Origin of the sequence: Paenibacillus sp. CECT 9249 (assembly GCF_918697855.1) — a bacterium.
GTDB lineage: Bacteria > Bacillota > Bacilli > Paenibacillales > Paenibacillaceae > MSJ-34.
In genome coordinates this window covers 1-57,511 of sequence record NZ_CAKKLI010000024.1, presented here as the reverse complement: position 1 = coordinate 57,511, position 57,511 = coordinate 1, and the positions used below count along the sequence as shown (strand labels likewise).

The 57,511-nt window shown below is 51.7% G+C and carries 57 protein-coding genes and 2 pseudogenes (1 of these 59 cut by a window edge); 19 read left to right on the top strand and 40 right to left on the bottom strand.

Going from position 1 to position 57,511, the window contains the following annotated elements; all coding sequences use genetic code 11:
* Positions 1 to 870: the 5' portion of a tyrosine-type recombinase/integrase gene (locus LQ229_RS16925; protein WP_230192348.1), read on the bottom strand. 84 nt of this gene lie to the left of the window's left edge; the window shows 870 of its 954 coding nt (coding positions 1-870); the start codon lies at positions 868 to 870; its stop codon lies beyond the left edge, outside the window.
* 371 nt (positions 871 to 1,241) lie between these two features.
* Between LQ229_RS16925 and LQ229_RS16920 the strand changes: the two genes are divergently transcribed.
* Together LQ229_RS16920 and LQ229_RS16915 are read left to right on the top strand one after the other, a co-directional pair.
* Positions 1,242 to 1,466, top strand: a complete 225-nt coding sequence (locus LQ229_RS16920) for a PspC domain-containing protein (protein WP_216537078.1) — start codon at positions 1,242 to 1,244, stop codon at positions 1,464 to 1,466.
* Positions 1,467 to 1,512: 46 nt separating this feature from the next.
* Positions 1,513 to 2,208: a PspA/IM30 family protein gene (locus tag LQ229_RS16915; protein WP_216537077.1), complete on the top strand. Its 696-nt coding sequence runs from the start codon at positions 1,513 to 1,515 to the stop codon at positions 2,206 to 2,208.
* A 73-nt stretch (positions 2,209 to 2,281) separates the two neighbouring features.
* On the opposite strand, the gene LQ229_RS16910 is transcribed toward LQ229_RS16915, so the two are convergent.
* From LQ229_RS16910 to LQ229_RS16880, 7 genes are all read right to left on the bottom strand, one after another.
* Positions 2,282 to 2,461, bottom strand: a complete 180-nt coding sequence (locus LQ229_RS16910; RefSeq protein ID WP_216537076.1) for a hypothetical protein — start codon at positions 2,459 to 2,461, stop codon at positions 2,282 to 2,284.
* Positions 2,462 to 2,467: 6 nt separating this feature from the next.
* Entirely contained in the window at positions 2,468 to 3,694 is a 1,227-nt protein-coding gene (locus LQ229_RS16905; RefSeq protein WP_216537075.1) for a cation:proton antiporter, read from the bottom strand.
* A 2-nt stretch (positions 3,695 to 3,696) separates the two neighbouring features.
* Positions 3,697 to 4,194 (bottom strand): cation:proton antiporter regulatory subunit, encoded by a 498-nt coding sequence (locus LQ229_RS16900; protein WP_253297949.1) that lies wholly within the window; start codon positions 4,192 to 4,194, stop codon positions 3,697 to 3,699.
* A gap of 309 nt (positions 4,195 to 4,503) precedes the next feature.
* Complete coding sequence (locus tag LQ229_RS16895; protein WP_216537074.1) at positions 4,504 to 4,863, bottom strand: hypothetical protein; 360 nt, start codon at positions 4,861 to 4,863, stop codon at positions 4,504 to 4,506.
* 102 nt (positions 4,864 to 4,965) lie between these two features.
* Entirely contained in the window at positions 4,966 to 5,241 is a 276-nt protein-coding gene (locus LQ229_RS16890) for a hypothetical protein (RefSeq protein ID WP_216537073.1), read from the bottom strand.
* Positions 5,242 to 5,267: 26 nt separating this feature from the next.
* Entirely contained in the window at positions 5,268 to 5,708 is a 441-nt protein-coding gene (locus LQ229_RS16885) for a hypothetical protein (RefSeq protein ID WP_216537072.1), read from the bottom strand.
* A gap of 191 nt (positions 5,709 to 5,899) precedes the next feature.
* On the bottom strand, positions 5,900 to 7,252 hold the full coding sequence (locus LQ229_RS16880) for an L-cystine transporter (protein ID WP_230192347.1): 1,353 nt from the start codon (positions 7,250 to 7,252) through the stop codon (positions 5,900 to 5,902).
* Between the two features lie 271 nt (positions 7,253 to 7,523).
* Here LQ229_RS16880 and gnd point away from each other — a divergent pair, with 271 nt between their 5' ends.
* The 6 genes and pseudogenes from gnd (at position 7,524) to LQ229_RS16850 (ending at position 12,542) form a co-directional block, all read left to right on the top strand.
* Complete coding sequence (gnd, locus tag LQ229_RS16875) at positions 7,524 to 8,423, top strand: phosphogluconate dehydrogenase (NAD(+)-dependent, decarboxylating) (RefSeq protein WP_216537070.1); 900 nt, start codon at positions 7,524 to 7,526, stop codon at positions 8,421 to 8,423.
* A gap of 96 nt (positions 8,424 to 8,519) precedes the next feature.
* Complete coding sequence (locus LQ229_RS16870; RefSeq protein WP_216537069.1) at positions 8,520 to 9,209, top strand: GntR family transcriptional regulator; 690 nt, start codon at positions 8,520 to 8,522, stop codon at positions 9,207 to 9,209.
* Positions 9,210 to 9,386: 177 nt separating this feature from the next.
* Positions 9,387 to 9,569: a GntP family permease gene (locus LQ229_RS16865; RefSeq protein ID WP_216537068.1), complete on the top strand. Its 183-nt coding sequence runs from the start codon at positions 9,387 to 9,389 to the stop codon at positions 9,567 to 9,569.
* Positions 9,539 to 9,814, top strand: a pseudogene (locus LQ229_RS16860) (permease DsdX); the annotation flags it as partial. The gene LQ229_RS16865 and the pseudogene LQ229_RS16860, both read left to right, overlap by 31 nt.
* A gap of 53 nt (positions 9,815 to 9,867) precedes the next feature.
* Positions 9,868 to 11,421, top strand: coding sequence for a gluconokinase (gntK, locus tag LQ229_RS16855; RefSeq protein WP_216537067.1), 1,554 nt, complete (start codon positions 9,868 to 9,870; stop codon positions 11,419 to 11,421).
* 155 nt (positions 11,422 to 11,576) lie between these two features.
* Positions 11,577 to 12,542 carry an alpha/beta hydrolase gene (locus tag LQ229_RS16850; protein ID WP_216537066.1) on the top strand — a complete coding sequence of 322 codons (966 nt, stop codon included), beginning with the start codon at positions 11,577 to 11,579 and terminating at the stop codon, positions 12,540 to 12,542.
* 114 nt (positions 12,543 to 12,656) lie between these two features.
* On the opposite strand, the gene LQ229_RS16845 is transcribed toward LQ229_RS16850, so the two are convergent.
* Positions 12,657 to 13,943 (bottom strand): class II aldolase/adducin family protein, encoded by a 1,287-nt coding sequence (locus LQ229_RS16845; protein ID WP_230192334.1) that lies wholly within the window; start codon positions 13,941 to 13,943, stop codon positions 12,657 to 12,659.
* A 170-nt stretch (positions 13,944 to 14,113) separates the two neighbouring features.
* On the opposite strand from LQ229_RS16845, the gene LQ229_RS16840 reads away from it, so the two are divergent.
* The gene (locus LQ229_RS16840; protein ID WP_216537064.1) at positions 14,114 to 14,383 is read left to right on the top strand and encodes a hypothetical protein; all 270 of its coding nucleotides are present in this window, start codon (positions 14,114 to 14,116) and stop codon (positions 14,381 to 14,383) included.
* Between the two features lie 671 nt (positions 14,384 to 15,054).
* Here the strand turns inward: LQ229_RS16840 and LQ229_RS16835 are convergent.
* The 6 genes from LQ229_RS16835 to LQ229_RS16810 form a co-directional block, all read right to left on the bottom strand.
* Entirely contained in the window at positions 15,055 to 15,903 is an 849-nt protein-coding gene (locus tag LQ229_RS16835) for a carbohydrate ABC transporter permease (protein WP_230192333.1), read from the bottom strand.
* 11 nt (positions 15,904 to 15,914) lie between these two features.
* Positions 15,915 to 16,802, bottom strand: coding sequence for a sugar ABC transporter permease (locus tag LQ229_RS16830; protein ID WP_230192332.1), 888 nt, complete (start codon positions 16,800 to 16,802; stop codon positions 15,915 to 15,917).
* Between the two features lie 84 nt (positions 16,803 to 16,886).
* Positions 16,887 to 18,332, bottom strand: a complete 1,446-nt coding sequence (locus LQ229_RS16825; protein ID WP_216537061.1) for a carbohydrate ABC transporter substrate-binding protein — start codon at positions 18,330 to 18,332, stop codon at positions 16,887 to 16,889.
* Positions 18,333 to 18,422: 90 nt separating this feature from the next.
* Complete coding sequence (locus LQ229_RS16820) at positions 18,423 to 18,674, bottom strand: helix-turn-helix transcriptional regulator (protein ID WP_230192331.1); 252 nt, start codon at positions 18,672 to 18,674, stop codon at positions 18,423 to 18,425.
* Positions 18,667 to 19,674: a response regulator gene (locus LQ229_RS16815; RefSeq protein ID WP_230192330.1), complete on the bottom strand. Its 1,008-nt coding sequence runs from the start codon at positions 19,672 to 19,674 to the stop codon at positions 18,667 to 18,669. Before LQ229_RS16815 ends, LQ229_RS16820 begins: the two co-directional genes overlap by 8 nt.
* A gap of 15 nt (positions 19,675 to 19,689) precedes the next feature.
* On the bottom strand, positions 19,690 to 21,471 hold the full coding sequence (locus LQ229_RS16810; RefSeq protein ID WP_230192329.1) for a sensor histidine kinase: 1,782 nt from the start codon (positions 21,469 to 21,471) through the stop codon (positions 19,690 to 19,692).
* A gap of 178 nt (positions 21,472 to 21,649) precedes the next feature.
* Here LQ229_RS16810 and LQ229_RS16805 point away from each other — a divergent pair, with 178 nt between their 5' ends.
* Positions 21,650 to 22,012 (top strand): VOC family protein, encoded by a 363-nt coding sequence (locus LQ229_RS16805; protein WP_230192328.1) that lies wholly within the window; start codon positions 21,650 to 21,652, stop codon positions 22,010 to 22,012.
* Between the two features lie 51 nt (positions 22,013 to 22,063).
* Here LQ229_RS16805 and LQ229_RS16800 read toward each other — a convergent pair whose 3' ends face one another.
* Both LQ229_RS16800 and LQ229_RS16795 read right to left on the bottom strand, forming a co-directional pair.
* On the bottom strand, positions 22,064 to 23,482 hold the full coding sequence (locus tag LQ229_RS16800) for an MFS transporter (protein ID WP_216537057.1): 1,419 nt from the start codon (positions 23,480 to 23,482) through the stop codon (positions 22,064 to 22,066).
* Between the two features lie 152 nt (positions 23,483 to 23,634).
* Positions 23,635 to 24,222, bottom strand: coding sequence for a TetR/AcrR family transcriptional regulator (locus LQ229_RS16795; RefSeq protein WP_216537056.1), 588 nt, complete (start codon positions 24,220 to 24,222; stop codon positions 23,635 to 23,637).
* Positions 24,223 to 24,404: 182 nt separating this feature from the next.
* Here LQ229_RS16795 and LQ229_RS16790 point away from each other — a divergent pair, with 182 nt between their 5' ends.
* From LQ229_RS16790 to LQ229_RS16775, 4 genes are all read left to right on the top strand, one after another.
* Positions 24,405 to 24,695, top strand: a complete 291-nt coding sequence (locus LQ229_RS16790) for a metalloregulator ArsR/SmtB family transcription factor (RefSeq protein ID WP_216537055.1) — start codon at positions 24,405 to 24,407, stop codon at positions 24,693 to 24,695.
* Positions 24,692 to 27,223, top strand: coding sequence for an FAD-dependent oxidoreductase (locus LQ229_RS16785; protein WP_230192327.1), 2,532 nt, complete (start codon positions 24,692 to 24,694; stop codon positions 27,221 to 27,223). The genes LQ229_RS16790 and LQ229_RS16785 overlap by 4 nt, the downstream gene beginning before the upstream one ends.
* 117 nt (positions 27,224 to 27,340) lie before the next feature.
* Positions 27,341 to 28,147, top strand: a complete 807-nt coding sequence (pdxK, locus tag LQ229_RS16780) for a pyridoxine/pyridoxal/pyridoxamine kinase (RefSeq protein WP_216537053.1) — start codon at positions 27,341 to 27,343, stop codon at positions 28,145 to 28,147.
* 15 nt (positions 28,148 to 28,162) lie between these two features.
* Positions 28,163 to 28,576 (top strand): hypothetical protein, encoded by a 414-nt coding sequence (locus LQ229_RS16775; protein WP_216537052.1) that lies wholly within the window; start codon positions 28,163 to 28,165, stop codon positions 28,574 to 28,576.
* 230 nt (positions 28,577 to 28,806) lie between these two features.
* On the opposite strand, the gene LQ229_RS16770 is transcribed toward LQ229_RS16775, so the two are convergent.
* From LQ229_RS16770 to LQ229_RS16715, 12 genes are all read right to left on the bottom strand, one after another.
* A complete protein-coding gene (locus LQ229_RS16770) occupies positions 28,807 to 29,889 on the bottom strand; it encodes an acyl-CoA dehydrogenase family protein (RefSeq protein ID WP_356711075.1) in 1,083 nt (360 codons plus the stop codon).
* A 37-nt stretch (positions 29,890 to 29,926) separates the two neighbouring features.
* Positions 29,927 to 30,799: an SDR family oxidoreductase gene (locus LQ229_RS16765; RefSeq protein WP_216537051.1), complete on the bottom strand. Its 873-nt coding sequence runs from the start codon at positions 30,797 to 30,799 to the stop codon at positions 29,927 to 29,929.
* Between the two features lie 18 nt (positions 30,800 to 30,817).
* Positions 30,818 to 31,972, bottom strand: coding sequence for a GNAT family N-acetyltransferase (locus LQ229_RS16760; RefSeq protein WP_230192326.1), 1,155 nt, complete (start codon positions 31,970 to 31,972; stop codon positions 30,818 to 30,820).
* Positions 31,962 to 33,302, bottom strand: a complete 1,341-nt coding sequence (locus tag LQ229_RS16755; RefSeq protein ID WP_230192325.1) for a F390 synthetase-related protein — start codon at positions 33,300 to 33,302, stop codon at positions 31,962 to 31,964. Before LQ229_RS16755 ends, LQ229_RS16760 begins: the two co-directional genes overlap by 11 nt.
* The gene (locus tag LQ229_RS16750) at positions 33,287 to 34,270 is read right to left on the bottom strand and encodes an NAD(P)-dependent oxidoreductase (protein ID WP_216537049.1); all 984 of its coding nucleotides are present in this window, start codon (positions 34,268 to 34,270) and stop codon (positions 33,287 to 33,289) included. Before LQ229_RS16750 ends, LQ229_RS16755 begins: the two co-directional genes overlap by 16 nt.
* Positions 34,267 to 35,490 carry a hypothetical protein gene (locus LQ229_RS16745; RefSeq protein WP_230192324.1) on the bottom strand — a complete coding sequence of 408 codons (1,224 nt, stop codon included), beginning with the start codon at positions 35,488 to 35,490 and terminating at the stop codon, positions 34,267 to 34,269. The genes LQ229_RS16750 and LQ229_RS16745 overlap by 4 nt, the downstream gene beginning before the upstream one ends.
* Entirely contained in the window at positions 35,480 to 36,478 is a 999-nt protein-coding gene (locus LQ229_RS16740) for a beta-ketoacyl-ACP synthase III (RefSeq protein WP_230192323.1), read from the bottom strand. The genes LQ229_RS16745 and LQ229_RS16740 overlap by 11 nt, the downstream gene beginning before the upstream one ends.
* 161 nt (positions 36,479 to 36,639) lie before the next feature.
* Positions 36,640 to 37,710: an AI-2E family transporter gene (locus LQ229_RS16735; protein ID WP_216537046.1), complete on the bottom strand. Its 1,071-nt coding sequence runs from the start codon at positions 37,708 to 37,710 to the stop codon at positions 36,640 to 36,642.
* Between the two features lie 125 nt (positions 37,711 to 37,835).
* Entirely contained in the window at positions 37,836 to 39,218 is a 1,383-nt protein-coding gene (locus LQ229_RS16730) for an ABC transporter substrate-binding protein (protein ID WP_230192322.1), read from the bottom strand.
* Between the two features lie 320 nt (positions 39,219 to 39,538).
* On the bottom strand, positions 39,539 to 40,363 hold the full coding sequence (locus tag LQ229_RS16725; RefSeq protein ID WP_216537044.1) for a carbohydrate ABC transporter permease: 825 nt from the start codon (positions 40,361 to 40,363) through the stop codon (positions 39,539 to 39,541).
* A complete protein-coding gene (locus tag LQ229_RS16720) occupies positions 40,360 to 41,265 on the bottom strand; it encodes a sugar ABC transporter permease (protein WP_216537043.1) in 906 nt (301 codons plus the stop codon). Before LQ229_RS16720 ends, LQ229_RS16725 begins: the two co-directional genes overlap by 4 nt.
* A 196-nt stretch (positions 41,266 to 41,461) precedes the next feature.
* Positions 41,462 to 41,944: a DinB family protein gene (locus tag LQ229_RS16715; protein ID WP_216537042.1), complete on the bottom strand. Its 483-nt coding sequence runs from the start codon at positions 41,942 to 41,944 to the stop codon at positions 41,462 to 41,464.
* Positions 41,945 to 42,090: 146 nt separating this feature from the next.
* Here LQ229_RS16715 and LQ229_RS16710 point away from each other — a divergent pair, with 146 nt between their 5' ends.
* Entirely contained in the window at positions 42,091 to 42,651 is a 561-nt protein-coding gene (locus LQ229_RS16710; RefSeq protein WP_216537041.1) for an ABATE domain-containing protein, read from the top strand.
* 323 nt (positions 42,652 to 42,974) lie between these two features.
* Here the strand turns inward: LQ229_RS16710 and LQ229_RS16705 are convergent, their stop codons facing one another.
* The 9 genes from LQ229_RS16705 to LQ229_RS16665 form a co-directional block, all read right to left on the bottom strand.
* Entirely contained in the window at positions 42,975 to 43,229 is a 255-nt protein-coding gene (locus LQ229_RS16705) for a DUF1450 domain-containing protein (RefSeq protein ID WP_216537040.1), read from the bottom strand.
* Positions 43,230 to 43,269: 40 nt separating this feature from the next.
* The gene (locus LQ229_RS16700) at positions 43,270 to 43,548 is read right to left on the bottom strand and encodes a Fe-S cluster assembly protein HesB (protein ID WP_216537039.1); all 279 of its coding nucleotides are present in this window, start codon (positions 43,546 to 43,548) and stop codon (positions 43,270 to 43,272) included.
* 184 nt (positions 43,549 to 43,732) lie between these two features.
* Positions 43,733 to 44,050 carry a cupin domain-containing protein gene (locus LQ229_RS16695; protein WP_216537038.1) on the bottom strand — a complete coding sequence of 106 codons (318 nt, stop codon included), beginning with the start codon at positions 44,048 to 44,050 and terminating at the stop codon, positions 43,733 to 43,735.
* A gap of 137 nt (positions 44,051 to 44,187) precedes the next feature.
* Positions 44,188 to 44,697 carry a mismatch-specific DNA-glycosylase gene (locus tag LQ229_RS16690; RefSeq protein ID WP_216537037.1) on the bottom strand — a complete coding sequence of 170 codons (510 nt, stop codon included), beginning with the start codon at positions 44,695 to 44,697 and terminating at the stop codon, positions 44,188 to 44,190.
* Positions 44,698 to 44,792: 95 nt separating this feature from the next.
* A complete protein-coding gene (locus LQ229_RS16685) occupies positions 44,793 to 45,806 on the bottom strand; it encodes a siderophore ABC transporter substrate-binding protein (protein ID WP_230192321.1) in 1,014 nt (337 codons plus the stop codon).
* A gap of 42 nt (positions 45,807 to 45,848) precedes the next feature.
* Complete coding sequence (locus LQ229_RS16680; RefSeq protein ID WP_216537036.1) at positions 45,849 to 46,607, bottom strand: ABC transporter ATP-binding protein; 759 nt, start codon at positions 46,605 to 46,607, stop codon at positions 45,849 to 45,851.
* Entirely contained in the window at positions 46,601 to 47,551 is a 951-nt protein-coding gene (locus tag LQ229_RS16675) for an iron chelate uptake ABC transporter family permease subunit (protein ID WP_216537035.1), read from the bottom strand. The genes LQ229_RS16680 and LQ229_RS16675 overlap by 7 nt, the downstream gene beginning before the upstream one ends.
* Positions 47,541 to 48,494, bottom strand: coding sequence for an ABC transporter permease (locus LQ229_RS16670; protein WP_216537034.1), 954 nt, complete (start codon positions 48,492 to 48,494; stop codon positions 47,541 to 47,543). Before LQ229_RS16670 ends, LQ229_RS16675 begins: the two co-directional genes overlap by 11 nt.
* 395 nt (positions 48,495 to 48,889) lie before the next feature.
* Positions 48,890 to 49,645, bottom strand: a complete 756-nt coding sequence (locus LQ229_RS16665; RefSeq protein WP_230192320.1) for an AraC family transcriptional regulator — start codon at positions 49,643 to 49,645, stop codon at positions 48,890 to 48,892.
* Between the two features lie 119 nt (positions 49,646 to 49,764).
* Here LQ229_RS16665 and LQ229_RS16660 point away from each other — a divergent pair, with 119 nt between their 5' ends.
* Together LQ229_RS16660 and pgmB are read left to right on the top strand one after the other, a co-directional pair.
* Positions 49,765 to 52,062 (top strand): glycosyl hydrolase family 65 protein, encoded by a 2,298-nt coding sequence (locus LQ229_RS16660; RefSeq protein WP_230192319.1) that lies wholly within the window; start codon positions 49,765 to 49,767, stop codon positions 52,060 to 52,062.
* A gap of 696 nt (positions 52,063 to 52,758) precedes the next feature.
* The gene (pgmB, locus tag LQ229_RS16655) at positions 52,759 to 53,442 is read left to right on the top strand and encodes a beta-phosphoglucomutase (RefSeq protein WP_230192346.1); all 684 of its coding nucleotides are present in this window, start codon (positions 52,759 to 52,761) and stop codon (positions 53,440 to 53,442) included.
* A 62-nt stretch (positions 53,443 to 53,504) separates the two neighbouring features.
* Here the strand turns inward: pgmB and LQ229_RS16650 are convergent, their stop codons facing one another.
* Together LQ229_RS16650 and LQ229_RS16645 are read right to left on the bottom strand one after the other, a co-directional pair.
* Positions 53,505 to 54,554, bottom strand: a complete 1,050-nt coding sequence (locus tag LQ229_RS16650) for an ABC transporter substrate-binding protein (RefSeq protein ID WP_230192318.1) — start codon at positions 54,552 to 54,554, stop codon at positions 53,505 to 53,507.
* Between the two features lie 199 nt (positions 54,555 to 54,753).
* Positions 54,754 to 55,311: pseudogene (locus tag LQ229_RS16645) on the bottom strand (ABC transporter permease); the annotation flags it as partial.
* Between the two features lie 282 nt (positions 55,312 to 55,593).
* On the opposite strand from LQ229_RS16645, the gene LQ229_RS16640 reads away from it, so the two are divergent.
* Together LQ229_RS16640 and LQ229_RS16635 are read left to right on the top strand one after the other, a co-directional pair.
* Complete coding sequence (locus LQ229_RS16640) at positions 55,594 to 55,935, top strand: AraC family transcriptional regulator (protein ID WP_290370043.1); 342 nt, start codon at positions 55,594 to 55,596, stop codon at positions 55,933 to 55,935.
* A gap of 2 nt (positions 55,936 to 55,937) precedes the next feature.
* Entirely contained in the window at positions 55,938 to 56,918 is a 981-nt protein-coding gene (locus LQ229_RS16635) for a substrate-binding domain-containing protein (protein WP_230192317.1), read from the top strand.
* Positions 56,919 to 57,511 lie beyond the last annotated feature (593 nt).

Below are 57,511 nucleotides of genomic sequence, written 5' to 3'. Positions count from 1 at the left end.
AGTGTTGATATGCGTATGGCCTAGCGATTCTTGGACTTGCTGCAACGACGCTCCGCGCAACAGGGCCAATGTGGCGTTTGTATGCCTAAGCCAGTGAGGGGTTACTTTTTTGCCTAGACCGCTGCGGTCGCGCGCTTTCTGGATGATTTTCTCTATTAACCGAACGGAATAGGGAAACAATCTTTGATTCGAACCTTTCCCGTATATTGGATCCTCCGTTGCCGAATACTGACCTAGTAAGTCCCATAACATCTGCGGTACTTTTACCTCGCGCTGCTTGTCCCCCTTGCCGTGTACCGTCAGCCAAATCGAAGTTTCCTCCGGATCGGCATGGAAATCTTCCCATTTTATAGCCGTCAGTTCGGAAACTCTGAGCCCCAGGAGAACGAGGGTTAGTCCGATAATATAATCCCGAAATCCTTGTTTTTTCAAATGCTCGAACAGTATAACGACTTCACGAACCGTTAAATAATGATTTTTGCTGGTCACCTTAATTTTCGGCGTACGAACGCAAGTTGTCGGATTGTGACTGAATATGCCGATGTTCGGATCGCTCCCCCAACTATACAGCGAACGCAAAGGAGCTATATGTATAGCTATAGTCGCAGGAGATTGAGGCTTGTTGTCTTTACTGAGATACCCTTCCATTAAACTAATCTTGTAAACCTCAATTTCCCTCCATGTCACATCTCTTAATCTTTTATTCGCGATAAACATGCGAAATTTATTAATGGCGTTACGATAATTTCGAATCGTATATTTGGAACGATTACCCGTGGAGATAAACATATTCACGATCTGGTCGTCGGAATACGACTCGCTGTTCGTCGTGTGATTAGGGAGATGAGGTAAGATTGCTTGAAGTTGCATGAGTAGTTCTGCCTCCTTTATTATTTCGAACAACGCAAATTGTACGAACACCATTATTTGCATTTTCAGGATGAAACAACCTTCGGTTATGTAACCGCTTATACATTCAGGACATCATATTCCCATTATTCCCATCCACTCTACCTCCGTCGGTTGCTTTTCGCTCTAACAGCTACCATTATACGTTAAAAAATGACCCAAAGTAACTCTATTTCCGATAAACTATGCCTTCGGTAGTAACCTTTCCCCAACTTAAGGCCAGTATGAAAAACCGCCCGGGGTCGGTTTCAAGAAAATCTCTCCGGCTCTACAATAAAGACATAAGAAAACAACAACAACGTTTAACGATAAATGAGAAGGAGACGATTCGAATGAACAAACTATATCGTTCAAGAATGGACAGCAAGCTGACGGGGCTGTGCGGAGGCGTTGCGGAATGGCTCGGCGTCGGTTCCGGCATCGTAAGGCTTCTTGTAATTATATCCGCGCTCTTCAGTTTCGGAACGGTCGCGCTGATCTACATCGTTGCCAGCTTGATTGTCCCGAAAGCGCCGTATGGGGAACCGTTCTATACGAATGATTACAGATACTATTAATTTCAAGCCCATTGTAAATATAAATGAATAAAAGGAGTGGAACAACATGGGAGTATTGAATAGATTGGTGGATTTGACGAAAGCGACGGCGCACGAGGTGCTTGGCAAGCTTGAAAATCCTGTCATCATGATGAACCAGTATCTTCGCGATATGAAAGGCGATATCGACGAGCTCAAACAATCGCTTCTGCAGCAGCAAGCGACGGAGAGAGCGATGGAGCAAAGAATCGTAGAATTGTCCCGGCTTGCGGAACATAGCGAATTAAAGGCCATGGAGGCTCTCCAAGGAGGTCAAGAGGCGGAAGCGCGGCTTGCGCTGGAAGCGAAAATGAATTATTCGGAAAAAATAACGGAATATACGGCTCGCCGCGAGGACGCCAAAGTGCAATCCGTAATGCTTGCCGAGCAGTTGGAAGCGGCAGAGACGGAATATGCCAAGCTGCAGGAGAAACGGACGGAATTGGCCGCGCGCCTGCAAAAAGCCGAAGCGCAAACGGCTGTGTCCAGTTTTTCGCGAGGGCTCGAAGGCGGAACGGCCGCGCGCGGTTTCGAACGAATCGAAGAGAAAATTATGCAGTTGGAAGCTCAGCATGAGCTAAGCAAGTATGCATCCGCGCATGCGGGAATCGCGCCGATTCCGGCTGCCGGTTCCGGCGAGCAGACGGAAGCTGCCGCGAAACGGGAAGCTTACATCGAAGAGCAACTGGCGCGGCTGCGCAACAAACTGCCGCAAGCGGAGTAATATACGGAAGGCTGCCTGACCCGTCAAGGTCGGCAGCCTTCTTGTATTCGATCATGTTCTTTTGCGCCCGTAATCAATTCATGATAAAATAAAGTCCCGCTAAAACGATACCGAATACTGCGGTAAATATTAGTGCGTTTCTTACATCGCGCACCATGATCATTTGCGCCTTATCCCATTCCGCCTGTTCGTCGTGATGCCTCCCGCGTTCGGTTACACCCTTTTTAACCGTCGGTTCACTATGCAGACTCACAACTTTTCATCCTCTCATATTATGATTCGATCCTTTTCTTACAGGTTTATCCCACTTAAACACTTTGTTCAGCAATTTATAGACCATTTTCGATTCCTTGGTGAGGAGCGGCCCTAATATAGCCAGAATCAAGACGTACAATGCCGCAAATGGCTGTAAAATTTCGAGCAGTCCGCCCGCTTTGCCCAAATTGGCGACAATAATGGAAAATTCGCCGCGGGATACGATGGTGAGCCCGATATTGGAAGACGCTTTGCCGGATAATTTGGCGCTTCGTCCGGCCAGCATCCCTGCCACGAAGTTCCCGACCAGCGTCAACGCTACCGCACCCAACGTCATCCATACGGCGCCGCCAAGTTCCAGCGGATTAATGGTAAGTCCGAAACTGAAGAAGAAGACCGCCCCGAAAAAGTCGCGAAACGGTAAAATAAGATGCTCGATCCTTTTCATATGTTCCGTCTCCGCCAGCACCAAACCGACAAGCAGCGCGCCGATCGCTTCCGCGACGTGGATCGTCTCGGAGAAGCCCGCCACGACGAACAACAGTCCGAAAATAACGAGCATAAAGACTTCGTTCGATCGTATATTAAGCGCACGGTTCAAAAGAGGAACTGCTTTGCGGCCAATAATGAGGAAAGCGAGCATAAATCCGAGCGCGATTCCGGCGGACAACAAAACCCCGCCTAAAGAAGAAGAACCGCTCAATACGAGGCCGGACAATATCGAAATATAAACGGCCAGGAAGACATCTTCAAACATGATAATGCCGAGAATCATCTCGGTTTCGGGATTCGCCGTCCGCTTCAGGTCGACCAACACTTTGGCCACGATCGCGCTTGATGAAATCGTCGTAATCCCGGCGATGACCAACGTCTCGCTTAAAGGAAAACCTAACGCCCACCCGAATATCAATCCCAATGTGAAGTTAATTGCGATATAGATCGTTCCGCCCACCGCGATGGAACGGCCCGATTTGATCAGGCGGCCTACCGAAAATTCCAGCCCCAAGTAAAAAAGCAAGAACAGGACGCCAAGTCTGCCCATAAATTCGATGAACGGCGCGCTTTCGATAAACCGAAGGTCGAATGAGCCGAATTTGGGGGCGTGGGGACCTACAGCCATGCCGATCAATATATAAAACGGTATGATGGAAAACCGTAGTTTAGCCGAAATAAGCCCGCCGATCGCGATAAGAATAATCGCAAGCCCGATCTCTAGTACGATGTGGTCCAATATCAATCACTCCCATACAGTATAATGTGCTTCAATGCTTTCAGTTGCTGCCTCTCACCTGCGACAATGAGTGTGGAGTCCGCATTTAGCCTGTAATCGGGCCCCGGGCTAATATATTTTTTGTGGTCTTTTTCCACGACGGCAATGACGGTCGAGCCTGTCTTTTGGCGGATATTCAATTCGCCGATCGTCTTGCCGACGCATTTGGCGTTTGCATCGACACGGTACCATTCCACGATCAAATCGTTCAGTTCGATTTCAATCGTCTCCAAAGCCTTCGGCTTATAGCTCATTCCGCCGACAATAGCGGCAACCGTCCTGGCTTCATCGTCTTCAAGCGTGATCGAGGAAATGCATTCTTCCGCATCGTCGTGAAAGAAATGATATAATTCTCTTCTTCCGTCATCATGAATAACAATGACTAACTTATCTCCGCCGCGGGTTTCAACCAGAAATTTCCGGCCAATGCCCGGCAAGTCGGATTCGCGAATATTAATCATACGCTGAACCTCCCAAATGAAATTTTACGCGCTCCGCGAACGTGAAATAATCGCGTTGCCTTACAACAACACATTCCAAATAATAACAGTATAGGGCATTCGCATCATTTGCATACAGTTTTTGTCATGGTATACCCGCAAACGAACTGAATATTATAGTTTTCAGCTTGTATAACTTGGATTTAAAAACGACTTTGTCGTACGAATAAAATATTGATTTTTGTAGTTAATGGTACTGGTTTTAGGAAAAATCATAGAGAAGGGTCGGTTTATCGGGCATGCGAAAACATCCCCCGAGCAAACCGGCTGTTAAGCGGTGCGGACGATATAGTAAGATGAGGTAAATTGTAAAGGGCGCAGCAAAAGTTGCCTAAGCAGTATAGGAACGAATACGGCAAGACGAAATCTTGGTATCCTGATTCTAGACAAGCTCATTAAACAATAAAGGCTGAAGAGCAGAACGAATTGCGCCATGGCGTGCAGTTTCGCGATTTGATGATGAGTAGCCCCTACAGAATGATGGACTGTGGGCTCTTTTTTCACGGAGAGCATTTCGTTCAGCAATGCCGTATTGTCGAATTCCAGGACGGGCACTAAGGAGGAAACGAGCAAAGCAATCATCGTTACAACCAGCAGCAGCACCCGATTCATGGTGCGTCTTTCGTACATTCCTTTCCCCCCTTTCAAAGTAGAACATTCTATTGCAGAATAACATAAATTTGTCCATGCTAGCAAACATAACATGAAGGCAAAACCTGCCTGCAGCGGCAGCTAAACGGAACCGTCCGCTTGACTGCTCTTCGCGGCATGGAGCAGCGAATCGAACAAATCGTCGTCCTGTTCGAGCATGTCCTCGATCGCAACGATATCCTCTTCTTTTCCCGATTCTTTGCCGAAGCTTAAACTATACCCCCAATCTTTCCCTTTCTGGCTATAGAACGTAATTTCATAGTCGGTCGGCTGTCCCGCAAGTTGAAATAGAACCCGGCCGACAAATCCGCTTTCTTGGTTATGCGTCATGCTTGCTTCGATCACTTTCAGTTTCATTTTCCACAACTCCTCGTATGTATTGACTAATAGAATCCTTTTATGTAATCGGCATCCGCCATATCAACGAACCGTTCTGCCTGCGGCGGGACAGGCAAGCCGTCGGTTTTCGAATAACAATCTCGAACGATTCGCCCGAAAGTGCGCGCGAAATGAATCGTCAATTCCGTTTGTTCGTTTACGCCAAGTTCCGGAACAACTCTGCGAACCATCGTCGCAAACCCCGCCAAAAACGATTCAGGCTTACATTGATGCGTGATCATAAGCTGTCCCCGGTCGGTCGCGCTATTGACAATTCCGAACATAAACGCAGGCTTTTCAAGGATAAAACATCCCGTAAATAACGTATACGAAGTTTCGTCGTTGGCGGCAAACGAAACGGTATCGATCGCTTCCGCCAGTAACGCCGGCGAAACTCTTATTTCCCGGATATGCGCTTCGATAAAGTCCCGATTTCCCTTTAGCATGTCGCTTCAGCCCCTCCCGCTTGGCCTTCCTAGCATGGCCCCCTTATCTTTTCATTATAACATATGATGGATGGGAAAAAGTTCATGCGCAAGTAGAGCGGAGCACGCCGGTCTCTCCAAATATAGATAAAAAACCGCGGCCGATCCATCAATCGGCCACGGTTCTCCAAGGTATCATTTATCGCTGCCATTTACGCTTCGATCGGTTGTCCGCCTCGCTCCGCGTAAACGGTCGTATCCAGTTCTTTCACCGCTTTGCTCGTAAGAACGCCCGCCGTCATGCTTCCGCTGACGTTAAGCGCCGTACGGCCCATATCGATCAACGGCTCGACGGAGATGAGCAGCCCCGCCAAGGCAACAGGCAAGTTCATCGAGGACAGTACGAGCAGCGCCGCGAATGTCGCGCCTCCGCCGACGCCCGCTACACCGAACGAACTGATGGCCACGATCACGATCAATTGCGCGATGAATGAAAACGACAGCGGATCGATGCCTACCGTCGGCGCAATCATAACGGCAAGCATGGCCGGGTAAATGCCCGCGCAGCCGTTCTGTCCGATGGAAAGGCCGAGCGACCCGGAGAAATTCGCGATTCCGTCCGGCACGCCCAATTTATCGGTTTGCGTCTTCACGTTGAGCGGCAGCGCCCCCGCACTGGTACGGGACGTAAACGCAAATACGAGAACCGGGAAAATTTTGCGCACATACGTGATCGGGTTCAGACCCGAAAAGGCCAACAAAAGCATATGAACGATGAACATAATTGCTAAAGCCACATACGAAGCGACGACGAATTTGCCTAGTTTCAAAATGCCTTCATAGTCGCTCGTTGCCGTCACTTTCGTCATCAAGGCAAGAACGCCGTATGGCGTTATCCTTAGCACGATCGTAACGACGCGCATAATGATGGTGTAGAACATTTCAACGAATTTTTCAAACAAATCCGCTTGTTCCGGCTTTTTCCGTTTGACGCCCAAGAAGGCAAAGCCGAGAAATGCCGCGAAAATAACGACCGCGATTGTTGATGTGGCGCGAGCGCCGGTCAAATCCGCGAACGGGTTGCTCGGCAAGAGTTCGACGATCTTCTGCGGCATCGTCATGTGTTGGATATCGCCGAGCCGTTGCTCGAGCGCCTCCCCGCGCGACGTTTCCAGATCGCCCGCCTCGATTTGGATCGCCTCCAGCTTGAATGTTGCCGTCGTGGCAATTCCGATTGCCGCGGCCACAGCGGTCGTGCCGATTAAGATCGCAATAACAAGAACGCCGATTTTCCCGAAGTTTTTGCTAAGCTTCATTTTCGTGAATGCCGATAAGATCGAGACGAATACGAGCGGCATAACGATCATTTGCAAAAACTTGACATAACCGTTGCCGACGATGCCGAACCAGTCCAAAGACGTTTTCAATACTTCCGATTTGGCTCCGTAAATGTATTGCAGCGCCAACCCGAATAAGACTCCCACTCCCAATGCAGTAAAAACGCGTTTCGAGAACGAGATATGTTTTTTCTGCATATAAAATAAGCCGGCGATGAATATTAGCATAATAACAATATTAATAATCGTCTGAAGCACCACCGTTACCTCACTCCTTAACTTAATGTTTAATCTTAGGATAGCCAAACTTGAAATTTACAATGTAATCTATTTATAGTTCAACAATCCCTATCTGTCAAGTAGGAATTAATTATCGCTTTCTTCGTCCTGAAAAATTTTGCTATTTACAGCGATCTTTAAATTCGATAGTATAGAGCATTATAGTTGTATACAAGTATACTTGTATGATGAATATGAGAAGAAAAGGAGATGCTTTGACTTGAAGCTAGGTATGATAGGCCTTGGCAAAATGGGGTTTCATTTGGCTGAAAATATGCTGCGCCATCGCCATGAAGTCGTTGCATACGACGTTCATCCCGAGCCTGCTCAAGAACTGTCGGAACAAGGGGCCGTTGCCTCCAGTTCGATCGAAGAACTGGTCGCCGCATTGGAAGCGCCTCGAACCGTGTGGATCATGGTTCCGTCGGGCCCGGTCGTGGACTCGGTGATTGACTCGCTTATCCCGTTGCTCGGCCAAGGGGATACGATTATCGACGGCGGCAATTCCCATTATCAAGATTCCATCCTGCGGGCCGGCAAATTAAAGTCCCGCGGGATCCATTTTCTCGACGTAGGCACGTCCGGCGGAATCGAAGGGGCGCATCGCGGCGGCTGTTTCATGATCGGCGGAGAACGGCGCAGTTTCACGCTTGTCGAACCGCTGTTCCGGGATATCGCCGTGGATCGAGGGTATTTATACGCGGGCGAATCCGGCAGCGGACACTTTCTGAAAATGATTCATAACGGGATCGAATACGGGATGATGCAGTCGATTGCCGAAGGCTTCGAATTGTTGGAAAAAAGCAGCTTTCCATTCAACTTTGAAGAAGTGGCCCGCGTGTGGGCGAACGGTTCCGTCATTCGCGGCTGGCTTATGGAACTGACGGAGAGAGCGTTCTCGAAAGATCCGAAATTGGCCGGCATCCAAGGGGTGATGCAATCGTCGGGCGAAGGCAAATGGACGGTCGAAACGGCTCTTGACCTGCAAGCAAGCACTCCGGTGATCGCCATGTCCCTGCTGATGCGCTACCGGTCGCTCGAAACCGACGCCTTTCACGGCAAAGTCGTCGCCGCGCTGCGGAACGAATTCGGCGGCCACGCGGTTGGCAAATCCCAATGAGCCAAGCTTTCGGGGATGGAATTGCGGGAGGCATGTATGCTAAAATCGATGTATCGTCTTGGACGAAACGAAGTTCGATAGGAGCGTTATATTGGTATGCAATATCCATCCGCTTGGCTGCAAGGCTCATCGCTCGGCGAATCCATCGCCTGCGAATTAAGATTGCGAATTGTGAACGGAAGCGTGAAACCGGGAGAGGTCTTGTCCGAGAATCGGATTGCCTCCGATTTCGGGACGAGCAGATCGCCGGTGCGGGAAGCTTTAAAAACGTTGTCCGGCGAAGGCTTGATCCGTTTGGAGCGGATGGGCGCCGTCGTGATAGGCTTGAACCGGAAAGACGTCGAAGAATTATACGATGTCCGTTACCTGATCGAAGGCTTTGTCCAGCAGCGAATCGTCAGCATGCCCCAGGCCACGAATCCGGACGCCTTGCTGCAACAGTTGCAACAAATCGTCGACAAAATGGAGCTTGCGGCGAAACACGGCAATGCGGTCGATTTCTCATATCATGACATGTCATTCCACGAAGCGATCGTTTTGCGGGCCGGGCATACGCGAATGATTCACCTCTGGAACAGCATCCGCCATCTCGTCATGGCCGTTATGCTGGTTACCACGGAAAACGTTTTCTCGCAGGGAACCCGCAAAATAAGCGACGTCATCGAGAAACATCGCAAAATCATGCAAAGCATGGAATCGAATGACATCGAGCTCATTCAAAAAGGGGCTCGCGACTATTTTGCCGATTCTCTTGCCACCCTTCACCGCAGTTTTCCGTCTGGTTAAAGAAAGCTGCCGGATTGCGGCGCCTAAAGCTGTCGACAAGTATACACGAAACATGCATGTGATAGCTGCCGGATGAATGACAAATACTAAGGCATGCTATGAAAACATTATGTAAGCGTTGCAAACGTAAAAAAACAGCTCTGTTCAGTCTGAGCCCATCTTAGGAGGTTAGACAGCATGAATTCGCTTTTCGGGCTTAGTCATAACGTTACTTTATTAATGTGGACGCTCGTTGCCATCGTCTTTCTCATTGTGCTTATCTCGAAATACAAGTGGAACCCTTTCGTTACCTTGTTGATTTCGTCTATGCTGCTCGGGCTGCTTGCGGGGTCGCTACCGGTTCGGCTACGGTGGCTATGACTACGGCCGTCGGCATCGTCGCTCCCGTGATTGCCCTCAATCCGGGAACGAATATCGAGTTGGTCGTGCTGGCCACGGGCGCGGGGTCGCTTGTACTCTCGCATGTAAACGATGCCGGCTTCTGGATGGTGAAGGAATTTTTCAATATGTCCGTGCCGCAAACGTTGAAATCATGGACGGTTATGGAGACATTGCTGTCCGTAATCGGATTGATTTTTATTCTTGCGCTCGACGTTATTATATAAGCGCGATAAGCGCGAATTTTGCAGGCTTGTTGTTTTGGAAAGGAGAATTGCCGTTGAATCCAAAAACGTATATGATCGGTATCGACATCGGAACGACCAGCACCAAAGCCGTATTGTTCGAAGAGGGCGGAAGCATTGCGGCGAAGGCGGACGAGGAATATCCTTTGTTGACTCCGACGGCGTCCGCGGCGGAACAGGATCCGGATCAAATTTTTGCGGCCGTGCTTCATACCGTCCAAGCAATCATGCGCACCGGGAAGATCCGCCCCGAACAAGTCATGTTCGTGTCGTTCAGTTCGGCAATGCATAGCGTGATCGCCGTCGACGCGGACGGAAAGCCGCTGACCGGATGCATCACCTGGGCCGACAACCGCAGCGAAGAATGGGCCGCCCGTTTAAAACGGGAAATGAACGGCCACGAACTCTACTTGCGAACGGGAACGCCGATCCATCCGATGTCCCCCGTTACCAAATTGATATGGATGAGGCATGAGCTGCAGGACGTTTTTGCCCGGACCTATAAATTTATCTCGATTAAAGAATATGTCATTGCTAAACTGTTCGGCCAATATGTTGTCGACTACTCTATCGCCTCCGCTACCGGAATGATGAATCTGGAGCGGTTGGCATGGGACGAAGAGGCGCTGCGCCTTGCCGGCATTACGGAAGGGCAGCTGTCCCTGCTCGTGCCGACGACCCACGCCATGCATGGCTTGCGCCCGGAATACGCCCGGGAGATGGGGCTTGCGGCGTCGACCCCTTTTATCGTCGGGGCCAGCGACGGGGTGCTGTCCAATCTGGGGGTTAATGCAATCGCCCCCGGCGTCGTAGCGGCTACAATCGGTACGAGCGGAGCCATTCGCACGGTCGTCGATAAGCCCGCGACCGACCCGAAGGGGAGAATTTTCTGCTACGCGTTGACCGACAAGCAATGGGTGATCGGGGGACCGGTTAACAACGGCGGCATGATTTTTCGCTGGGTGCGGGACGAATTCGCGGCCGCGGAGATGGAAACGGCGAAGCGCCTCGGCATCAATCCGTACGATGTGTTGACGAAGATCACCGAACGGGTTCCTCCCGGAGCGGACGGATTGATCTTTCATCCGTATTTAACCGGCGAACGGGCGCCGTTATGGAACTCCCACGCGCGTGGCTCGTTCTTCGGATTGACCATCCGCCACAAAAAAGAACATATGATTCGCGCCGTCTTAGAAGGAATCATTATCAATATGTATACCGTGCTGCTGGCGATGAAAGAGCAAATCGGGCAGCCCCGCAAAATCCACGCGACCGGGGGGTTCGCCCGTTCGGCGGTTTGGCGGCAAATGATGGCCGATATTTTCGACCAGGAAGTGGTCGTCCCCGAAAGTTTCGAAAGCTCCTGTTTAGGGGCTGTCGTCCTTGGGCTGTATGCGCTCGGGAAAACCGATTCCTTGGATATCGTCGCCGATATGGTAGGAGTGACGCATTCGCATACTCCGATTCCGCAGAACGTGCAAATCTATCAAGAATTGGCTCCGATCTATATAAGCATCTCGCGCAAACTGCAGGAAGAATACGAGGCTATCGCCAGGTTTCAGCGACGCGACGCGGAACGCCGGCAATGATCGAAGGCCGTGGGATATCTGAATCCCGCGGCCTTTTGCTTGGGCGCTTGCCATGCCCGCGGGCCCGGTGATATGTTAGGTATACGGAAAGATCGATCTGAAAAAGATAAGAGAGATCGGCCAGAGACCATTTTCCCGGGAGGCAAAAAAAAGCGATGTCGACAACCGTGATCATTGTTGTTTCCGTAATAGCAATCATCGTTATTGCGCTTATCGCCGCAAGCCTGTTCTTCTATAAGCTTGCCATCAAACGAGCGAACAAAGATTTTTTGGCGGGAAATCCCGATTTGAAAGTAAACGAAGGGGCGGACGTATCGGTGTACGAATCCAAATGGGTCGATTCGCAAACGTTCGAGACACTGACTATTACATCCGATGACGGCTTGGCGCTGCGCGGCTGCTATCTAAAGGCGAAAAAACCGACGCTGCAAACCGTTATTTTGGCGCATGGATATTCGGGCAGAGGCAAAGATATGGCTTCACTGGCGGAACTGTATCATGAAACGATGGGGTTCAATGTCTTGATGCCGGATAACAGAGGCCATGGGGATAGCGAAGGGGACTATATCGGATTCGGTTGGCACGACCGCAAGGATTACATAAAATGGATTGATGAGATCGTTCGCCGGGACGGCAAAGACGCCCGAATTGTGCTTCACGGCATTTCCATGGGCGGAGCGACCGTGCTCATGACCAGCGGCGAACGGCTGCCCGAGCAAGTCAAATGCATCGTCGCGGATTGCGCCTATAGTTCGGTGAAAGACATCCTATCTTATCAACTAAAAAGAATGTACAAGCTGCCCCCTTTCCCGTTCATTCCCCTCACCAGCCTCGTCTGCAGGCTGAGAGCCGGGTACTTCTTCGGCGAAGCGTCGGCGATGGATCAAGTAGCCAGAAACGAAAAGCCGATCCTGTTCATTCACGGGGAAGAGGATACGTTCGTACCGACGGAAATGGTTCATCGGCTGTATGAAAAATCGAAAGGATACAAGGAGATTTTCCTTGTGCCGCAGGCCGGGCACGGGACGGCCTACGCCACGGACAAGACGGGCTACGCCCGCAAAGTGAAGCAGTTCGTCCAAAGATTCGTAGGGGCGGGCGAGAAGGAAACTTTTGCGTAGGCAGCCTGCCCCTCCAATGTATTCACGTTCGTGCATCCTACGCATTGCGGGATGCTTGTGTGCGTACGGTGCAACGCTAATGCCGCGCGATGTGGACAGAGATCCCTTATAGTCTCACAGATTGAACGCTCGTTCGAGCTCGGCAATTTGGGGCCGATCGATCGGTATAATTTCGCCGAGGCATTTGGAGGAAATAACGGCCTTGGCGCTATATTCCGCCACTTCCAACCGGTCGAAGGCGTTGAGCAGCCCGCTGCCGGTCACGATGACGCAATCGTTCTCCACCATAGCGATCGGCGTGTCGGGACGGAAGACGTCCGCGACGGCCTGCGGCTGTAGAAACGGCGCTCCGAACGGAAGCTTCGGAATATTCCGCAGCAAAATATAGCTCTCCGGTATCGTTCGCGAATCGAACGGTTCTTTCGTCGCGGCAAAAGCCATAATGTTGGGCGGATGCGCGATCACAATCGACTCGATATGCGGATGCTTCTCGTAAATCGATTGATGCAACAGCACCGATCGGCTTGGTATTTTGCCGGCTTCCTTCCTGCCGTCGTCGATACGGACGATATCGTCCGCCTCCAAATATTTGCGGTCCTTATCGTACGGAGTAATAAGAAACGACCGGCCTTCAAGCCGCTGCGAGAACGTTCCTTGCGTGCTCGTAAACAGTTTCTGGTCATAGGCGCGGTGAATGAGCGCGCACATCTCTCTCCTCGCTTCTCTTTCCCTGCTGCCGAACCGCGACGGTGCGAATTCCTCCATATCCGGGTGCTTCTTGCAGCCCGACTGCTCGATTTGCTCCTTCGTCAACGTGACAGGCTCGCCGATCCGGTTCGCTTTAATTTGCAGCCGCGCGCAAAATTCCAGCGTCTCGAACGCCATAAACGCTTTAAAGAGGTTTTCCCCTCCGACGACAATGCCGTGATTTTCCAGCATTACGGTATTGAATCCCCGCTCAAAGACGGAAGCGATACGCTCTCCGAGCTGCGCGCTCCCCGGCAGTCCGTATTCGGCCATCCCTACTTCTCCGCAAATTTGCTTGACGCCCGGCAGCAGGTATATATTCGGCGTTTGGCGCACGATGCTGAATGCTACGAGGGCAGGCGGATGCGCGTGCAGCACGGCCTTAATATCTTTTCTGCTCCGGTAGATCAGTTCATGGAACGGAAATTCGCTCGACGGTTTGTAGTTTCCGACGACCGTGCCGTCAGGTTGAACGCAGACGATATCTTTTCGCGACAGCGATCCTTTATCCACCCCTGCCGGCGTAATCCAAATCGCGCCGTTGTCGTCGAGAATGGACAGGTTCCCGCCGGATGTCGTCGTCATTCCATATCCGTATATGCGCTCCATAATCATCATAATTTGGTCGGCTGGATGCAGCATGGCGAAGTTCATGGTTTGTCTCTCCCTCTTTTTTGAATTTGTCTGTTTGAATTTGTTTGTTTTTATTATACAACGTTCACACCCGTTTTTGTGTGATTTATATAACTTGATCGTGCAAAAAAACACATGAATGGCATGTCCAGCGGGAATGATATCAAATATGATTCAGGAGGTGTCTTCATTTGGATCGATTCAAAGAGGAAGAGAAAGAACCGTATACCGATTTGGCGACTGTGGAATCGCAGCGCAACGATTTGACGGCGGAAGAGTTTCCCGAGGGGCCGTACGGGTCGAGTTTGGAGGTGGAGTCGCTCGGCAAAAGCTCGCCATGGCGCGAGGATCAGCGTCCTCCCAATACGTTTGCTTACGAAAATCGGGAACTGCACGAAGGATTGGAACGCGGCTATCCCGGCGATCATCCGACGCATGACGAAGACGCCGATAAGGAGTGACGCTTTCGACAACCGGCGGTGGCTGCGGTTTGCCATTCGCCGGAAGGTTGTCGTACCCGCACGACGAAACCCGCTATTGAAGTCAATTTCATCATACCGCTGGCGGATGACGACCCGCCGGGCGGGCTAACGAAACTAGAACACGCTAATTGCCTGTAAATTACCTTATTGCTGATTATGAAATTGACTCATTTGCTGGAATTTCGCCCCAAACCGTCCCCTCCCCCATCGAAGCCATTAGCGTTGCATAGGCTTTTTCGTACCTTTCGTGCAGATCAAGCTTTTTTTTCGACCCTTTGTGGAAATCCCCCTCGTTCAGAAGTGAAGCCTCATGGGAATATCGCATCCTAAATACCGTATGAGACTGGAGTTATTGTGCCGGACATCCCGTTTCAGTCTGCTGAGCGAAGGGGATTTCGACAAAAGGGGGTTACGGTATCCCTAGATCTGCGAACGAATCGCTTGAACCTGTCCGCAAATGACTTGTCGCGAGAAGCGCGGTAAACCGCTCAATGCAACGCTACCCCATCGAAGCGAGAAAAAAAGGGCATTTTCGCAGCAATTTCGCAGGCTTTGCCTGGCCGATCGGAAACATCAACGACTTTTGCAGGTTTGGCGGTTCGCGGCTAGACGTATGCGGCGCTTCGGTCGGAAGTACGGTTTGCGAACCGTTATCCCTTCAACCCGCCCAAGCTGATCCCCGACGTAATTTGCCGCTGCAGTATCGCGTACAGCACCATCGTCGGAATCATCACCGTCACGAGCCCTGCGAACAATGCGCCCCAATCGGTAGCGTACCGCTGCACTTCCATCAAATAAGCGAGCCCGAGCGTGAGCGTTCTTTTGCTTTCCGTAGAAATGAAAGACAGCGCCATAATATATTCGTTCCAGAACGCCATAAAATTAAAAATGGTGATCGTGACGACCCCAGCCTTCGCCATAGGCGCGATAACACGCAACAAAATGCCGAAGTGCGAGCACCCGTCAATCATCGCCGCCTCTTCATACTCCTTCGGAATCGTCACCAGAAATCCGGTCAACAAATAAATCGTGAACGGAATGGCATGCGCGGCATAGGCGATGCCGAGCCCGGCCAGATTGTCGAGCAGATGCAGCTTGTTAAGCAGCATAAATAACGGCACGATGCTGAATGCGATCGGGAAAAACAACGCCGACATAAACATCCGTCTCAGAAATCCGGAGAACGGAAAACGGAAACGAGTAATCGCGTAAGCGGCGGCAAACGAAATCGAATTGCAAATGAGCAGCGCTACAATCGTAACAACGGCCGAATTGATGAAATAATGGCCGATTTGCGCCTCCGTAAACGCTTTGACATAGTTTTCGAAATAGAATTGCTTCGGCAGCGCCCAGGGGCTGTCGTAAAATTCGTTTGTCGTTTTGAACGAAGTATACATCGTCCAGATGAGCGGATACAAAACGACAATGCTGTACAGCATCAAAATCATTCTTGTCGGCAACAGCGATAAGAACGGGTCCGACTTTCGTTCCGTCTTCATAGGCATACTCCTTAATATTCGACGGATTCTTTGTCCGTCAATTTTTCGCTAAGCCAAGCGAGCGTTATGGTCACGATTAAGGTAAAAACGCCGATCGCGGCGCCGTATCCGAAATTGCCGTTTTGCATCGCTTGTTTGTACAGATAGGTCATCAACACGGACGATTCGTTGTCGGGTCCGCTGTTGGTCATCACTTGAACATACGTAAAGCTGTTGTTAAACACGCCGATCAGGAAAAAGACGATCGTAATCCGCACAACGCTCCAAATAAGCGGAAACGTAATATGCAGAAATTGCTGCATTTCCGTCGCCCCCTCCAGCACGGCCGATTCGTACAAATGAGCAGGAACCCCCTCCATCGCCGCAATATAGATGATCATATAATAGCCGACCGCCTGCCACACCATCGGAAACACAAGGGCCCACAGTACCGTGCCGCTCTCCCCGAGCCAGGCATGCGTCAAGCTTTGGAGCCCGATCGCTTCCATAAAGGAATTTAAAATGCCGAACGTCGGATGGTAGATGAAAGACCATAAGATCGAAATGACGACGAGCGCAAGCACGTTCGGAAAGAAAAAGACGGTACGGTAAAACGGCCGTTCCCGAAACCTTTTGCGCGTCAGCAATACGGCGAACAGCAAAGACAGCGCCTTCGTGACGACCGGGACGACGAGAAGCAGGAAAATATTGTTGCGCAGCGATTTCCAAACGATCGGATCCTGTGCCAGCGTGCGGAAATTGTCCAAACCGATAAACTCGCTCTCGGCCGAAATGCCGCTCCAACTGTAAAAGGCCATCGTAATGGCCCGGAGAAACGGATACAGCGAAAAAATGCCGAAGACGATCACGGCGGGAAGGACGCAAACCGCAATAAAAACGTTTTTGCTACGGTTGGTCATGAATTTACCCCCTGGAAGCGATGTCCGGGCGAAGGCGGAGCTTCGCCGGACGGATAGGAAGAATACTTGCCTGAATACCTGCTTTTACTGGGAAGACTTCGCCATTAAATCGCGCAGTTTGGCCGAAGCTTTCTCCACGCGGTCCATCCACTCGTCAACGGTCGATTTCTTGTTCATAATATTGTTCAGCGGATTGTACAATTCGTCATTGATAATAATTTCCGTCTTCGGCGTGACCGTCCATTGGAACAGAACCGGTTTGACGCCGTTATCGAATACCTTAACGGAATTGTACATCGATTCCGAAATATACGGTTTCGCCAGTTCGGCCCCGTTCTTCACCGCCAGAACCCCCATCGACTTCTCGGCGTTCGACTTCACGCTCTCTTCCGTATATTGATATTTCAAAAATTCTTTCGCCAGCTCCGGATTTTTCGCTTTGAGCGGAATGTACAGACCTTCAAAGCTCGTTTGCGCATAGCGCTGATCTCCCGCATTTTTGACCGGAGGAGCCATAAATCCGAATTTGAAACCTTCCTCGCGCGGAGCGTCCTTCATCTCCCCTTCGAACCAGTTGCCGTTCGGAATGAACAGCGCCTTGCCTTTCAGAAACTCGGTTTGCGCCTGCGTATGGTTCAAGGCGACCGTTCCCGGCATTAAGTACCCTTTTTGCGCAATTTGATTGTAAATTTCGAACGCCTGCTTTACCGCATCCGATTTAAACGCGTTTTCTTCGTAATTTTCGATTTTGGCAATCGCTTCGATGCCGCCGAACGAAGCGATCGTAGGCACGACTACGCTTTCGTTATAGGACGGATAGATGCCCTGATAAGTGAAAAGAGATCGCCCTTCCTGCTTGGCCGTTTCGCCCAGAGCGAAAAATTCGTCCCAAGTTTCGGGAGCTTTCCAACCTTTTTGCTCGAATAACGTCTGGTTGTACCACAAGCCCAACGTCGAAACGTAGAACGGGGCGTAATAAATTTTGCCGTCTTTATAAGGCTGGGCATACTCCAACATGCCGTCCGTGATGACATCTTTAAGCGGGACATCCTGATCGAGCGTTTTGCTGTCGAACACATCGTTCAGTTCCAGAAACGCCTTTTCCTTGATCATCGCCTGGATCGTATGCGTATTCTCGGTTAAAGGGGCGTAGATGAAATCGGGCGGATTGCCCGCTACCAATTGCGGTTTGATGACATCCATAATTTTCGGATTGGACGTCAAGTTGACTTTGACCCCTGGGTAATCGGCTTCGAACCGTTTAATGACTTCTTCCCAATAAGCTTTGCCGTAGCCGCCCTCAAATACGGCGACGTTCAGCTCCTTGTTGGCAAATTCCTTTTTCTCTTCCGTCGGCGCAGGCTCTTCGCTCTTCGGCGCTTCCTCCTGCTTCGCCTCCTCTTGCTGGGCGGCCGGCTGCTGCGGTTGTTCCGGCGGCGCCGCCTGATTGCCTCCGCATGCCGATACGAAAATGACGATCAGCGCCAGCATGGATAAAAGTACTGCGTGTCTCAACAGATTATCTTTCATCTAGAACCCTCCGTTTTTCGAATCTTGCGTTCCCGGTTCCATCGTAATATAGATAAGAGGGACTTGGTATCAATTGTATTTACCTAAACATCAACTATTTTGACTATCGGGGAAAAGAACTTTTTTCTTAAACTCGCTCGGGCTTTGCCCGTAATATTTGCGGAACATGCGATTGAAGTAAAACTGATTCTCGATGCCGATGGAAGCCGCGACTTCGCGAACGTTCAGGTCGGGATTGGTCAGCAGCTTACGCGCCCGCTCCATCCGGTAATCGTTCAAATAATTGATAATGTTCTTGCCGGTCTCGTTCTTGAACAAACGGCATAAATAACTTTCATTCATGCTCACTTGTTGGGCGACCATTTCCAACGTTATTTTTTGACAGTGATGCTAAATCGATGATCGCGTTCACTTCTTTGCGGTATTTGCGCCGTCTCAGCTCGTTCGCTTCCGCTCGGCTTTTTGCCAGCGATTCGTACGCCGGCCTCATTCGCTCCAAACCGTTGAAAGGTTCGCTAAACGCCGCGCTGACCGTCAAATTCAGGTACATTTGCAGCATGGCGGGAATTTTGCGCAATAGATGCCGCTTGCGCCGTTCCGTATCGGCATCGCCGCCCGCCGCCGGCATGAGCACGACGTATCCCTTGCTGTGCAAATCCACCACTTCGATCGGCTCGAAATCGCTTAATACGTCGCGAACGATGTTCCCGACCGAGAAGCCGAGCAGTTCCTTATCCTTGATTTTCCCTGTCGATAAAGCGCTCTCAAAACGCTCGATCTCGATCCGCAGCAGGCAACTGTCGCCCGGGCCGGCTGCGATGCCGAGTTCCTTCGCTTTCCGCTCGATATAGGCCGGAGGATAGGACCCGTCATGCAGCAGATCGTATAGAAACTGCCTTTTCAAGAGCAATTGATTTTCCTTCAAGGCGAAATGCACTTGCAAATGAAGTTGTTTCTGCTTTCTGTCCTCCGCGATTCGTTCCGCCGCTTTCCTCAGCAATTCCAACAATTCATCCGGTTTCAACGTAATTTTGAGCAAATAATCGAACGCCCCGAGCTTCATCGCCTTTCTCACCAATTCGTACTCCCCGTAATTGCTAAGCACGATCGTTTTCCCGGGAAAGCGGTTTTCCTGCAGCTTGGCGATGAGGCCCAACCCGTCCAGCTTCGGCATTTTCAAGTCGGTAATCACGATATCGGGCTGTTCCCGCTCAATCAGCTTTAACGCCGCGAGCCCGTCCGACGCCCCTCCGATCAGTTGAAACCCATAGTCTTCCCATGCCACCATCGTCTTCAGCGCGATTCTTACAATTTTCTCGTCGTCCACGATCAATACTTTCATTGCCGACACCCGCCTTTACTGAAATATGAGGGGAAGCTTCATCGTAACCATCGTCCCGGCGCCGGGTTCGCTCTCGATCCGCAAACCGTACCTCTCGCCGAAGTTCAACCTGATCCTTTCCTGAACGTTCGATACGCCGATATTCGCCAGCCGCTGTTCGGAATCGTATTTCGCCTGCAGCAATTTGCCTAGTTGCCGCTCGTCCATCCCCTTCCCGTTATCCTGAATCACGATTTGCAAATCGCCGCCCTCCTTCGAGCAGGCGATGACGATTTCCCCTTCGTAGTCGATCTCCTCCAAACCGTGAATGATCGCATTCTCAACGATCGGCTGCAAAATGAACTTCAACACTTTACATTGCCATAGATCTTCCTCCGCCTCGATCGTAACCTTGAATGCATTAGCGTACCTCATCTTCTGGATCACGATATAGTTTTCGACGTTGCTCATTTCCTCGCGCAGGCCGATCATTTCTTTTTGATTCACAATCGTACTCCGCAACAGTTCGGCGAGCGCGCCCAAACCTTCGCTCACGCTGTGGGCCTGGCTTAAATGAGCCGTCCATTTTAAAGAATTCAACGTATTGAACAAAAAATGGGGATTGATTTGCGCTTGCAGCATTTGCAGCTCCCTTTCCCTGATCATTCTTTGCTTTTCTTCCGATTCTCCCATCAAACCGCGGATTCGTTCGATCATCTCGTTGAATTTCCGGGTCAAATAGCCGATTTCGTCTTTGCTGTCGTCTTGCAAATGTACGTTGAAATTGCCGGCCCTAATTTGATTCATGCGGCGAATCAGCCGTTTCAGCGGGGTGGATATGCTGGATGAAATGAATAACGTCATGACGATGCATAACAGCAGGCAAATCCCGGAAACGAGCAAAATCCCCTCTTCGATCCGGGAAGTTTCTTCATTCAGATAGGCAAAAGGAATCGCCGCCACCAAATACCAATCGTAGTTGATGTCGTATGAATACACCGCCAGTACGTCGTTTCCCTGCATCGTCGTGCGGAAGGAGCGCTTGTTCTCCAATTGATTGGCGTTCAGCGCGTCGATGAAAGCTTGTTCGGCATACCGCGTGCCGATTGGGACTTGCGGATTCTCGCTCGACAGGACAAGCCCGTCGGATGTCACGATCATAAACGCGGCATCCTCGCCCAATTCCACATCCCGATAAAAGGCCTGATGAATAAAATGTTCTTCCATGGCGACAAAAACGTATCCGAGCTTTTGCGTCCAATCCGTCCGCGAAAAAATGCGTTTGCCCGACATGATCGTATGCGTCCCGCCATTCGTCAACGCATACGTCCATAGGTCCCTGCCTTCCTCTTCCCTTAAACGCTTCATCAGGCCTTTCATGGCCGATTCCTTTAACGAATCGTATCCTAGATCGAAAAAGATCTCTCCGTCTTCGGTTAAAATTTGGAAAGCTTTAATATGGTTCAACAATTCGAATTTATCGCCGAGCAGCTTAAAGATATGCATTTGTATTTCCCAGCGTTCGCCGCTGTCAAGCGAATCGAAGTTCGCCAACTGGGCTTGGACGGTTTTGTCCATCATAATTTGGTTGCCGAGCGCTTCGATGCTTCTCATTTCGCTGCCTATGTTTTTGCGCAACTGGTCGATCAACGCCACGGAGTAAGTGCTCGTTTTGTTGCGGATCGCTTCGCGCGACTTGTGATAGGAGAAAATGCCGACGCTTAGCAGCGGAAGAATCGATAGAACGAGAAACGAAACGATCAAGCGATTTTTAATCGTGGAGTGGCGCAATAATTTCCTCTCTCCCCGTGATATCATTCGATCTTCTCCCCCGGCACGATCTGTATGTATTCCGAAATATCCCGTTATGCCCATCATACGTGCCGAAGGCCGGATATCGATATGAAAAATATTGATCTATGTATTCACAATTTTTACTTTTGGTACAATATAGCTATTATAATATAAAAATTGGAAACGAAGGAGAAGCGGATTTATGATTCGATCGATTGCAACGGTGGCGGTGTATGTGGAGGATCAACAAAAGGCGAAGGAATTTTGGACGAAACGGGCGGGATTCGATGTCGTGGCGGAGTTCCCGATGGGACCGAATGCCGTCTGGTTGGAGGTCGCGCCGAAAGGAGCGCAATCCCGGCTCGTCATCTATCCGAAATCGATGATGAAGGATTGGAACCAACGAAAGGCGTCGATCGTGTTCGAATGCGACGACGTCGGCCAAGCTTATGAAACGATGAAAGCCGCCGGAGTCGAATTTGCGGACGAACCGAAGCAAATGCAATGGGGTACGTACGCTACGTTCAAAGATTCCGACGGCAATGAATTTTTACTGAAAGGTTAACTTTTTCATGTCCGCTTGAACTTGATTTTTACGCATCGTGATGGTGTACGATCAATGATTGGCGCCATCACGCATGTTCTGCTTTTTTTGTTTCAGTGTTATGATTGCCACCAAGATGCCAAGCAGCGCGATCGCAGCGCAAATGACGAAAGCCGTGCGGATCGCTCCTGTCAGCCGTATAGGATCCATGGTTCCTAAAGTCGCGCTTGTACCTAAACCGGAGGAGATCATCGCCAGGATGACAGCCAATCCAAGTGCAGTGCCAATTTGTTGGCCGGTATTGACGATCGCGGACGCGACTCCCTGCTCTTTCATATCAATGCCGTAACCGGCCGCAATGTACATGCCCGTAAATACAAACGATTGACCAACGCCAATCATAAGCATGCCGGGGATCATTTCCCAAACTGCCCCCGCTGCGGATAACCGGGCGAATAACATAAAGCCGGCTGCGCCAAGTCCCATTCCAATTGCTACTGTACCGGCTAAGCCGAAAACCGCGATCAATTTGTTGACGAATCTTGTGGCAAGCAAAGAACTGAACGTCAGGGGCATAAAGATCAATCCCGATTGGACGACAGAATAATGCAATACCTCTTGTGTATATAAAGTCATAAAATAGTATAAAGCGCCAAACGACCCCGAACATAAAACAGCAGTTAGCGTAGCACCCGTTAAGTTGCGAATACGAAACAATCGGAAGGGAACCAATGGTTCTCGCGTACGAAGCTCAATCGCTGTAAATAACAAAAGTAAGCCAACCCCTGCCAAGCCTGGTATAAAAGTTGTTAGGGCAAACCAACCTTCAACCGGGGCCTGAATCAGATAGTACACAATGAAAAGCATTCCTGCCGTCACTGAAAAAGCTCCGGCCGCATCGTAATGGCGGCTTTTCGAAGAAAACCTGCTCTCTGAAAGAACGACAGGCGAAAGAATCATAACAAGAAGAACGATGGGTACATTCACAAAGAAAATAGCTTCCCATCCGATATAGTTCGTTAACACCCCGCCTAACAGCAATCCGAGCGACAACCCTACACCGCCCATTGCCGACCATACGGCCATTGCACGATTGCGTTCCGCCCCTTCTTCAAAATTTGACATGATGAGGGATAACGTCGCCGGAGATAGAAGAGCTCCCCCGAGACCTTGAACCACCCTCGAAAAGATAAGAAACAGTTGAGAGTGTGCCAAACCGCCGAATAGAGATCCTAAACCGAAAAGTCCCATGGCAATGATCAGCATGCGCCGTCTTCCCGCCAAATCCGATAATCTTCCCCCAATAAGCAAAAATCCGCCATAGAATAAGGAATACGCACTGACTACCCACTGAAGATGGTTGGTTGAAAAACCTAAATCTGCTCCAATGGAAGGCAAGGCAACAAACACAATCGTGTAATCAAGAGCAAGGATGAACTGGGATACTGCAAGCAGCATTAACGCAAGTCCTTTATGTTTATTCCGATTCATAACAGATAGTCCCTTCCCATTTTAGACTGTTTGGTCTAGATTAAACAAAAAAATAATCGTTATTTCCGGATTTATTGCATAGTGAGCAACCCCCCTTTTCCAGACTGAATGGTCTAAAATAAGCAAAATGATAATGAAGCGGTATCGCTTCATTACGAATCAAGCGCGGAGAGGATGATGGCAACATTATCGTCCAATACTTCGGGATCCGAGGTTAACTTGGCAATTTGGGTCAGCGAATATCGGGCATGATTCAAATATCGGGCGAGAGCATACAGGTTTTTGTGTCGGCCGCTAAGTTCGCCTTGCCCTTGGGCGCGGACTAATGCTTGATAAAAAGCTTGTTCTAAGAGCGACCTATCCTGCTCGAAAAATTTTGCAATTTCCATATCGTGCGGAACTTGATCAATAGCGCTGTGCAGAATAAAGCATTCCTTGCGCCGGTGTTCATCTTTCAGTACGGCAGCCCCTTCATGAAAAATAGCGGCAATTGCCTCTTTTACCGAACCTGGCTGTTCCAGACGTGATATGACTGATGCGGTTTTTTCTTTTTCATAATGTTTGACGGCCGAGATAAAGAGATCTTTTTTGGTTCCATACGTATCGTACAGACTTTGACGCGCTATACCTAAACCATCGAGTAAATTTTGCAACGAAGTGCCCTCATAACCGTAATGCCCGAATATCTCCATCGCTTTACGCAATACAAGTGTCGTGTCGAATTCTTTATTTCTTCCCATCCCTTGCCCTCCTCCCCCAAAAATTATATTCTTTCCGGACTGAACAGTCAAGAATTACGCAATTATTCATTTGTTACTGAAATGATTCCGATTCACTCCTATCGAAACCATTCCTTGCAATTTATATCCTTATATCGTAATATTAAGATATAACGTTATAGATAACCGAAAGGATGCTTGCCATGGACAACAATTTTAAAGCGTATGAGGAAGCGGCCGAGCTTTTGAAAGCTTTGGCGCATCCGGTGCGCCTGTGCATCGTGAAAGGCTTGCTGGAGCAAGGCGGCTGCAATGTGAGCCATATGCAGGAATGTTTAGGCTTGCCGCAATCCACCGTATCCCAGCATTTGCAGAAATTGCGCAGTATGGGGATCGTGGCGGCGGAACGCAAGGGACTTGAAATCAAGTATACGGTCGCAAACGAGCAAGTCATACAATTGATCCGAATATTATTCGAGGAGGAATCGCCATGAGCAGAAAAGTTGTCATCGTCGGCGGCGTAGCCGGCGGAGCGTCCGCGGCGGCACGGCTGCGGAGACTGGATGAGGAAGCGCATATCGTCATGTTCGAACGGGACGAATATATTTCGTTCGCCAACTGCGGACTCCCATACTATATCGGTAATTCGATCCAAGACCGCAGCAAGCTGCTCGTCCAAACGCCCGAAGCGATGCATCGGCGTTTCAATATCGACGTGCGAACGAGAAGCGAAGTGATCGCCATCGATCCGGCCGCACAAACCGTTACCGTTCGCAGCGAAGAGCGGGGCGTCTATGAGGAAAGCTACGATTCGCTCATTTTGTCCCCGGGAGCGAAGCCGATTCGCCCGAATCTTCCCGGCATGGAGAGCGACAAAATCTATACGCTGCGCAACATTCCGGACACCGATAAGATCAAAGCGAAAGTGCAAGAAGAAGGAACGCGGTCCGCGGTTGTCATCGGCGGGGGCTTTATCGGCGTCGAGATGGCCGAGAATTTGCGGGAAATCGGATTGGAGGTGACGCTGGTGGAAGCCGGGCCGCAAATATTGGCTCCGTTCGACCCCGAAATGGCCGGCGCGCTGACGAAGGAATTGGCGCATCGCGGCGTGCGAATCGTACTGTCCGACGGCGTACGCAGCTTTGAAGAAACCGGCGGCGGCATCGCGGTACGGCTCGCTAGCGGCACGACGCTGCACAGCGATATGGTCTTGCTCGCCATCGGCGTCGCGCCCGATACCGGGTTCTTGCAAGGAAGCGGCATCGAGCTCGGCCCCCGCGGCCATATCGTCGTCAACGACCGGTTGCGGACGAGCGCGGAGCATGTGTACGCGGTCGGGGATGCCGTCGAAGTCGTCGATTTCGTCAACGGGGATAAGACGGCCGTTCCGCTCGCGGGTCCGGCGAATAAGCAAGGCCGGATCGCGGCCGATAACGTCTGCGGATTGAACGCCGTCTACCGCGGATCGCAAGGCACGTCCATTATTAAAGTGTTCGGACTGACGGGGGCGGCGACGGGAAATAACGAGAAAACGCTGCGGAAGCGCGGCATTCCTTACCATACCGTATTCGTTCATCCAAGTTCCCACGCCGGTTATTACCCGGGAGCGACGCCGATCACGATCAAACTCATTTTCGGCCGCGACGGCCAAGTATTGGGCGCTCAGGCGGTCGGATACGACGGGGTCGACAAGCGGATCGACGATATCGCTGCGGTCATTCATTTCCGCGGGACCGTCGCCGATCTAACCGAGTTGGAGCTTGCGTACGCGCCGCCGTATTCTTCGGCCAAAGATCCCGTGAACATGGCCGGCTATGCGGCGGAGAACGTATTGACAGGCAAGACGGACGTGTTCCTGCCGCGCGATTTGGAGGACCGGGACGCAGCTTCTGTCGTGCTCGTCGACGTCCGAACGGAAATCGAGCATCGGAACGGCCATATCGAAGGCTCGATTCTCATCCCCGTCGATGAGTTGAGAGACAGGCTGCATGAACTCGACCCGAACAAAGAAATATGGGTTTACTGCCAGGTCGGATTGCGCGGCTATACCGCTTCGCGCATATTGCAGCAAAAAGGATTTCGGGTTAGAAACTTGACCGGCGGATATAAGACGTATCTGATGGCGCAGTATCGCCCGGAGCTCGTGGCAGACGGAGCGGCCCCGGGACCCGATGCGGGCCGAACGGATTTTGCCGGTTCGCCGGCCGGAGCAAGCGCCGAAACGGCCGCGGCCGCAAGCGAGCAGGACGGGAAAACCGCGCTAGCGGAGCCGCGCGAACCGGACTTGACCCTTGACGCCTGCGGGCTAAGCTGCCCGGGGCCGCTCATGCAGGCGAAGCAAGCGATGGATCGGCTGCTGGAGGGGCAGACGCTGCATATTACAGCTTCGGATCCGGGCTTTTATGAAGATGTGCAGGCTTGGACGCAAATGACCCGGAACCGGTTGCTCCGCGTGACGAAACGGACGGACGGCGCGATCGAGGCTCTCATCGCCAAATCGGCGGAGGGCGACCGGCCCTCGGACGCCGCGCCTCAAGAAAAAGACGAGAGCCAAGACGGCAGCACAATGGTTGTCTTCAGCGGCGATTTGGATAAGGCGATCGCATCGTTTATTATCGCGAACGGCGCGGCGGCCAGCGGCAAAAAGGTCACCCTGTTCTTTACTTTCTGGGGGCTGAACATCATTCGGAAGCATCATAAAGTTCCGGTTTCCAAAACGATGATCGGCAAAATGTTCGGCGCGATGATGCCGCGCGGAAGCCGCAAACTGTCTTTATCGAAAATGAATATGATGGGCATGGGCGCCAGAATGATCCGGGCCGTCATGCAAAATAAAAACGTCTCTTCGCTGGAAGAACTGATCGAATCCGCGATACGGCAAGGCGTTGAAATCGTCGCTTGCCAAATGTCCATGGACGTGATGGGCATCGCCGAGGAAGAATTGATCGACGGCGTCCGCGTCGGCGGCGTCGGCTATTATTTGGGCAAAGCGGATCGATCCGGAATCAATTTGTTTATATAATTTTACCGCGCCCTCGACCGAAATCGATACTTTTCTCTTTTCCGTCAAATTCAGTATAATAGGAAAAGGACATTTCAAACAGCGTCTGTACCCGCTGCCTTTCTAGGAGGAGATCATATGAGCATAAAAAAAGTATTGACGATCGCAGGTTCGGATACGAGCGGCGGCGCCGGAATACAAGCGGATTTAAAAACGTTTCAGGAACGGGACGTATACGGAATGACGGTATTGACGACCGTTGTGGCGATGGATCCCGATCAAGAGTGGAACCACCAAGTGTTCCCGATCGAACTCTCCACGATTCGTACCCAATTGAAGACGGTATTGGACGGGATCGGCATCGATGCGGCCAAAACCGGGATGCTCGGTTCGGTCGAATTGATCGAGATGATTGCGAATCAGGCGGATTCGCTCGGCGGCATGCCGTTCGTCGTCGATCCGGTCCTGGTATGCAAAGGAACGGACGAAGTGCTTCACCCGGAAACGGCGGTCGCCCTGCGCGAATTGCTCGTGCCGAAGGCGACGGTCGTAACGCCGAACTTGTTCGAAGCGTCGCAATTGGCGCAGCGTCCGCCGATTCAAACGTTGGACGATATGAAGCAAGCTGCCGAAGCGATCTTTGCCTTGGGCGCCAAGAACGTCATCATTAAAGGCGGCGCCAAGCTGAACCATGACAAAGCGGTCGATTTATTGTTCGACGGCAACGAATTCGAACTGTTCGAAGCGGAGAAAATTGCGACAACCTACGTTCACGGCGCAGGCTGCACCTATTCGGCGGCGATTGCGGCCGAACTGGCCAAAGGACATACGGTTCGCGAGGCTGCGAGCATCGCCAAAGACTTCGTCTCGGCAGCCATCCGCGGCGGGTTCCGGTTAAACCGTTTTGTCGGCCCTACTCTGCATGCGGCCCATCGCATGGCATAGCGGAAGGACGCAACTATGGATTTGGAACAGGGCTATACCGACTATCGGCCGCTGCTCTTATCCATCGCGTACAGGCTGCTCGGAACGGTGTCGGAAAGGTACGCCTACGGCTGCGAGTATGCGGAAATTGCCGATATCGTAGGGAAATCCGCGGACAACTGCCGGAAAATATTCAGCCGCGCCGGACAAAAGACGAACCGGCTTCCAAGCGAACCGGTTCCTTCCTCCGGGCACGATGCGATCGATGCTGAGCGCGGACGAAGGCGAACCCGCAGATTTAGCGCGGTTCCCGAGACGAAGGGGCTGTCCCTGCAGTCGTTGCGACTGTGGGCGCAGCCCCTTCTATGCGTTGCGGGAGCGAGGCTCCTGCATTCGCCGGTTTTCCGCCATTGGAAAATGTCCAGCAAATCATGCGGAATTGCCGATTAAAACGGGAATCCATTGGAAAACATCCGGTAGATTCCTCTCTTTTCGGCCATTCGGCCGCATTTCCGAAGATTCCATTGGAACAATTCCAATGAAAAGTCGAAGGATGGAGTGTTTATCGAAAAAACGTTGGACAATATCCAATGGACATCAGGATTCGGCAGCCTGCCCCACCGGTCGATCGCCCTGCTAACGGCTAACGGTTCGAAAGGGGGCCGCCCTGCCCCTAGTCCCTACATCTCGTAAAACGGCACGAGCAACGAATGCTGGCAGGCCGTATGCAGATCGCGCCAAATCCGATTGATCGGCGCGTCCTCCATAACAGCGCCGATGCCCATATACGGGAACACCGATTGCGCGCCTTGTAAAGCCGCTCTCGCCGTTTGATGGCATTGCCGGGAAACCAGCTGCAGTTCTTCGTCGGACAGCTCGTTCCCTGCCGCATGCCTCGACCAAGACGAATTCACCGTGTCGTAAAATTCAGCCACGCTGTGCCGCAGCCGCTCCTCATGCCGTTCGACGGTTTGCCGTACAAACTCGTATCGATCCGCGCCTTGCCACGCTTCCCGCTTCTGCCGCAGTACCTCCCGGGCTTCCTCGAAGAAATGGCGTCCGATCCCCGCGGCGACCGCGGCAAAGGTAGCTTGCGCAAACTGCAGGAACGGGTAGCGGTACACCGGATGGTCATAGTAATAATGATCGCTGAAAATGCTAAATGTCATTTCTTCCGGCACGAACGCCTCCGTTACTTCGATCGTATGGCTCTCCGTCGCTTTTAAACCGAACGCGTTCCAATCCCGCACAATATGTACTTGATCCGGCCAAAACACAAACGAACGCACCTCCGCATTCCCATCCGGCCGCGCTCCCTCTTCCTCGATGATACAATTAGCCGTAAAAACGGTCGCATGCGTCGAGCCGCTGCAAAATTTCCATCGGCCGCTCGCCACATAACCGCCTTCCACCCGTTTAGCCGTTCCGCCGGCGGTTCCGCTCCCGGCAATGACCGCGTCTCGGGGAGCAAACATCCGCTCGGATACCGGCGGCTCGATGAACGGAGCGAAGAAACCGCCCCCGGCGCCGATCGTAATCAACCAGCCGAAATTGCCGTCGATCCGCGAGGCCTCTTCGTAGATGCGCAGCGCGTCCGGCAACGAGCACATTCGTCCGCCTAGCGCTTCGGGCACGAACAGCTTAAACAAGCCTTGTTCATAAACGGTATCCAGCATTAGCCGCGTGGGTACGCCGGTTCGATCCGCTTGTATCGATTGCTCCCTGACGGCTTTTACGGTTTCATCGGTAAACAAAGTCATCATGCATCACTCTCCAGTTTGTCGTACCTTTACTATGACACTATTTGGACAGAGATTTCAACATGTTCATGACGATTCGCTCGAACCATTTCCATGGGAGCAGCGTTTTGCCGAGCAAAGAAATGCGATTGCCCTTGCCTAACGTGTACCGAAGTCTCGGGGCGGGATCCTTCGCCAGCCGGACAATGAGATCCGCTACTTCCTGCGGATCGGAAGCTTCGGAGGCGGTTTTGCGGGAATAGCGCAGAACGGCTTGCAGTACGGGGCGATACGGCGAATCGGGACGGGATCGAATCTGATCGAACCCTTTCTCCCAGATCGCGGTGTTGTAAGCGCCCGGCTCGATCAGGACGACATGAACGCCGAACGGCAGCATTTCCAGGCGCAGCGCCTCGCTGAAACCTTCCACCGCGAACTTGGACGCCGCATACGGCGCATAGCCCGGAAAACCGATCCTGCCGCTGATGCTGCCGATATTGACGATCAATCCTTTGCCCCGTTCGCGCATAGAGGGAAGGACTGACTTCGTGACGGCGATTAAGCCGAACACGTTCGTTTCCATCTGGCTTCGCCAAGCGTCCATCTCAATCTCCTCGACCACGCCGCCGACGGCGAAACCGGCGTTATTGACCAATACGTCGATGGCGCCGTATTGCTCAATGACGGAGGAGACGGCCTCAAGGGCGGCCCGGCGGTCGGTTACATCCATCTCCAGGACGCGGATCGATTCGCTTACGCCATGAGCCGACGCCTGCCGCAGCAATTCATGCCGCTTGTCCGTATCTCTCATCGTCGCCATGACGAGATAGCCGCTCCGGGCAAGCGAGACGGAAGTAAGCAGGCCGAAGCCGCTCGAGCTTCCGGTCACGAACGCGACCGGTCTCGCCGCATGATCGTCCCGATGTTTACTCATAACATCTTTCCTTTCCGTTTACAATTTATATTTCCGAATAATCGGTACGCCGATCCGCTCCAATACCGCAGCCAGCCCCCTCCAGCACCAGCGCCGCCGCAGGGGCAGGTGCCGCTCGTATACCGCGCTGTACTCGATATGGGCGACCGCGCCGCGGTTGCGTTTGAATTGGGCGGCCCCGGAGCTTTCGTGCAGCAGGCAGCCGTTCCGCCCTGCGATATCGATCAAGACGGCCGAGAGCATGCGATACAGGCCGGTTTCCTGCGGCAAATCGGTATCGTACCCGAACAACGGCGTCGTCATCTTCCCGTGGCGGACGTAATATCCGAGCACGGCATCGATTTTGCCGTTTTTGCGCAGCGCGCAAAGCTGCAAAATACCGTCCCGCCGCGCCAGTTCGATGAAGCGTTCCTGAAATTGCGGATTATGAAACGAATATTTATGCAAATATAGCGCATTGTACAGTTCCGTTATGCGCGGGACATCGGATGCCTGCAAACGGTCCGCCTCGACAATTTCGTAGCCTTGTTTTTCCAAAAGCGAATAATCCCGTTTCAGCAGCCAACGCGCCTTCGCGTTGCCATGTCCTTGCCCGTTCGGGGGCAATATATAAATTTGGCGGCTCGGCACCATCGTACAGCCGAGCGTCCGCATCGTTTCGAGCAGCGGACCGTCCGTCGCCCCGTTCAGCGAACGGAAAACGATCGCATAGTCCGGGAATTTCCCGACAAGATAAGAGACGATCGCTTCGTACAGGCCGTCGTCCATATCCGGGTATAAGTTCGTAGAGAGCAGCCAGTTGTTTACATGTACCGTCCGATTCATTTTCCCGGCTTTCAGCAGCCATCCGATTCCGCTTGCCACAGGCTCCAGAGCCTTCCGGACGAGCCGGCTTCGCAGCATGGCGAGCTCTTCTTTGGTATAACTGACATAGTGAGTATATGGGGAACAGACGTAAGAATTGCTATATTCCTCCTCGTTGACCGTAACCGGCAGCACATGTCCGCGGACAACGAGCGCGTACAGGCGCGTTCGGACATTCGCAATGTAATGTTGCGGCGTTTCCTTCATCAGCGGCAGCAAAAAACACCGGGCATAACGGCCGTCATCCGTATCGGGCCACGGCAGGCGATCGATCGTCTCGCGGTCGTATAAAACGATGCTAACGTTCAACGGCGCATCTCCTCTCCACTCTGCGCAGCTTCCGCACGCCGGGAATGAACCGGTACGCCGAGAACGCGATATCCGGCACCCGGCAATCCAACTTGCGGCATAGTTCGGCGATTCGATCCGCGACCTGCCCTTGAACCTGCGCCCGGGACCGCTCTGCGATCCGCAGCGAAATTTCGATCTTGTCCGGCGAATGCTGGACGATTTGATATTCTTCAATTTCCGCCGAGGAACCGATCACCGCTCTGGTAAGGAAATCGGGAAATACCGGAATCAACCGAGCGAGCCCGCCGCGAACCGAGGGAAAATAAAACAGGTCGTCGCATCTCCCCTCGATCGATTCGATCGCCGTCATCACCGAACCGCACGGGCACGGCTCGAGCCGCTCCGTCAGCAAATCGTTCAAGCGGTATCGCACGATCGGCTGCGTCGTCCTGGAAAAATCGGTGACGATCGGAACGAATTTGCGCAACTTCTCGTCCGCATATTCCTTTTGGATACAGACGACATCCTCGTTGAGATGAAGCGTGCCGTGAGCGCATGTTGCCGCCAGAAACCCTTCCGTACATTGATATACTTGATGAGCCGCCTGCCCGAAGGCGTCTTCGATATAACGCCGGTCGATCGGGTCGAGCACTTCGGCGACCGATATCATTTTACGCGGCGTTACGGCAAGCCGGGAATCGCGAACCGCGCCCGCCAACATGCGCAATACGGATGGCGGAGCGATCAACAGCGTCGGATCGTACTGCTGCAATCTGGCCAGATGCTCTTCGAACGGATCGAGCAAATCGAAGAAGGCGAACTCCAGTCTGCTGCTGCGTACGGTACTGTATAAATTGTTGTTTGCCCGAAGGAAGAAGGCGATTCGCTCGCGCCGCAGGAGCCCTCGCGGCAGCGTCTTGGCTAGCACGGTGCCTGCCCAGGCGAGCCGTTCGCGGCCGCTGATCAGGAAAATGCCCCGGTTGCCTGACGTTCCGGAGGAAAGACCTACGCTGACGTCGCCGATCGCCGGCGTGAAATCCCGCGTCTCCTCCGCTTTCCGCGCGATGTCAAACGCTTCGTCTTTGCCGATCCCCGCCGTATTCAACCGATCGAAATGCTCCATCATGAGCTCTTTGTCGATCGCAGGAAAATCCCTCCACTCCGAAAGGGGGCGGTTCCCCCACAGCTCGGCGTAAAAAGGCGACGCGCGGCGCACCCATTCCAAATGACGGAGAACGCGCGATTCCTGCCATGCTTCGAACGCTTCTCTGCCGCTCCAACGATGGCCGTATTTGGTTCGCATATAATGTTGTATAACGGTCCATTTGCCTTTCATGACATCCACCATTCCGCGAACGCCTCCAATCCCGCCTCGATACCGATCCGCGGACGGTAACCAAGCAGCGTTCTCGCCGCGGTAATATCGAGCGTTTGGCTGCGTCCGAGCAAGCCGACCGAGTAGCGGGTCAATTGCGGCTCGCTCCCCCCCGGCCGAAGCTTCGCCGCCGCTTCCATCGCCGCGGCAAGCAAATAGGCGGCCCGATAGGGCATCGGCCTTAGCCGCAGCGGCTCGTCAAGCATAGCGAACAGCCGCTCTACCACGTCGATAAAGCGGACCGGCTCGCCGTTCGTAATGTTAAACGTTCTGCCGAGCGCTTGCCGCGGCGCTTCGGAGCATCGAACGAGCGCCTCCACCACATTGTCGACATAGGTCAAGTCCATCTCGATGTTCCCGCCGCCGAACAGCGGCACGCCAAAGGAGCGATTCGCCCGGATGAACCGCGGCAGAATCGTGCGGTCGCCGGGACCGAATATAGCGCGGGGCCGTAGGATGATCGCGGGCAAACCCGCATCGTGCGCGCGATCCACCGCCAGTTCCGCAAGCCGTTTCGTATGAGCATAGGCATTGGCGAACACCGCGGGCAGCGGCGAGGATTCGGTCACCATGAACCGATGCGTGCCGTCATAATAGACGCTCGGCGTCGAGACATAGACCAACCGGCCGACTCCATGCCGCCGACAGCCTGCGATCACATGCTCCGTTCCCCGGACATTGCAATCGTAAAACTCGCGGTAGGGCCCCCACAGCGACGACAGCGCGCCGCAATGAAAGACGGCGTCTTGGCCGGCGCAGGCGGCGGCGATCCGTTCATCGTCCCGCAAATCCGCGCGCACAAAGCGGATCCCTTCCCGTTCCAGCGACGCGCCTGCTTCTTCGTTGCGTCCCGAAGCGCTCACGTCCCAACCCGCTTGGACAAGCCGCTTTGCCAAGCGGCTTCCCAGAAACCCGGTTCCACCGGTTACGAATGCTTTCATCGCTCACCATTCCATTCGATATCGTAAGTCGCCGCTTCGAGCAAAGACAGGCGGCGCCGTTTGCCAACGCTCCGCAGCGTCCTTAATACGTTGACCTGCTCCCAGAAAGGCAGCGGATCCGACCACCGAAAGACGACATCCTTCCCGCGGACGAACGACTTGATCCACTTCCCCCAGGCTTTGCGGGAAACGCCGCCCCGCAAGCCGAACGCAAGCATAGCGATCCCGACCATCGAACCTTCCGCCGTACGCGGGACAAGCGGCGGCCCCTCATGCGTCTCGGGCGCTAGCAGCACCCTGTCCAATTCGGGCGTCCCGCGAAACAAATGAATCCCGCTCGTCGCGCGGGGATTGCACTCGAGCGGCAGCAATGCGCCGGCGGGCGTTTCGATCAAATCGAAAGCGATTTGCCCGGTAAAGCCTTGAGCGCGGACGAAACGTTCGACCCATTGCATCGCGGCCGGATGGGACAGCGGTTCGAAATAGATGCATGCGCCCTTCCCCATCGTATATTGCGCCGCATAGGCCGCATGCGCCAGCAGCGTCCCGCGGTACGCGACGCTGTACGTACATATCGCCCGGCCTTCCACGTACTGTTGGGCGACCCAAGGCCGTTCGGGCGTCGCCGACCGCCCCGCTTCGTCCCATTCGGGCGCCTGCCGGCCCGGGGCGGCGGTTTCGCCGGGGAGCCGGATCAGCACGTTGGCCGCGGCCCGCGAATAGACCGGCTTCATGACGAGCCCGTCGCGGACGGGATATCGCTTGACCGCATCCGCCCATTGCTCCGGCGAAGCGATCAGCGAAGTTCGCGGCACGGCGAACCCGGATCGGGCGGCCGCTTCGATGAACGTCCATTTATTGTGGAGACGCAGCAATTTGTCGAACGAATCGGCCACGACCGTGCAATGCTTCGATAACCGTTCCAATCCGGCGGCGATGTAGAAAATCTCCTCACAGGTCGGAATCAGGATATCGATTCGATGCTCCCGGACGATGTCCTCCAATGCCGCGACATACGCTTCCGGATCGTCCGCCGGCTTCGGCAGCGCAAACCGTTCCGCAACGTGGCGGGACAACCGGCATAAATGATAAGGCTGGCTCTCCGCCGCGGATACCCGGTGACCCGCTTCCGCCAGCATTCTCGCCAGCTCAAGCGTCGCCGGCGCCCTCCCGCCGGTTAGCAACACGCTCAGCTTCGCCATACCGCTCTTAATAGTCAAGGATCATTCCTCCGATCGACAGCCCTGCCGACGTTCCAAGCAGCAATACCCGATCGCCGCGGTTGATGCGGCCGCGCCTTATCGCTTCATGAATTCCCATCGGAATCGAGGCGGCGATCGTATTGCCGTGATCGGCCGTAATATCCATCAACTGATCGTCATGAATCCCAAGCTTCCGGCACATTAGCCGCATCGCCATGGCGCTGCCTTGATGCGGAATGACCGCGCGGAAGTCGCCCATCCGGACGCCGGCTTCGCCGAGCAGCCGATCCACGAAGCCGGGCAGCAGCTTCGACGCAAACTTGAACATCGCCGGGCCGTTCATATCGAATAAATAATCCGCTGCGCCGGCTTGCTCGTAACGGCTCGCGTGCAAGCCGCTGCCGCCGCCGCGGATTTCCGAGAACGCCGCGCCTTGCCCGAACGTTTGCATGGAAGAATGCACGATACCGGCCGATTCCCCTTCCCCGGAGCGCTCGACAATAACCGCGGCCGCCCCGTCGCCGAACAGCGCCGCACTCTCCTTCTGCTTCCAATTCAGTCCGGCGGAGGCGATCTCGGTGGCGACAAACAATACGCGCCGGTAACGCCCCGCTTGCACCAAATAGGACATCACATCGAGTCCCACCACAAAGCTGAGGCAAGTGGAGTTGATATCGAAACACGGCACGCCGGATTGCTCCTGTCCCATCGCTTTCTGTATAAGCGCCGCCGTGCATGGGATCGGCTGCTGCATCGTTCCGCTCGCGCACACCAGGCAATCGATATCGCCAAAGGCAAGGCCGGCATTCTCCAGCGCCGCATATGCCGCTTGAGCCCCCATTTCGGACGCCGTTTCACGTTCGGCGAAATGGCGGACGCATACATTCGCTTTGCTGCGCACCCATCCCTTCGCGATGCCGAGCAAACGGTCCATTTCTTCGTCCGTCACCGTTCGTTTCGGCAAATATTTTCCCGTTCCGACAATTTTCACCTTGCGCAATTGCATGACATGATCCTCCTTGGTCGTTCAAGTTATGACTTAGTTACAATTGTAGTCGGATGTTCGGGAACCGTATAGTACCAAGTTTCTCTAGTACCGTTTCGACAAAAAACGGACCCGGAAAGCAATCTCTCCGGGCCCGAACTATGTTTCACGGATAGTAACCATCACTTGTCGTTTTCGATCGTTTGCGCCTTCCGATCCCGCTTCCTGCCGTCGTCCAATATCGGGACTTCGATAATATCCAGCAAGAACATGAAAATCGGTATGCCGAGAATCAATCCCCATACGCCGAAGAAATGCTCCCCGACGATCAACACCATAAACGTATAAAATATCGGCAAATGCGTTTTATTCGACATCAGCTTCGGATTGAGGACATAAGCTTCAAAGGCGTGCAGCAGCGCAATCATGATAAGCACGTAGACGACTTTCAGCAGCCCTCCGATTTTAAACGCAATCGCGCATAACGGGATGAGCGAGACGATGACGCCCATGACCGGAATAAGGCCGAGCAAAAAAATCATGATTCCGAGCGCGAACAAGCTTGGAAAACCCAGCATCCATAAAAACAGAACCGAGAATACGCTGTTCAGCAGCGCGATCAAAAATTGCACTTCGATCACTTTCCCGAAGGAATGAATAAATTTGCGGCCGAAAAATTCGATTTCATTATAGATGAAACCGATTTTGCTCGATTTGAATTTCGCGGTGAATGCCGTCACTTTCTCCTTCTGAAGCGAGAAGAACAGGCTCATAATGATCGCGATTAGCAAATTCAAGCCCCATTTGCCGATGTCGGATATTTTCTTCAGCAAAAAGTTCAACCCTTGGTCCACATAGCTCGCCACATCGATGTTGCGCAACGATTCCATGATATAATTGAGGATCGGATTGTCGTACGGTTCGAACGGCTTGCTGTAAAAGGTCATAATAATTTGCACGAGTTCGTTCAGTTGCTGAATCAAACGGGGCAAATACATGTACGATCCCCAGAACAGCCCCGCCACGAGAATGACATATAGAAAAATAACCGTCACTTTATTGTTGATTCTCACAACTTTGCTTACACGCCTAGTAATCGAGGAGCTCAAACGGTTCATCAAATAAGTAAGAATGAACGTAATCAAGATCATGTTCAGCATGCTATGTAAAGCATAGATGAGCAAAGCGATAATCGCTAATGCAACGAGCCTCTTAAACCCCCGGCTTTGCAAAAATTCTTTAAAAGTCATCATAGATTCGAAGCTCCTTAGTTCATAAGTTCGGCGTTATAACCATCTTAAATCAAAAAGAACCCCATCCGCAAGGGAATGGGGGCCGAACTCGCAAAAATTATATTACTTCGATCCGGATACCATGATTATTGTACCGTTTTGTTATATTGCTGAATTTTCGAGGTAATTTCTTTCGCCGCTCCGTCAAGCGCGTCCTGCGGCGATTTTTGATTGTTCAACACCTCTTCGATCGCCCCTTCCACCAATTGGCGCGCTTCGGGGAATACGCCCATCACGGCTCCTTGCGTCGCCGTGCTTAGCTCCGTCTGGTGCAACTGGTCGACCGCCGTCTGGAATTGCGGGAATTTGGCCATATTGTCTTTGACGCTTTGTTCGTCATACGCTTTCTTCGTGATCGGAAAATACCCGGTATTAATATGCCAGTATGCTTGCTCTTGCGGCGACGTAACAAACTTCACGAATTCCCAAGCCGCCTTCTGTTCGGCTTCCGGCCTGTCGTTCATCATCCATAAGCTTGCGCCGCCGACAATGACGCCGCCCCCGCTCGCATCCGCCGGTTTCGGCAGAAAGCCGGTGCCTACCTCAAACTTCCCTTCCGCGTTGTCGACGAGCCCTTTCAGCGCCGCGGTCGAATCGAGAATCATCGCGACCTGGCCGGCGGAGAACGCCTTTTTGGAATCGTCGGTTTTGCGGCCGAGGTTGATCATCGCTTTCGAGTCGATCATATTTTTCCACCAGGTCAACGTTTTGACCCCCGCTTCCGAATTTACCAACGATTCCGTTGCCAGCGCTTCGCGTCCGTTGCCGTTATTGACATAGTCCGCGCCTTGGTTCGCAAAGAACTGTTCCATAAACCAGCCGTATATCGCAAAATTCGCTCCGGTCGCTTTGCACGATTTGGTAATCGTATCTGCCGCCTGCTGCAATTCCTCGTACGTTCTCGGCGGTTTCTCCGGATCGAGACCTGCGGCTTGGAACAGATCCTTATTGTAATACAGAATCGGATTGGACGTATTGAACGGCATCGAATACAGTTGGCCTTCGAACGTGTAATAGCCGATAATGTTCGGCTCAAGCTGGGTTAAATCGTAATTGTCGGCGTCGATGAACGTCTGCATCGGCGTGATCAGCTTCGAATCGATCATGAAGCGGCTGCCGATTTCATACACTTGAACGATATGCGGAGCTTCCTTCGTCCCCATCGCCGTCTTCAATTTGCTCAGCAAATCGTCGTAGGTTCCCTGAAAGATCGCTTCGACCCGGATTTTGTCCTGGGATGCGTTAAAATTAGCGACCATCTGGTCGACCACTTTCGTATTCGCCCCTCCCATCGCATGCCAGAAGACGACTTTCGTCGCTCCCCCTGAGCTTAAACCGTTGCTTTGCGCCTCGCCTTGGCCGCCGGACTCGCCTCCGGCGTTTCCTGCGCCTCCGCCGCCCCCGCTGCATGCGGTTGCGACGAGCAGCATCGCCGCAAGCAGCAAACCGATCCACCTTTTTTTGTTCATACGTTTCCTTTGCCTCCCCCGATTACGAAATTTTATGATAAATCCGTCGCCATGCGCGCCCGCCATTCCAAAACGCTCGGAGATGAAGCCGACCGCATGATTCGGACGGGTTTACCGACATGAAAGTTTTTAATTGTTGAATGTTCAAAAAGTCAACTTTTCAGCACCGAGAAGGTTGCGAGAGAACCCGAAGAAGGAGGAGCGCAGTGTAGGCAAAACCTACATGAGCACCGGACTTCGAGGGTGAACGCAAGATTCGATGCCGAATCCGCCTCAAGATATACTTCGTGATCAAAAGGGGACTTTTTGAACTACCTCTATTACCCTTTGACGGCTCCGGCGGTTATGCCGCGAACCAACTGCTTCACGCCGAACGCAAGCAGAAGCAGCGACGGCAGCAATACGAGCGACACGCCCGCCAGAATCAAATTCCACGACATCACTTCCTCGAATTGCAGCATGGCGACGCCGATTTGCACCGTGCGCATCGTGGCGCGGTTCGTAATGAGCAGCGGCCATAAATAACTGTTCCAATGCGTCAAGAACACATATACCCCCAAGGTGGAAAGAGCGGGTTTGGACAGCGGGAGAACCATCGTAAAGAAGTTGCGCATATGGCCGCAGCCGTCGATTTTCGCCGCATCGAACAATTCATGGGGAAGCTGCATAAAAAACTGGCGCAGCAAAAAGACGCCGAAAGCGCCGGCCATAAACGGGACGACCAGCCCCTGGTAGCTGTCCATCCAGTTCAAGCTTTTGATCGTTAAATAGTTGGGGATAATCGTCACTTCCCACGGAATCATCATGGTCGACAGGAACAGCATGAACAGGGCGTTCTTCCCCCGGAAACGAAGAAACGAAAAAGCGTAGGCGGCCATGCTGGACGTCACGATCTGGCTGATCGTAATCGCCGCCGAAACGATAAAGCTGTTTAATACAAACCTCGGAACCGGTACGGTAGCGATCGCTTTTAGAAAATTGCCCATATACAATTGGCTTGGAAAGATCGGCGGCGGATAATTCGACACTTCCCGCTCGGTCATAAAGGAGGAGAAAAAAGTGAACAAGAGCGGGTATAGAACGATAAGCGCGAGCACGGTCAGCAGCAAATACAGCAGCGTATAGTTCAATCTTCTTAGCGTCACTGGTAGTGCACCTTCCTTTCCAATATTTTGAATTGGAGAGCGGTCAACAGCAGAATGATCGCGAATAACACCAGGGCCTGTGCGCTCCCCGTCCCGAAGCGGAAGTTGATGAACGCGTCTTGATAGATGGAGTAAACGACGACGTTGGTCGCCCCCGCCGGCCCGCCTTTCGTCAAGATGTGGATTTGGCCGAACGCCTGAAACGCCCCGATCACCGAAACGATTAATGCGAAAAAAATAACGGGCGACAGCAATGGCAGCACAATGCGGACGAACGTGCGCACCGGGCCGGATCCGTCGATTTTGGCGCTTTCGTAAATTTCGTCCGGCACACCCTGCAATCCGCTCAGCAGCAAAATATAAATGAACCCCATGTTCATCCAAACAGTCATCAAAGAAACGGATAACAGCGCTACGGACGGATCGATCAGCCAAGGAACCGGACCGATGCCGGCCAGACTAAGAAAATAGTTGAGCATCCCCGCCGTAGGATGAAACAGAAGCAGCCATATAATCGATCCCGTCCCTACCGAAATGACGATCGGCAAAGAGAAGATGAATTGAAACGCTTTCATGCCGCGCAATTTATTATGGGTGATGAAAGCGAGAAACAGGCACCAAACGATGCATGTCGGCACGGTAAACAAAATAAACAACAGCGTAACTTTCATGTTGGACATAAATTGGCCGGACTGAATCATCTCCACGTAATTGTCCAGTCCGACAAAGGCGGCGACTTTGCCGCGCGGGTCTGTAATCGTCAAGCTAAGGTAGACGGATCTGATCATGGGATAGAATAAAAAGAAAAAAAAGATCAGCAAGGAAGGCGCAAGAAAAGCATATCCCAACAGCCCCTCTCTCCGCTTCCTCCTCCGCAAAGCGCTCGATTGTTCCGTCGTCATCGGCTGCACTCCTTTCCGCAATTTGAAAACAAAAAAACACATGCAGCCGCCGGCCCCATATCGGGGCAACAACCCATGTGAATGTCTCCAAGTCTCTTTCACAATTGTTATAGGTTATTAACCTTTCATAGAAATTATGCCAAAAAAAAGTCCCCGCCAAAGACGAGAACAGATTGAGCGGATATGATGAACGGCGTTATTCGAACGAGCGGCGCGCCGGCCACGATCCTTGCAATTTGCGGATTTGCACGATTTGCCCCGTGTGATATGCGTCATGCCTGACGAGGCTGGCAACTTGTCTCGCTATGGGAAGCGTCGGCATAGGGCGATCGAGATCAGCTTCCGTCAAGTTCGCCAGAATATCCCGAATTTCCCGATGAGCCCGTTCGATGTTGGCGACAGTTTCCTCCCATCCTTGCGATTCGTTCAGAAACGTCTCGTCATTGGTGCTCGCATCGAAACGGGACGCGTCTTCCCCTTTCAACCTTCGCAGCAACCGCTCCTTGAAAAAGAGCAGATGACTGACGTTCTCCCGAATTGTATTGGAAGCTTCCCCTTGCGGCCTCCAATCGGCTTGCTCCGCGGTCAATCCGGCCAACGCATCCGCCAGCGGGGGATGCCAATCCTCCGTCACGTAACAATAATCCCATTCTTGCAGCAGCACATCGATTTTATTCATCGTTTCTCCTCCTCACAGAAATATGTAACCATCAAATAATAATTAGATAGTTACAACGAAAATGTACCATACCCATCTCGCTCGCGTCAAGCAGTTGGCAAAAACGATATTTCATTGTTACTATGTAACAAAGGAGTAGAATCGATATGTTATGGGTTGACTTTCTAAACAGCGAATGGCATGACTGGCGCGGCAGCGGCCGATACGAGGACCGGCTCGACCAACCTGCAGTGGTGGAACAGTTGCTGAAGGAGCACGGCTTGCCCTCGATTCCTTCGCCCGGCGCCGAGGAAATGGCGGAATTGAAGCTGCTCCGCTTCGCCATGCGCGAGATGGTGAAAGCGATCGTACGCGGACAAGAGCCGGAGTTGGAAGCGTTGGAGCTGTTAAACCGTATGATGGCGCGGGGCCCGGTCATTCGCCGCATCGTCAGGACGGACGAGCGTTTCCGGTTGGAGCAGACGGCGGAACGGGCCGATTGGGCGCATACGATGGCGGAAATTGCGGCGTCTTTCGCCCGTACGCTGGCGGAAGGAGAGACGTCCCGCATCCGCATTTGCGACAATCCGGATTGCAAATGGATTTATTATGACGACACCCGCAACCGCTCCAAGCGGTATTGCGACGATAAAGCTTGCGGCAACTTGCTGAAAGTCCGCCGTTTCCGCGCACGTCAAAAAGCGTCGAAGGAACATCCTTCGACGTAGTAACGCAACATCGGAGTCGCAGCTTATTCGCCCTTTTCTGCTTCCGGCTAATCATCGCCCCCGGCATGGGACGGGACAAGTTGTAAGAAATACAACATACTTAGGGTTGCAAAGCCGATATGGGCCATTATGCTGCACATTGTACAACATAATCGCGAACAGAATGGCGAAACCCCACGTTCCGACCCCAATATGTTGTACAAACTACAACATACTTAGGGCTACAAAGACGAAACGGGCCGATATGCTGCACTTTGTACAACATAATCGCCCCTTCAACCGAAAAAAGGACAGAAGAAACGGTTCATTTCTTCTGTCTTTCCTTATTCCTCGTAAAAAGCCGCCAATTCCGACTCGATCGTTTGCTTGATGCGTTCGACGCATTCTTCCGTCGTTTTGGCGAACACTCTCTTCCCGTTAACGATGGCATACGGCCGAAGCCGGCATAGGCCGCAAAAACTTAAACAATCCAATCTTAAGACGGAAACTTCGGGATACAACGTCTCGAGATCCTCCAGTTCCAGCGCGCTGAGCAGATTGCTGTCGCAAACTTCCACTACGACAATGCCCAGTCCCATAGCGTATCACCTCTTTGCGTCGGCCCCGATGTATTGCAATTCAACCGATTCGAAATTCAATATCTTCGCCGCCGCTGCAGTCGATCGTTATATTATTCCCTTCCAGGAACCATATATCATGCCGTTCCATATAAAATGTAATCTTTCCGGCTTCCGTCGTCAACAAAGGATCGCGCGGTTCGTCGCGGCCGATTCCGAGCGCGAACGGTTCGCCTCCCCCGCCGCTGTATCTAACGAAAACCCGAACATGATCGCCTTCCTGAAAGTCCCACTCGTTGACAAGGCAATCGACTGCCGACGGGGTAACATTGATTTGCATACAAGCACCTCATTTTTATTAGAATCATCTATCAATGCGAAACATTCCATCATTCATCCATCATACTTTTTAAATATTATTATTTCATAATTATGATAATGTCTCGCCGATTTGTCAATTGCGGTACGTTCAACGGCAAACCGAAAAACCCGGAGCGATGCCCCGGGCTTTTCCTTATTGTCTTCTATCTTTTGATCAAATCTTCGCGAACCGGCGTAAAACAATCGAGCAATATGCTGGATTCCAGCGCCTTCGCCCCGTGTTTCGCGCCGCTTGGGATACATATATGTTCCCCTGCGCGAACGACCGTTTTCACGCCTTCGATCGTAAATTCCACGCTTCCCTTTAAACAGTAGGACATTTGCTCATGCGGATGCGAATGCTCGTATCCTTCCGCAAGCGGTTCAAAATGAACTTCCATCATCATGAGCGACGTTCCCGGCTGCATCACTTTCCGTTTGACGCCTGGCTCCGCATTTTCCCAAACACCGATATTGCTCATGGCCACACACTCCCTTAGCGTTTATTTACATTCGAGCGATCGTTCGGCGATTTCGCATTCCATGTACCTTACAGTCCATTATAGACCGACTGGCATACATGAAGGGAGGGAGCGAATTCAGGTCGGCTTGTGTTTTTTTACGAATTTTGCTCCGGATCGTTCATCTGCAAATAGATGTGAACAATCTCGTCCAGCTTCATGCGTACGAGGCCGCTGGACGAAGGGGCGACGAATTCGCGTACGCCCGGAACGACAGGCTCGGCCTGGAAACCCCAAGCGACGTCTCTCCGTCCGCTGTACGCTTCATAGACGCCTTTGCCTACAAAACAAACGATGCGCGGACGATACTTCTCGATTTTGCGGCGCAACGCTTCTCTCCCTTCGGCATATTCCTTCGCGGTAATTTCGGCGGCCGTTCGCGTCGGACGGGCTACGATATTCGTGAACCCGTACCCCAATTCCAGCAAACTGCCGTCCTCGTCCGCCTTATAAAGGCGCGGCGTCAGTCCCGCGCGGTGCAATATCGTCCAGAAGCGGTTGCGCGGGTTGGCGTAATGATGCCCGGTCTCCCCCGACCGTATGCTTGGGTTGTATCCGACGAACAGAATGCGCAGCCCCGGCGCGATATGATCCGGTATGTTCGGCATCGTTGACCCTCCTCTTTTTATCGTTTATCGTCCCGCTTGGAAACGCAAAGCGCCCGCTCCCATCGCAATGCCAAGGGAACGGGCGGCATTCGTTTTTACTTGATGCCTTCTTCGACCTCTTTCAACATTTCCGGAACGGACAGCAATCCGCCGCCGGACAGATACCAGTAGCTCGGGTCAAGATAGATGATCTTGCCGTCTTTATACGCATTCGTCTTTTTCACCAGATCGTTCTCGACGATTTCTTTCGCAGGCTTCACATTTTCGCCGCTAACGACCGCGTCGCGATCCACTACGAAGAGATAATCCGGATTTTTTTCGACGACATATTCGAACGAAATGCTGTCTCCATGCGTAGTAGCGGAAATCGTATCGTCAACCGGGGCGACTCCGACCACGTCATGAATAATGCCGAATCTGGAACCCGGGCCATAAGCGCTGACTTTGCCGCCCGTCGTTAGAATGATCAAGCCTTTTTTGCCGCCGGCCGTTGCCGTCTCGTGAATCTTTTGAATGGATTCGTTAATGGCTGCCAATTCCTTCTGCGCTTCGTCTTCTTTGCCGAAAATCGAAGCGAGCGTGTTTACGTTCTCCGTAAAGGATTCCATATATTTTTTCGTATCGACGCCCATGTAAATCGTCGGAGCGATTTTGCCTAATTCCTCGTATGCTTCGGATGTTCTGCCGGAAATGATAATCAGCCCCGGTTTGATGGAATTGATCTTTTCAAAGTCAGGTTCTTTCAAAGTGCCGACATCCGTATATTTCGCGTCTTCGAATTTTTTCAAATGCGGCGGAAGAGAGCTTTTAGGCAATCCAACCACTTCAACGCCCAATTTATCCAATGTTTCCAAAGCGCCATAGTCCAATACGACGACATTGCCCGGATTTTTCTTCACAGGCGTCTCGCCCAATTGATGCGTAATCGTAATCGTTTCATCCTCTTGCGGAGCCTCGGCCTCTTTCTCTGTACCGTTCACGTTCGTTTCGGCGGCGGTTGTTTGCGCGTTCGCATCGCCCTCGTTTCCGCCCGAATTTTTAGCGCCGCATGCGGCGATTACCAATATGAACAAAACCGTCATGCACAACATGGTTAGTTTTTTAGTCACTCGAAACACCCCTAATTATTTTCATTATTTTCATTTGATTCATTATGAAAAATACACGCAAATTTTATTGCCGTTGATTTCTTGAATATGAATGTCCATCCCGTACACTTCCTTTAAGACGGACGCGTCGATAATTTCATCGGTAGTGCCTTCCTTCACGACTTTGCCGTTTTTGAGCGCCACAATGTAATCGGAGTAGCAGGAGGCAAAATTGATATCGTGGATGACGATAATGACCGTTTTCCCCAGTTCATCCGTCAAGCGCCGCAGTACCTTCATGATTTGAACGGAATGCTTCATATCCAAATTGTTTAACGGTTCGTCCAGCAGGATGTAATCCGTATTCTGGGCGATAACCATGGCGATAAACGCCCTTTGTTTCTGACCTCCGCTCAGTTGGTCCAAAAATTTATCCTTCATGTCGCCAAGTTCCATATATTCTATCGCTTCGTCGATATATTTCCGATCCTCCTTCGTCAGCCTTCCTTGCGAATACGGAAAGCGGCCGAAGCTAACCAACTCCTTTACCGTTAATCTGATATTAATATGGTTTGCTTGTTTCAAGATGGAAATCTGCTTGGCAAGATCGTTGCTTTTACATTGCCCGATCTCCTTCCCTTCAATGAAAATGTCCCCTTCATCCTTGGAGATCAGACGGCTGATCATCGCCATCAGGGTGCTCTTCCCCGCCCCGTTCGGGCCGATAAAAGAGGTAATCTTCCCCTTGGCTATATTCACGGATACTTGGTCAACAACGTTTTTGTTTCCGTACCGTTTGGAAACGTTTCTGACTTCTACCACGACTTGTTCTCCTTTAACAGAAGGTAAATGAAATATACGCCGCCGATGAAATTGATAATGACGCTTAAGGAGGTGGAAAAGGTGAATACCCGCTCAACGATGAGCTGACCTCCGAGCAAAGCGACGATGCTGATCAGCATGGAGCCTGCGATGATATATTGATGACGGTACGTTTTGATAAACTGATAAGCGATATTGGCGACCAGCAAGCCCAAGAATGTAATCGGCCCGACCAAAGCCGTCGACACGGATGTGAGAACGGCGACGATAATCAGCATTCTTTTGACAACGTAGTTATAATTGACGCCGAGATTGATGGCATGCTCTTTGCCGAGAGACAGGACATCCAAGTATTTATTGAACCTGTAAAAATAGGCCGCCGTTGCGAAGACGATAATGAACGCTAGTATGAGAATGTCCGTATTGACATTGTTGAAGCTGGCGAACATTTTGTCCTGAATCACCAGAAACTCGTTCGGATCGATAATCATCTGCATGAAAGACGAGATGCTCGAGAAGAACGTCCCGAATATCAATCCGACAAGGAGCAGGAAGTAGATGTTTCTCCCTTCTCTTTTGAACAAAAATTTGTACAATAATCCGGCGAAAAAAATCATAAGACCGACAGAGATGAGAAAATGTACGTTTTTGCTCATCATCGTCAAGGCCGTGGAGCCGAAGAAGAAGACGATGAACGTCTGAATCAGCATATACAAGGAATCCAGCCCGATAATGCTGGGCGTCAATATTTTATTGTTCGTCACCGTTTGGAACACGACGGTCGAGAAGGCGATGCTTCCGCCGGTCAACAGAATGGCCAATATTTTCTTGGTTCTTCGCTCCAGGACGTAACTCCAATTGCCCCCAGCATCGATGGACAGGAAGACGACGATTAACAACAGCGCCGCAGCGGCCAGGATATACAGCTTCGTTTTATGACTCATGTGACTTTCTCCTCAATAGCAGATAAAGAAAAATGCCGCTTCCTATGACGCCGACGGTTAAACTGATTGAGATTTCATACGGGTAGATGACGAGACGGCTGAAAATATCGCATGCCAGAACGAACACAGCCCCGAGCAGCGCCGTATGGGAAAGATTTTTCTTCAAGTTATCGCCCTGATAAATCGACACAATGTTCGGAATGATCAAGCCAAGAAACGGGATATTGCCGACCGTCAAAATCGAGATGGCGGATACGAGCGCGACAATGACCAGGCCTGTATTGACCACCCGTTTATAGTTCAGCCCCAAGTTGACGGAAAATTCCTCGCCCATCCCGGCCACGGTAAACTTATTCGCAAACAAATAGGCGGCGGCGACAAGCGGAATGCTAAGATAGAGCATTTCATAGCGGCCTTGCATAATCATGGAAAAACCGCCATGCATCCACGAATTCACGCTTTGGATCAGGCCGTATTTCAAGCCCAGGAACGTTGTGATCGAACCGATGATGCTCCCGAACATCAGACCGACTAGCGGAATGAAAATCGAGTCTTTATATTTAATTTTGTCTAACACCTTCATAAAAATGAAAGTCCCTGCCAATGCGAACGCAAAAGCGACGATCATTTTCAACATCATGCTCGCTGAGGCGAAGATCAGTAAGGAAACCAAAACTCCCAAGCTCGCCGAATCCATCGTTCCGGCTGTCGTCGGAGAAACGAATTTGTTTCTGCTGAGCTGCTGCATGATCAAGCCGGCAATGCTCATGCTTACCCCGGCGATAATAATGCTGATCAAACGGGGAATTCGGCTGATCATCATAATTTCCAATTGATCTTCCGTTAACCGGAATATGTCGAACACGGATATATCGATTACGCCAATCAATAGCGAGATGAAGGACAAAAGGATGAGAGCGATCACCAGATATCTTTTTTTCATAACGTTTCCCTTACGTGTAGCCATATTTTGTTATGTAATTGCATGTACGGCGGGTAATGCAATTGTTAATGCGTTGCAGGTACTTTAATGTTGCCGCATTTCCGTATTTCGGTATTGCAGTGCTAAAGCAATTTGGTACGGCAGCATTTCCGTATTGCAGTTATGCCAGTTTATTGAAAGTTTGGCTTTTCTTTAGATAATGATAATCATTATCAATTACAACAATTATGATTATACCTGTTTCTCCGCAATTGTCAACGTATCCGGGGAAAAATCTCGTAAAATTTCAAAGCGGGATGCGGTTTAGCCTATGAACGGCCTTATGAAGCCCAATGTACGAGGTAAGCCCCCGAAAACGCGCCATTTTAACAAAAGCCTGCCGCGCGGCAGGCTGTTTACGGTTCCGCATGGCTTGCTTCCTTGCGGAATTGTTTGGGGGTCATTCCGGTGCATTTCTTGAATAAATGCGAATAATAGCTTTGATTGCAAAACTTGAATAGAAGGGCGATTTCCGAAATCGAAATATTCGTATGGGTCAAAAAATTTTTCGATTCTTCTATTTTTCTTCTATTTATATAGGCGGTAATGGTCGAGCCCGTCTCCTTCTTGAACCGGTCCGACAAATAACTCGGATGCACATACGCATGCTTGGCAATCCGTTCAAGGGACAACTCCTGGAAAATATGCTCCCGAATATAGTAAATCGATAATCTCACGAGATGGCTGTAATCCAGAGTCTCTTGTTCCCTCTTCATCACGGCGATAAACTGCGTGATCATCTCGTATTCGAAATAAGCCAATCTCTCCATAGTACCGATTCTTTCTATTTCCTGAATAAACGTATCGCTTAACTGGAATGCCGTCTCCGGATCGAGCCCGCCTTTGATGATCGCCCTGGTGAAGAGCGTACACGAAGCGATCAGCGCGTTTTTTTTCGAACGGATCGGTTCTGCGGCCAAAGTCGCCCCTTCCAATTCGTTGATTTTATTCATCGTGCTCATCGCTTTACTCTCATCGCCGAGCCGTATCGCCTCGAGCAATTCTCTTTCGTAATCCAACGGCGGGTGAACGAAGCTTTGCTCTACGTTTTTCATGCGGGCGGATAGAAATTGCCGTACTACGGGAGAATATAATGACAAATCTATACCCATCGTCTGCACCTCGCCACACCTAAAAATTTTAACAATTTTCTAAAAAATTTAATATCATTTTAAAGCGTTCGCGGATAAAATGCAAATCATAAGAACTATCTTTGGAGGGAGCAGCAAACATGACTTGGAACATATCAAATTCGGGCATACGCGAAGATCAACTTTTAAATCTGGAAAGTCTCTTCGCGCTAGGAAACGGCTATTTGGGCGTTCGAGGCAATTTCGAAGAAGGTTATCCCGAAGGAATGAACAGCATCCGCGGCACATATCTGAACGCCTTTCACGACCGCACCGACATTCCGTACGGCGAGAAGCTGTTTGCCTTTCCCGATACGCAGCAAAAGCTGGTCAACGTGATCGACGCTCAAAGCATACGCATCTATTTCGGAACCGAAGAGGAAATGTTCCGCTTCGATCAAGGAAAGATTCGTTCTTATGAACGGAATTTTCGTATGGACCGGGGATATTCCGAGAGAATCATTCATTGGGAATCGCCGTCCGGCCAAGAGATTAAATTGCATTTTCGCAGAATCGTTTCTTTCGAATATAGAGAGTTGTTCGCGATCGACATCCGTATCGAATCTGTCAACTTTACAGGCCCCGTGAAAATCGTCTCCACTGTCAACGGCGATGTAAGCAACTATACGAATCCGAACGATCCGCGCGTCGGAGCCGGACATGCCAAGCGTTTATCCGTCGCGGCTTGCGGATATCAAGACGATTACGCTTATGCGATGGACGAGACGCAAGCGTCCGGGCTGCAAGTAGCTTGCGTAACCGCGCACCGGTATGAGCAAGAGCGCGCTTCCGAGATGCAAGTCCTCGCTTCAGAAACCGAAACGGTGAGTTCTTATACGTTCGCGATAAAGGAATCGGAGTCCGTTTCTTTTGCAAAATGGAACGTTTATACCGACACGCTGCGCCATCAAGACCGACTGATCGACCGGGGGGTTGCGTTGCAAGAAGAGCTTGCCGGCGTAAGCTTTGAAGATTTGTTAGCAAAACAAAAACAGTATTTGGACGAGTTCTGGAAAACGGCCGATATCGTCATCGAGAACGATGCGGCATTGCAGGAAGGCATCCGGTTCAACCTGTATCAATTGCTGCAATCCGCCGGAAGAGACGAATTCAGCAATATTTCCGCCAAAGGCTTGTCCGGCGAAGGCTATGAAGGGCATTACTTCTGGGATACGGAAATCTACATGTTTCCGGTGTTCCTGATGACCAAGCCGGAGATCGCCCGGCAGCTGCTGCTTTACCGTTACTCCAAGCTGGATCAAGCGAGGGCGAGAGCGCGGGAAATGGGGCATAAGAAGGGCGCGTTATATCCTTGGCGCACGATATCGGGAACGGAATGCTCCTCCTTCTTCCCGTCGGGTACGGCGCAGTACCATATTAGCGCCGATATCGCGTACAGTTATATCCAATATTATATCGCGGAACAGGACAACTCCTTCTTGCTCGAATACGGGGCGGAGGTGCTGTTCGAAACGGCGCGGCTATGGATGGAGATCGGGCACGAATATCAGGGCAAGTTCCATATCGACGAAGTGACAGGGCCGGACGAGTACACTTGCATGGTGAACAACAACTATTACACCAATGCGATGGCCAAACATAATTTGAAGTGGGCCGCCAAGAGCTTCGACATTTTGCGGGAATACGACGATCAAGGCTTCAAAGCGCTCTGCGAGCGGCTGCAAGCAACCGCCGAAGAAGCGCAAGCATGGCGGAAAGCGGCGGATGCGATGTATTTGCCGTACGACGAAGAGCTTGGCATCAACCCGCAGGACGACACGTTCTTGCGCAAGGCGGTATGGGATTTCGCAAATACGCCTGAAGAGCATTACCCGCTGCTGCTGCATTATCATCCGCTGACGCTGTATCGTTATCAAGTGTGCAAACAGGCGGATACCGTGCTCGCTCATTTTCTGCTGGAGGACGAGCAGGATTCGGATACGATCGTTCGTTCCTACGATTATTATGAAAAGATTACGACGCATGACTCGTCCCTATCGTCCTGCATCTTCAGCATTATGGCTTCCAAGATCGGTTACCATGCCAAAGCATACGATTATTTCATCGAAACCGCGCGGCTCGATCTGGACAATACGCATGGCAATACGAAGGACGGGCTGCATTTGGCCAATATGGGCGGAACGTGGATGGCGATCGTATACGGCTTCGCCGGCATGCGATTGAAGGAATCCGGCCTGTCGTTCGCGCCATCGATTCCGGACGCATGGGACAAATATGCGTTCCGCGTACGTTACCGCGGCCGGTTGATCGAGGTTCGCATCGGCAAAGAGCGAGTCCAACTGGAATTGTTGGAGGGCGGGGAATTGAGCCTGAAGCTGTACGGGGCTGAAACGACCTTGCAGCTAAGCCAGCCTGTGGAACGCGCAATCGCACAGTAAGGCGAACTAAACGCGGCGGAAGCGACTGTCTAGTAAGCTGCTTGCTGCGAAATCGACGACCACACTAACTGCAAAAATACAGCTAATTTCATATATTTTGCTTCTATGGAACTAAATAACTGAAAATATCCAGTTATTCCGGCTATTTCTGGTTGAAATTACACTAGCGTTGCACCGGATGTTTTACTGCGTTTCAAGCCGATGATTGCGATAGGGATGAACAAGGTTAACGGATTTTGGAGGCCTTATTTGATCCAATAACGCAATTTTGGCGGAGTTAGCGGATTTGGAGGGCTCTATTTTTGTCGAAACTTCACAAAACCAAGGATTCTCAGCCGATCGCGACATGTTAACGGTTCGAAAATCCGTTAATTCCAAATATTCGACTGGAATTTAAAAAATAAGACCTCGCAAATCCGTTATATTTCTATGGTACCGCATCCCAGCTAGAAGATTTAATGCAACGCTAGTGTTGAAATTATCGAAAATCGAACTATTAACTGGATATTTCAGGCTGTCGATAAACCCCGTTTTCCGCAAAGAGGGAGGCGCAAAAACCCAGCAATGACGCGATTTCCCATTCATAGTTTTTGTCCAAAAGCACTTTTTCAACAGCCTGATTATTGCAGTTATTTCTCTTGCCATCGTTCAAAAATACCTGCGCCACATTACCGTTGAGAGGAGAATCACCCTATGATGAAGGAACAAATCCAAGCCTTTATTTTCGATTTGGACGGCGTTATTACCGACACTGCAGAATATCATTATCTTGCCTGGAAAGCGATCGCGGACGAGCTTGGCATCGAATTTACCCGGGCATTCAACGAAAACTTGAAGGGCGTTTCGCGTATGGACTCCCTGAAATTGCTGCTTAGCCAAGCCAAAGATCGGCGCGAGTACACGGCACAAGAAATGGAAGAACTCGCCGACCGGAAAAACAAACTGTATCAAACGATGATCGAGAAAGTGACGCCAAGCGACATTTTGCCGGGCATTAACGAGCTGCTCTCCGAGATCAAGCGGCGCGGCATCAAGCTCGGACTCGCGTCCGCCAGCAAAAACGCCTTCTTCGCGATGGAGCGTCTCGGCTTAAAGAGCGAATTCGGCGCCATTGTCGATTCCAGCAAAATCGCCAATAACAAGCCGGATCCGGAAGTGTTCCTGAAAGCCGCCGAAATGCTGCAGGTCGATCCCGCTTATTGTATCGGCGTCGAGGATGCCGTTTCCGGCGTCCAGGCGATCAAATCGGCGGGCATGTTCGCCGTCGCCATCGGCGACAGAGAAGCGTTTCCCCACGCCGACCTGGTGCTGGAACGCACTTCGCAGCTCGACCTCGCGCAAATCGCGACGGCATTCGCAAGCGCCGCAAACGGCAATTAACGGCCGGCCATAGCCGCGCCGGCCCAAGAACGCAGAAAGGGCTGTTTCCGCGAAAACAGCCTTTAATATTTCCGGTTGTGCACCTCCCGTTCCGCCGTGACTTCCGTAAACACCGTTTCGGGAGTCACGATCCGCTTCGGCAGCGTGCGCCCCTCCATCAATTCATTGACCGCCTGCATCAGGTTCGGGCCAAGCAGCGGATTGCATTCGACCACGCAGTTGATCTTGCCTTCGACCATTTTCTCCAGCGCCTTGCGAGTGCCGTCTACGGAAATGATAATCATATCTTTGCCCGGCCGCAGCCCGTACTCTTCGATCGCCTCGATGGCGCCGAGCGCCATATCGTCGTTGTGGGAATACAAGACTTGAATTTCTTCCCCCAATTCCTGCAACAACGAGCGCATCACTTCCCGGCCCCGCTCATGGGTGAAATCGACATATTCGCTCTTAAGCACCCGGAACTTTGATTGTTCCCCGATCGTATCGTGGAAGCCCCGGCCCCGGTCGATCGAAGGAGTGGAACCGGCCGTCCCTTTCAATTCGACGATGCCGACAGGACCCGGCGAATCCGCCATTTTGTCGAGCAAATATTTCCCGGCCTTCCGGCCTTCCTCGTAAAAATCCGAGCCGATTAACGTCACGTATTGCGACGCATCGAGAATGTCGACAGCCCTGTCGACAATAATGACCGGAATGCCCGCCAGTTGCGCTTCCTTCAAAATATCGTCCCATCCGGACTGCACGACCGGCGCGACGGCAATTACATCCACTTTCTTGTCGATAAAGCCCCGAATCGCTTCGAACTGCTTCTCCTGGGACTGCTCCGCATTTTCGAACAATAGCTCGATCCCCGCTTCCTTCGCCGCTTCCTTGACGGACAGGCTGTTCGCGTTACGCCAATCGCTTTCCGTGCCAAGTTGGGAAAACCCGAGCACGATCGGCCGCTGCGGCGCTATCGACTCGTCGGATGAATCCGGACTTCCTTCATCCCTATCGTATTCGCCTCTTGCCACGCCGGCAGGCGCGCTATCGGGATGATTCGATTCGCAGCCGAACAAGACGATCAATAAACAAAGCGGCAGCCAAAACAGCGCCTTCCTCTGGAAAGACATCGGCCCGCCTCCCCCCACCTGAAAAATCGAAATGCCGCGTTCGCTGAACGACGATTATTTAAGATTATAGAGCGCTATCAATCGTTTCGTAAACTATTATCTCCAATGTCCTCACCCGCTCCGCTAGCTAGCAAAAAGAAGGAGATTTGCGACAAACGGCTCGTTGTCCTCAAATATCCTTCTTTCGCATCCCCGTCGATCAGCTTCGCCCGGCAAACCGGCGTTCGCTGAGAAGCCTTTGCAGCAAAATGAACAACAGCAGCAGCACGCCAATTACGATTCTCGTCCACCACGAGCTGAGCGTGCCTTCGAAGCTGATAATCGTTTGAATGACGCCTTGGATCAACACGCCGAAGAACGTGCCCACGACGTATCCAACGCCTCCGGTCAACAGCGTTCCGCCGATGACGACGGCCAGAATGGCGTCCAACTCGTACCACAGTCCCGCGTTGTTTCCGTCGGCGCTTGAAACGTTGGAGCTAAGAATGAGACCGGCAATGCCGGCGCATAATCCGCAGAACAAATAGACCGCAAGCATGACCGTTTTCGAACGCACGCCTGCCAAACGGCTGGCGGTCGGTTTGCACCCGACCGATTCGATGAACAAGCCGAGGGCCGTTTTCCGGGTCAGGAACGACACGGCGGCAAACACGGCGGCGACGATAAAAATCGAAAACGGCAAGGTGAGCAGCGAGCCCGCGCCGATATATTGGTATTTCGAACTGTTGACGGTAATGATCTGCCCGCCCGTAAACAGACCGGGTCGTTCGTTCGCGAATTTGCGGCTGAGCTGCGGCAGATCGATTGGAATTCCTCCCTTATCGGCTATTATATTTTGAACGATATTACATTGGAGATTTTCCGGACCGCCGAGGAGTTGTACCGGAGTCCGAACCCGCATGAAGACTTGCTGTCGCAATTTCAGAAATCGATCGAGGCGGTACGCACGTGGGAGGAGGCATGCGCTTATTTGACCCGGCTCGCGGAGCAATTCCGGCTGTGGCGCTCCCGCTCGTCCGACCGGTACGCCGATCTGCTGATGAAAGTGAAAGAATACGTCCATTCCAATTACGACAAGGACCAAATTTCGCTGCAGAATGCAGCCGAACATGTCAAAATGAGCCCGAGCCATTTAAGCAAAATATTCAGTCAGGAGACCGGCCAAACATTTATCGATTATTTGACGCAAACCCGTATCCGCAAAGCGATGGAGCTGTTGCAATCGACCCAGGCAAAGACATACGAGATCGCTTTTCAAGTCGGGTATAACGACGCCCATTACTTCTCCAATGTGTTTAAACGGGTTACCGGCATGACGACGACGGAATTCCGCAAACAGGGAACGATAGTCGAATCGCTGAATGCCGTCGGAAGGGGATAACGATGAAGGCGGCTATACCTTTTGTTCATATTGTGCCGGCAGCCGTGTTCCTGCTTGCGCTTCTAACGGCGGCGGGTTGCGGGAGCCCGCAGGAAGTAGCGCCTCCGCTTGCGGGGGCGCCTGCCGCGCCAAAGGAAGAGCGTCCCCCGCTCTTCACTTTCGGCATCGTCTATCCGATGGCGCATCCGTTCTATGAAGAGATAACCCAATTAGCGGAGAAAGCGGCCGAGCCCTTTTCCATCCAACTAATCGTGAAAGCGCCGGAAGAAATTAATTTGGAGCAACAAATCAGGATGATGGAGACGATGATCAAGCAGCGGGTAGACGCGATCGCGATCGATCCGATCGACTCGCGCGCGCTCGTTCCCGTCATTAACAAGGCGGTCGAGGCGGGCATTCCGGTCATCTGCTTCGAAGCGGATTCGCCGGACAGCAAGCGCCTCTCCTATATCGGCACGGATCATTTTCAGGCCGGAACGGCGATGGGCGGCGTCATTGAGCGCCTTCTGAAAGGGAGAGGGATGCTGCTTGTCCAGACCGGGCTCGCTGGCATGGAAATTCAACAAGCGCGGCTCGAAGGTTTGCTCCTGTATCTGGAGAAGCATACGGATATCCAGGTGATGGAGGTTCGATACCATGAGGGAAGCAGCGAACAGGCTCTGGCCGATATGGAGGCAATGATCGACGATCATCCGCATTTTGACGCCTTGGTCTCCATGGACATCATCTCCGGCTCGACCTCGGTGCTCGTCTGGAAAGCGAAAGGATTGAACCGCGACGCCGTCGCTTTCGGCCTGACTCCCGAAATTAAGGAAGCGGTCCATAACGGACAAATCGCTTCCGTCATCTCGCAGAACGAGCAAGACTGGGAGCATCTGCTGATCGAGCCTCTGTTGAAGGCAACCCAAAAAATCGCCGTGCCCGCGTTCGTCGATACCGGAATTCAGGAAATAAAGAAAGAGAAACAGGCTGTCGCCCGCTGACGGGAGGCAGCTTGTCTGCGTTTTGCCTTAAGCCTCGGGTGTCTCCTTAACGATCCTTCTGTCGAAATTCCGCTCGCTCAGGATGGCAATCGGCAGCAACTTTTCCGCATCTACCGATTGATTAGCCGCATACATTTACAGAATCAATGCTCGAATTCGCGATTTGTATATGAAATTTTGTATAAATTCCACTGGTTCGATGCGTGCCGCTCATTGTGTATGATTTTTCACACATCATTACAGAATCAATGCTCAGACCACGGTTTATGTATGAAATTTCGTATAAACTCCACTGGTTCGATGCGTGCACCGCTCATTGTGTATGATTTTTCGTCTTATCATTGCGGGATCAGGGCTCAAATCAGTTGAGTCCGTATAATTGTGTAAAATGCTAAGGCTTCAAAAATAAAGGGAGCCATAGTCAAAATCCTCGTTTAGAATGAGATTGTTGAGAAAACATTCTTTGGAGGGGATTTTGTTATGGCTCAATACCAGATTAACCTAGATTCCAAACTTTTGCATCAGTTGTTTTTAGGGAATTCTCAAGATTCGGGGGTATCAGCATTGTTAGAATCCGTACTAAATCAGGTGCT

Excerpts from the sequence above, each read along its gene's own strand:
- LQ229_RS16920 (WP_216537078.1), top strand. The coding sequence starts at position 1,242 with ATGAACAAACTATATCGTTCAAGAATGGACAGCAAGCTGACGGGGCTG.
- LQ229_RS16915 (WP_216537077.1), top strand. The coding sequence starts at position 1,513 with ATGGGAGTATTGAATAGATTGGTGGATTTGACGAAAGCGACGGCGCAC.
- LQ229_RS16900 (WP_253297949.1), bottom strand. The coding sequence starts at position 4,194 with ATGATTAATATTCGCGAATCCGACTTGCCGGGCATTGGCCGGAAATTT.
- LQ229_RS16895 (WP_216537074.1), bottom strand. The coding sequence starts at position 4,863 with ATGTACGAAAGACGCACCATGAATCGGGTGCTGCTGCTGGTTGTAACG.
- LQ229_RS16890 (WP_216537073.1), bottom strand. The coding sequence starts at position 5,241 with ATGAAACTGAAAGTGATCGAAGCAAGCATGACGCATAACCAAGAAAGC.
- LQ229_RS16885 (WP_216537072.1), bottom strand. The coding sequence starts at position 5,708 with ATGCTAAAGGGAAATCGGGACTTTATCGAAGCGCATATCCGGGAAATA.
- LQ229_RS16880 (WP_230192347.1), bottom strand. The coding sequence starts at position 7,252 with ATGCTAATATTCATCGCCGGCTTATTTTATATGCAGAAAAAACATATC.
- LQ229_RS16870 (WP_216537069.1), top strand. The coding sequence starts at position 8,520 with ATGCAATATCCATCCGCTTGGCTGCAAGGCTCATCGCTCGGCGAATCC.
- LQ229_RS16865 (WP_216537068.1), top strand. The coding sequence starts at position 9,387 with ATGAATTCGCTTTTCGGGCTTAGTCATAACGTTACTTTATTAATGTGG.
- LQ229_RS16850 (WP_216537066.1), top strand. The coding sequence starts at position 11,577 with ATGTCGACAACCGTGATCATTGTTGTTTCCGTAATAGCAATCATCGTT.
- LQ229_RS16845 (WP_230192334.1), bottom strand. The coding sequence starts at position 13,943 with ATGAACTTCGCCATGCTGCATCCAGCCGACCAAATTATGATGATTATG.
- LQ229_RS16835 (WP_230192333.1), bottom strand. The coding sequence starts at position 15,903 with ATGAAGACGGAACGAAAGTCGGACCCGTTCTTATCGCTGTTGCCGACA.
- LQ229_RS16830 (WP_230192332.1), bottom strand. The coding sequence starts at position 16,802 with ATGACCAACCGTAGCAAAAACGTTTTTATTGCGGTTTGCGTCCTTCCC.
- LQ229_RS16825 (WP_216537061.1), bottom strand. The coding sequence starts at position 18,332 with ATGAAAGATAATCTGTTGAGACACGCAGTACTTTTATCCATGCTGGCG.
- LQ229_RS16820 (WP_230192331.1), bottom strand. The coding sequence starts at position 18,674 with ATGAATGAAAGTTATTTATGCCGTTTGTTCAAGAACGAGACCGGCAAG.
- LQ229_RS16815 (WP_230192330.1), bottom strand. The coding sequence starts at position 19,674 with ATGAAAGTATTGATCGTGGACGACGAGAAAATTGTAAGAATCGCGCTG.
- LQ229_RS16810 (WP_230192329.1), bottom strand. The coding sequence starts at position 21,471 with ATGATATCACGGGGAGAGAGGAAATTATTGCGCCACTCCACGATTAAA.
- LQ229_RS16805 (WP_230192328.1), top strand. The coding sequence starts at position 21,650 with ATGATTCGATCGATTGCAACGGTGGCGGTGTATGTGGAGGATCAACAA.
- LQ229_RS16800 (WP_216537057.1), bottom strand. The coding sequence starts at position 23,482 with ATGAATCGGAATAAACATAAAGGACTTGCGTTAATGCTGCTTGCAGTA.
- LQ229_RS16795 (WP_216537056.1), bottom strand. The coding sequence starts at position 24,222 with ATGGGAAGAAATAAAGAATTCGACACGACACTTGTATTGCGTAAAGCG.
- LQ229_RS16790 (WP_216537055.1), top strand. The coding sequence starts at position 24,405 with ATGGACAACAATTTTAAAGCGTATGAGGAAGCGGCCGAGCTTTTGAAA.
- LQ229_RS16785 (WP_230192327.1), top strand. The coding sequence starts at position 24,692 with ATGAGCAGAAAAGTTGTCATCGTCGGCGGCGTAGCCGGCGGAGCGTCC.
- pdxK (WP_216537053.1), top strand. The coding sequence starts at position 27,341 with ATGAGCATAAAAAAAGTATTGACGATCGCAGGTTCGGATACGAGCGGC.
- LQ229_RS16775 (WP_216537052.1), top strand. The coding sequence starts at position 28,163 with ATGGATTTGGAACAGGGCTATACCGACTATCGGCCGCTGCTCTTATCC.
- LQ229_RS16770 (WP_356711075.1), bottom strand. The coding sequence starts at position 29,889 with ATGATGACTTTGTTTACCGATGAAACCGTAAAAGCCGTCAGGGAGCAA.
- LQ229_RS16765 (WP_216537051.1), bottom strand. The coding sequence starts at position 30,799 with ATGAGTAAACATCGGGACGATCATGCGGCGAGACCGGTCGCGTTCGTG.
- LQ229_RS16755 (WP_230192325.1), bottom strand. The coding sequence starts at position 33,302 with ATGGTGGATGTCATGAAAGGCAAATGGACCGTTATACAACATTATATG.
- LQ229_RS16750 (WP_216537049.1), bottom strand. The coding sequence starts at position 34,270 with ATGAAAGCATTCGTAACCGGTGGAACCGGGTTTCTGGGAAGCCGCTTG.
- LQ229_RS16740 (WP_230192323.1), bottom strand. The coding sequence starts at position 36,478 with ATGCAATTGCGCAAGGTGAAAATTGTCGGAACGGGAAAATATTTGCCG.
- LQ229_RS16735 (WP_216537046.1), bottom strand. The coding sequence starts at position 37,710 with ATGATGACTTTTAAAGAATTTTTGCAAAGCCGGGGGTTTAAGAGGCTC.
- LQ229_RS16730 (WP_230192322.1), bottom strand. The coding sequence starts at position 39,218 with ATGAACAAAAAAAGGTGGATCGGTTTGCTGCTTGCGGCGATGCTGCTC.
- LQ229_RS16720 (WP_216537043.1), bottom strand. The coding sequence starts at position 41,265 with ATGACGACGGAACAATCGAGCGCTTTGCGGAGGAGGAAGCGGAGAGAG.
- LQ229_RS16715 (WP_216537042.1), bottom strand. The coding sequence starts at position 41,944 with ATGAATAAAATCGATGTGCTGCTGCAAGAATGGGATTATTGTTACGTG.
- LQ229_RS16710 (WP_216537041.1), top strand. The coding sequence starts at position 42,091 with ATGTTATGGGTTGACTTTCTAAACAGCGAATGGCATGACTGGCGCGGC.
- LQ229_RS16705 (WP_216537040.1), bottom strand. The coding sequence starts at position 43,229 with ATGGGACTGGGCATTGTCGTAGTGGAAGTTTGCGACAGCAATCTGCTC.
- LQ229_RS16700 (WP_216537039.1), bottom strand. The coding sequence starts at position 43,548 with ATGCAAATCAATGTTACCCCGTCGGCAGTCGATTGCCTTGTCAACGAG.
- LQ229_RS16695 (WP_216537038.1), bottom strand. The coding sequence starts at position 44,050 with ATGAGCAATATCGGTGTTTGGGAAAATGCGGAGCCAGGCGTCAAACGG.
- LQ229_RS16690 (WP_216537037.1), bottom strand. The coding sequence starts at position 44,697 with ATGCCGAACATACCGGATCATATCGCGCCGGGGCTGCGCATTCTGTTC.
- LQ229_RS16675 (WP_216537035.1), bottom strand. The coding sequence starts at position 47,551 with ATGAGTCATAAAACGAAGCTGTATATCCTGGCCGCTGCGGCGCTGTTG.
- LQ229_RS16670 (WP_216537034.1), bottom strand. The coding sequence starts at position 48,494 with ATGAAAAAAAGATATCTGGTGATCGCTCTCATCCTTTTGTCCTTCATC.
- LQ229_RS16665 (WP_230192320.1), bottom strand. The coding sequence starts at position 49,645 with ATGGGTATAGATTTGTCATTATATTCTCCCGTAGTACGGCAATTTCTA.
- LQ229_RS16660 (WP_230192319.1), top strand. The coding sequence starts at position 49,765 with ATGACTTGGAACATATCAAATTCGGGCATACGCGAAGATCAACTTTTA.
- pgmB (WP_230192346.1), top strand. The coding sequence starts at position 52,759 with ATGAAGGAACAAATCCAAGCCTTTATTTTCGATTTGGACGGCGTTATT.
- LQ229_RS16650 (WP_230192318.1), bottom strand. The coding sequence starts at position 54,554 with ATGTCTTTCCAGAGGAAGGCGCTGTTTTGGCTGCCGCTTTGTTTATTG.
- LQ229_RS16640 (WP_290370043.1), top strand. The coding sequence starts at position 55,594 with ATGAAAGTGAAAGAATACGTCCATTCCAATTACGACAAGGACCAAATT.
- LQ229_RS16635 (WP_230192317.1), top strand. The coding sequence starts at position 55,938 with ATGAAGGCGGCTATACCTTTTGTTCATATTGTGCCGGCAGCCGTGTTC.